We start from the raw sequence: 57671 nt of genomic DNA on the forward strand, positions 1-57671 counted from the left end.
GAGTGGGGGAGGGGAAAAATCTTGCTTCTTGCTTGTTGCTTCTTGCTTAAATATCGAGCTATTAAATCCGTTAAATCCCGCACATTGATCGCTGCCGAACTTGCTTTTTTCTGCTAAAACCGTGAAAGCTTTAACTAGATTTTCAATATCTGATTCTGTATTTCCCAAACTTATAATAAATGTTAAATGCTGCGGCATGGGAAGTTCTGCTGTGACTGCGAGTTCCGAGTGTAGAATTTCATCGGCTGCAAATCCTGTGATGCCTAAATCGGATACTTTTACTGTTAGCCTGGTTCTGTCTAAGGCTGCAAAACCTGGTGTGTTTAACGGTTCTAAAACTGACAATCCGGGAATTTGACTAATGTGCGATCGCGCTTTGTCTGCTAATAGTAAAGTTTCAGCCATTAATTCCTTGCCGTGGAGGGCCATTTGTTGGCGAGCCGCGTCTAATGATGCTAATAATAAGTAGCTGGGACTGGTGGATTGTACTAGCTGTAATGCTCGATCGAGTTTTTGGATATTTATCCGATCGCCCTTGACGTGCAGCATCGATGCTTGTGTCATTGCACCGAGGGTTTTGTGGATTGATTGTACCGTTAAATCTGCCCCGGCTGATAGGGCCGGTTCTGGTAAGTTTGGGTGAAAGTTAAAGTGCGCGCCGTGGGCTTCGTCTGCTAATAAGGGGATGTTGTATTGATGGGTAATTTTGGCGATCGCCCGCAAATCCCCGCAAACGCCGTGATAGGTTGGGTAGACGACCATGACTGCTTTCGCGTCGGGATGTTGTTTTAGGGCTGCTGCTGCGGCTTCTGGGGTGATGCTGTTGGCAATATCCCAGGTGCGATCGTACTCTGGACTGACAAAAATCGGAATTGCACCAGATAAGATTAAGCCTGAAATCGCCGATTGATGGATATTTCGAGGCAAGATAATTTTATCGCCGGGCCCGCAAGTCGCTACAATGGCGGCGATGATTCCGCCAGTCGAACCGTTTGCTAAAAAGCGAGTTGAGTCTGCTGCAAATGCTGCTGCTGCTAACTCTTGAGCTCGCGCAATTGCACCTTCTGGGTTGAAGAGATTGTCTAATTCCGGCAATTCCGGCAAATCTGAGCGAAATACTGCGGCACCGAATAAGTCCACTAGCTGCTGGGAGATGCCTTGTCCGCGTTTGTGTCCGGGGGCGTAAAATGGGCTGTGATGGTGGTTTGTGCGATCGCGCAGGGCATCTAATAGCGGTGTTTGTTGTTGAGAGTTTGGTGCTGACACACTTATACCATTTTAGATTTTATATTTTAGATTGGGGATGACTGACTGGATCTTCCCTACAGTTGCATTTTTTTTGAGAATTGTATTAATTTTGATTACTGTATTTGATATTTGGTTTAATACCGAAGGCATAGTTTCATGCGGGCGTAACAGTAAATTATAGCTATTTAGATAGATGTGTTACCCGCATTTTTTAGTTTAAATTATTAAAATAAAACAATACCACAACTTAGTTATTTTTGGTTTAATAAATAGCTAAAAGTGGCGACTAAATGTTTGTAAAACATCTCTTAAGCTGAGCGAAGCACTAACATGATTTTTCCCAACCCTACTCCATTTCCAGGCCCGCAAATTCCCGGTACCGAACCGGGGCTGCCGGAGATTCCCGCATCGCCACCGGTGCCGGGCCCCGTACCAGAACCGATTCCCGGCCCCGTACCAGAACCGGTACCTGCGCCAATTCCGCAGCCAATTCCCGCACCGGTGCCGGAAACTATACCTTATCCAATTCCTCAAACAGTTCCGGGGCCGATTCCTCAGACAATTCCTGAACCAATCTAAATTATGTAGGACTTACGCACATATTCCCGGTTTTTGGGGAAAATCTGGGTTTCTCACCCCGCGTCCGTAAGTCCTGTCCGATATATTGCTGATACTTATGATATTTTGAGACAGTGAAGTGATATGTTTCTAAATAGCTATGCTTACTGCCGGAATTGTCGGACTGCCTAATGTTGGCAAATCTACTTTGTTTAATGCTCTGGTTGCTAATGCCAAGGCGACTGCTGCTAATTTTCCTTTTTGTACGATCGAACCCAATACGGGTATCGTGGCAGTACCCGACGAACGGTTGAAGGTGCTGAGCAATATTGGTAATTCTGCCCAAACTGTGCCGACGCGGATGGAGTTTGTCGATATTGCGGGTTTGGTGAAGGGTGCGAGTCAGGGGGAAGGGCTGGGAAATCAGTTTTTGTCTCACATTCGGGCTGTGGATGCGATCGTCCATGTTGTCCGTTGTTTTGACGATGATGATATCATTCACGTTGCGGGTTCTGTCGATCCCCAACGAGATATTGACATTATCAATCTGGAACTGATTTTAGCAGATTTGGCTCAAATTGAACGCCGGCTCGATCGCACTCGCAAACAAGCCCGCAACAACAAAGAAGCTCAAGCAGAAGTGGACGTGCTTGAAAAGTTGGTTGTGGTTTTGAATGCAGAAAAACCAGTGCGCCAGTCCAGTTTAACTGACGAAGAAGCTGAATTAGTTAAAGGTTTAGAATTGTTAACAAACAAGCCGATTATCTATGCGGCTAACGTGTCTGAGGACGATTTGGGAACCGGAAATAGCTATGTCGAACAAGTGCGGGAAATAGCAGCTAAAGAAAATGCTAAGGTTGTCATAGTTTCGGCGCAAGTTGAGTCAGAATTGGTGGATCTGCCAGAAGAAGAACGGGCGGATTTCTTAGAATCTCTGGGCGTGAGTGAAGGTGGCTTAAAATCTTTGATTCGAGCTACTTACGACTTATTGGGTTTGCGGACTTATTTCACTAGCGGGCCGCAGGAAACTCGCGCTTGGACGATTATCGCCGGAATGTTAGCACCGCAAGCTGCAGGAGTGATTCACTCGGACTTTGAGCGGGGTTTCATCCGGGCCGAAACTGTGGCTTATGAAGATTTGGTTGCTACGGGCGCGATGAATGCTGCTAAGGAAAAAGGCTTAGTTCGCAGTGAAGGAAAACAGTATGTTGTACAAGAGGGAGATGTGCTGTTGTTCCGATTTAATGTGTAGTTTTTTCAGGAGATAAGCAAATGGATATCGTTTCGCTGGCAATTGCTTGGTTGGTAACATCGGTGAGCTTTTTTATTATTTCCAAGTTGCCCATCGGGGTGGACATTGACACTTTCGGAAAAGCGATGGTTTCGGCGGCAGTTTTTGGATTGCTGAATGCTTTGGTGCGGCCGCTTTTTGTGGTTTTTGGTTTTCCCTTTGTATTGGTAACTTTTGGTTTGTTTATGATTGTTATCAATGCTGCAATCTTTGGATTGGCTGCTTGGCTAGTCGAAGGGTTTCGCTTGCGATGGGGAATTTGGAGTGCTTTGTTGGGCGCTGTAGCCCTCGGTTTTATTAACTCTATTCTTTATCAGTTGTTGAGTACGCTGCCAAGTCGGTAGAGAAAGTAACGCGGAAGGGGCGGGTTTATCTGTCTTGTTAGCTATAGCAAATATCCCCGGCTAAACCCGCCCCTAATGACTAATGACTAATGACCAATGACCAATGACCAATGACCAATGACCAATGACCAATGACTAATGACCAATGACTAAAGACCTATGATGAGTAATTGTCAGGGATAAAAGCATCTCGACTGCGACTATTTTCCACAGGCCAGTCTGGATGTTCCCCGCCGATAATCAATTCTTCAACCGTCACGAATTCTTTGCTTAGTTGCTGGAAAACATTAATTAAAATATCGATGCCGATAGCGTCGCTAGTTCCTAAATCAAACCAACAGCGAGCCCAAGCACCTTGATACTCCATTTCTCCCATATTGTGCATCAAAGCCATCATGCTTTGGTCGGCTAGATTAACATCGTAATCCATGTCACTGATATCTAAGCCTTCATCTTGAACTTGCAAATTTTCTGCATTAAATCCTCCGAGTTTTCCCAAGAAAAACCAAGAGTCAAATACTTCTTCAACATACTGTTTTTCACCGTTTGAAGGCACGTTGCTAAACTTCAGCCAAATCCAGAGGTCAAAGGGGTTAAACTCGCGAAACTGTACTTTCATGGTGTTTTGGTATTTTTATAATGGTGGTAAAGCCGTCGGCCCCCAGATGCCATCTGCATCTCTAATTTTATCGCGCATTGGGTCGCAGTTGCGAGGTTGGCTGTCGAGACGGTTGCGGGTTTTGCACTGTTGAAAGAAGATTTCGGCTACTAAACTGCGCGGTAGTTGGTCTGGTTTTACTAAGGCTGCGTCGAAGTTTTGGCGGGCTTCTTCTAGTAGGGTTTTGTTGGTGTCTTTTCCCCTGGCTTGGGAAAACAAGATTTGTGCTTTGAGATAAAGAATTTCTGGATTGTTTGGTGTTTCTGCTAGGGATTTGTTGGCAAATTCTAGGGCGCGATCGTATTTTTTCAAGTCTCGATAGCCTACTGCCATGCCGCGATAAGCTAAGTAGCGGGGAGAAGCTTTTTCTTCGAGTCGTTTAATGGCTTCGCTGGGGTTGGAAAAGGGCAGGTTTGTGGCTAGCATTAAGTCCATGTAGCCTTTAAGCAGGTTGAGTTCTGGGTCGTTGGGAGCTATTTTTTCGGCTTCATCTAGGTATTGAAATACTACTCGCAGTTTGTTGAGTGCTTGGGGCGCGCCTTTGGCTGTTCCTTCTTGGGCTATGGCATTTGCTCCTTCTAGAAAGTGACCGACTGCTGTGTATAGGTTGCCGCGTAATGGGTTAGTTTTTGTCAAGTTTTCGCCTACTTCGCGGGTTTTTTGCGCGTAGGAATTCATCGACTTGAAGTCCTGCTCGATGTAGGATAGGGAGGCTGCCATTGCATAGGCTAGCGGCTCGTTTGGTTCGGCTAATAGTGCTTGTTGAACTTGGACTTTTGCTTGTTTGTAGTTTCCTTGTTCAAACATTGTTTTGAAGGCTGCTTCGGTGTTTGGCCCGATCGCCTGTGGGTTGCTGCTGCGAAAGGGATCCCCCGCTACTGCGGAGTTAATGCAGAGGCCCAGGACGATCGCACTTGCTCCCAGGGCGATCGCCCGCACTGTCTGTTTAGAATTTAACATTTGTTTCCCAAGCGATGCTAAAGGGTTTTTTGTCATGGTCAATTCCCACTCGTGTAATATAGTGTAAACTAGAAGCCTATGAGTTGCGTTCTCAGACGAAGAGAGCCGCGAGCAAAAAAAGAATTGAATTTACTTGATTTTTTCCGGCTGTTGCGGTATATTTTAATAATGGGATTGTGATTAATTATTTATGAATAGACGCATTTCCCTTATTAAAATATACCATGAAACAAGTTAAAAGTCAAACGCCAAAGCTCGAAAAAAACGGAAAAATTTTGTAAAGATTTATGTAAATTTTATGTAAAATCATTTTGGGCGATCGGCACGATTTAAAAACAGCCTTAACTATTAATAGCACAACCAGAAGCTGAGGGATACAAGATTCCCAATTCCCAATTCCCAATTCCCAATTCCAGATTCCCAATTACCAATTGCGTTAATGCTTTATCTAAAAAACTTAGTTTATCATCCTACAGCCTGTCCGAATGCTATTCTTAAAAATGTTAACTTAGAACTGCCATCGCAGCAAATGGGGCTGATTGTAGGTCGTAGCGGTTCCGGCAAAAGTACGCTATTAGAAATATTAGCAGGTTTAGCAGAAAAAACCAGCGGCGATATCCGCTGGCGCGAACAAGAATTAACACCGGAACACTTGCAACAGTTAGGAGGTTTAGTGTTCCAGTTTCCAGAAAGGCATTTTTGCGGAGGCACAATTTTAGAAGAATTGCGGTTGGGCCATCCTGAATTGGGACAAGAACAAATTAACTCAGCAATGGCAGAAGTGGGACTCGGACATTTGCCACTGAAGGCTTCCCCGCACGCTTTGAGTGGTGGACAACAGCGCCGGGTAGCCCTGGCGGTGCAGCTAATTCGCCAGCCGCATTTGCTGCTTTTGGACGAACCGACGGCGGGTTTGGATTGGTCGATGCGCCGGCAGTTGGTAAGCTTGTTGGGTAAGTTGAAAAGTCACTGGACTTTGTTGATTGTCACTCACGATGCTAGCGATTTGTTGGGCGTTGCTGATAAATTTTGGACTTTAGACCACGGGGATTTGCAAGAGGTCGATCGGGCTAAGTTAGAAGCTAAGGAAACGAGTTTTGTTTAGGTATTTTTTAGGTTTGACTCGATTTTACGGCGAATAGAATTCGCGCCTACACAAACAATGTCCGCCTGCGCGGACTGAATAAAAGAGTAGAAATAAAATTCGCATTTAGCTCTTCTCCTATCCAATTGCTAGGGATAAACAAAAGGTTCGTAGTGAGGACTTTAGTCCTTCTTGATGCGGACTAAAGTCCTCACTACGAACCTGTCTTAGAAAAAAATGGTGAATATAATTTACCTGCGAAACGAATTCAGCCGATTATAACGGCATATAAAAGTTACAAGAGAATCAGATGAATGAGATTGAAATGCCCGTGTTGCCTGAAATGAATGAGTTGTGGCAACAAACGCTGAATTGGCAGCCGAATGAGTCGCAGCAGCAACAATTTCAGCGGCTTTATGAGTTGATTGTTGAGGGAAATCGTTCCTTGAATTTAACTCGAATTACTGAGCCTGTTGAGTTTTGGGAAAAACATTTGTGGGATTCTCTGCGGGGAATTTCGAGACTGTTGCCAGCTAATCAAAATTTGGCGGAAAATAACGATTCTCCCGCTGAATCGGTGTTGAAAGCGATTGATATTGGGACTGGTGGCGGTTTTCCGGGTTTGCCGATCGCGATCGCCCTGCCGGATTTATCTGTCACCTTGCTCGATTCGACTCGCAAGAAAATTACTTTCTTGGATACTGTTTTGCCGTCTTTAGGGATCACAAATGCTGTGACTTTGCTGGGTAGAGCCGATGAAATTGCCCGACAGTTGCCGCAACAAGCTTACGATTTAGCTCTTCTGAGGGCTGTTGGTGCCGCTTCTGTGTGTGCTAAATGCGCCCTGCCACTGCTGAAAAATAATGGTTTGGCTGTACTTTACCGGGGGAATTGGACGGCGGAGGAAGAGACGGATTTGCAAAGTGCGATCGAGCGTTTGGGCGGCACCGTCGAGTCAGTCGAATCATTCACAACGCCGACGAGTCAGGGCGCGCGCCACTGCGTTTACTTGCGGAAAACTGTACAGCAGTTCGATCGCCCCATTCTATAGTAGGGACATGGCACTGCCCATTAGTGTCAACTTAAGCCTGAAAACCTTTGTATCTCTCGTTTTTAGCAGAGGCCAGATCCCCCTAAATCCCCCTTAATAAGGGGGACTTTGAGAATGCTCTTGTCCCCCCCTTCTTAAGGGGGGCTAGGGGGGATCTGGCCTGGTAAACAGCAGTCTGTAACTACGTTTGACGTTAAGTTGACACCTATGGGCACTGCCGTGTCCTGTATTTGATCTAATTGAAAACTAACCGATCGCCTTTTCGTAGCGCTTGTTAACTTCCGTCCAATTAACCACATTCCACCAAGCTTTCAAATAGTCGGCGCGGAGGTTTTGATAGTTGAGATAATAAGCGTGTTCCCAAACATCATTGCCCATGATTGGATAGTTGCCATCCATGAAAGGAGTGTCTTGATTAGCAGTAGTTGCAATCTCTAGTTTGCCTGCTTTATTGCGAACCAGCCAAACCCAACCACTGCCAAAACGCTTAGTACCGGCCTCATTAAATTTGGCTTGAAAATCCTCAACACTACCGAAATTTTGCTTAATTGCTGTGGCAATTGCGCCAGTAGGTTCGCCGCCGCCTTTAGGACTCATGATTTCCCAAAACATACTGTGATTGAGGTGTCCGCCGCCGTTATTTCGCACGGCTGTGCGAATATCTTCCGGTACTTTGCTCAAATCTCTGAGCATATTTTCCGCACTAATATCTTTAAGTTGCGGGTGTTTGCTGACAGCTTCGTTGAGGTTTTTAACGTAGGCGGCGTGATGTTTATCGTGGTGAAATTGCATTGTCCGCGCGTCGATGTGCGGTTCTAAAGCGTTGTATTCGTAAGGCAGAGGTGGCAGTGTAAAAGGCCCTGGAGTTTGAGCTATTTTTGTGTCTTTGGGGGCTGAACTTGCTTGCACTACATTATTTCCTGATGCTTGGCAAGCACCTAGGGTAATAGCTCCGACGCTAGCTGTCAGCAAATACAAGAAATCTCGGCGTTTGAGAGTCATAAAAGATACCTAAGTTGATTATTAACTGTTCGCTCTCAGATTAAAGCAAAATGGGAGGGAGTTTGGAAAAAAAGTTATATCGCCCGAATGGATGAGACGGATGGGTGATGGTTGTGAGAGTTTTTTCAGTATACGCTAATTGTGTGCGCCTGAGTCAAACTCATGTGTTCCGGTTAACTAACCCGATTTCTTTGTTGAAACCGGGTTTTTTTTAGATTATTCTTGGGAAAGACGCTGCACGGATTCGCCTCCAAAAAGCCGATCTGCTGCTTGCAGAATACCGGGTATTTTGGCAGCGTGGGGGCTGTGGGCGAGACAACGGCGCAAGTCTAATTCATGGAGGCGATCGGCTTTTTTGCCAGGAAACCAGTGGCTGGCGTTACCCAAAAGGTTGTAGCGCATCTTGCAATAGTCGATCGCATCGTAAGCATTCGCCAAATTCCACAGCCACAAAATCACTCGAATGTTAACCTCTCCGGGAGTATTTTCGATAGTTGGTAAACCGACATCCCAAGTCTTAAACCAATCTTCTCCTAATTGATCAATCGCTGCCTTTTCCAACCTTGCTAATATCGGCGGCAACAATTCATCGGCTTTATCTAACAATTCTACAGCTTTCAGATGCTCGTTAAAATCTTCAGGTTTGGCAGCACCTAAACTCAAAGTATGTACATGAGGGTGCGACAAACAAAACAAATCATTAAACACCATCGGACTCAGAGGATAGCACAAATCAACCAATTTTTGCGATGGGTTGTAGAGTTGACCGCCTTTGTCAGAAGGGCTGATAATAAAAACGCCCATGTCGTGACGTTTTGCCGCTTCAATTGCGGGCAAATTAATTTGATTGATGTAGTACCAATGCAAGTTAATATAATCAAATTGATTGGTTTCAATGGTTTTGACAATCACATCCGTCGGCCCGTGAGTTGCAAAACCAATAAACCGAACTTTGCCTTCTGCTTGCAATTGTTTAGCAACATCCATGCAGCCGCCGGGACGCATGGATTCCTCTAGCAATTCCCACGTATTAATGCCGTGTAAAGAAAATAAATCGACGTATTCTAGTTGCAAATAAGCTAAGGATTTATTAAATTCTTCGCGAAACTCCTGGGAGTTGGCTTGGGGATTTACTTTAGTTTGAACTATCAATTGTTCGCGTGGAAACTGGGGCAAAATCAAGCCCAACTGCATCTCGGAAGTGCCGTAACCGCGAGCAGTTTCTATGTGATTGATGCCGCATTCGATAGAATAGCGAATTGTGGCTTCTACATTTTGTTGATTGTCTGGTGGAATCTCATTTGCTGGCACGTCTTGCCATTTGTGGTGATATCTCATGCCGCCGCAGGAAAAGACGGGCATGGATAATTCTGTGCGGCCGAATCTGCGATATTGCATGATCAAAAAGAGGGAAGAAGGAAGAAGGAAGAAGGAAGAAGGAAGAAGGAAGAAGGAAGAAGGAAGAAGGAAAGCATCGGCATTCATTATACCTGTTACATTCCCTCGTCATAACAGGAAAATATCTGCGTTTATCTGTGTTTATCTGCCTTGTATCTGCGGTTGACCTCTTAATCTAAGATTTATGGAAAAGGTCTAGTCAACTGGTGCGCATTGCGCACCCTACAATAACTATTTAGAAATTTCCCGCACTACGGGTTTACCGTCTTTGATTTCGCCGACTAAAACCAAATCTGTACAGTTAACAAACAAGCCATTTTCTAACACGCCGGGAATATTATTCAAAGTTTTTTCTAATTCCGCAGGATTGTCAAGGTTGTCAAATTGAACGTCTATTACCATGTTACCTTGGTCGGTAATTACTGGGCCTGCTTTTCTGATTCCCATGCGGAGTTCTGGTTTGCCTCCCAACTTTTCGATAGCGCGAGTAACGGGGGTGATTGCCATCGGTATAACTTCGATGGGTACGCGAAAAGTCGAACCCAATTTATCGACCATTTTGGAACTGTCAACTACTACAATAAATTGAGCGGCGAGACAATCGACAACTTTTTCGCGGGTGTGCGCCGCGCCGCCACCTTTAATTAAGTTGAGGTGGGGATCGACTTCATCAGCGCCGTCTATAGCTACGTCAATTCTGTCAATTTCGTCGAGGGTTGTCAGCGGTACTCCGTATTGTTTGGCTAATACTTCTGATTGAAAGGATGTCGGGACTCCTTTGATATCTTTGAGTTTTCCTGATTTTATGCGATCGCCCAACGCTTGAATAGTATAAGCTGTAGTTGACCCCGTGCCGAGTCCGACAATCATACCTGATTTTACGCGATCGGCTGCTGCAAAGCCGACTTGCTGTTTCATCAATTTTACGGGATCTTGTTCTGTGGTCATGTTCGGTATTCCTCAATAGCTTTAAGATTATATCATTTATTATGGATTTATTTAACCGCAGAGAACGCAGAGAACGCAGAGAGGAAGAAGCAGAAGAGACGGCACTCGCAAATTGTTTCAAGTGGGAAATTCTCTCTTTATTCTCTGCGCCCTCTGCGCCCTCTGTGGTTAAACAAAAAAAATCTAGTTCACAAATCGGCGGATAATTGCCATAATGAAAATCGGTTTTCTGGATACCTACACTTGGGATTATAATATTGAAACTCCTTATCGCGAACCTTTGGGCGGCACTCAGTCGGCTATTTGTTATTTGGCTGAGGCGTTGGCTGCGCTGGGAAACGAGGTATTTTTACTTAACAATACTTCCGAGTCTGGGATGTGGCGCGGTGTTGATTGCAGGCATCGGGTAGGGGATAAAGCTAATTTAGAATTGCTGCGATCGCTCGATTTTTTAGTTATAGTCAATATAGTCGGCAAAGCGCTGGAAATTAAGCCGCTTTTGGGCAAACATACTAAGTTAATTTTGTGGATTCATAACGAACCTGGCTTTGTCTTTCTTGAGAATTTTAATAATTATCAAGAAATTAATGCTTGCAATGCGTTTGTTTTTGTCAGCGACTGGCAGCGCGAGCAATTTCACGCTCGTTTTGGGCTTGACTGGAATCGCAGTTATGTTTTAAGAAATGCGATCGCACCTTGTTTTACTAACATTTTTCCCGATAATATTTCAATTCTATCTCAAAAATCTCTGCCGCCAATTATAGCTTACACTAGCACTCCTTTTCGCGGATTAGATATTTTATTAAAAGTCTTTCCCGAAATTCGTCAAGCTGTCCCCGGCACCAGATTGAAAGTATTTTCGAGTATGAAAGTACACCAAATAGATGACAATGATAACGAGCTTTTTTTCGGTAAACTTTACCAAGAGTGTCAGGCAACAGAAGGCGTCGAGTACGTCGGTTCCGTACCGCAACCCGAACTCGTCCGGCAACTGCGTTCAGTCGCGGTTTTAGCTTACCCGAATACCTATTTGGAAACGTCATCGATTGCCGTGATGGAGGCGATGGCTAGTGGTTGCCGGATTGTGACGAGTGATTTGGCGGCTTTGCCGGAAACAACGGCTGGATTTGCGCGTCTAGTTTCCATATCAGGGGTAGAAAATTTAGCATCTGTGACTAATTGGAAGCGTGCCGGCCAACCGGATTGGGAGGGATATACCAGGCGGTTTGTTGAGGCGATAGTCGAAGTTTTAAAAGAGTGTACTGGTGCAGGCGGCGCAACTGCTGAAACTGAGCTGAGACAGCAGGTAGAATATATAAATAGAGGGTGTATTTGGTCTGGACGAGCCAGAGAGTGGGTAGAATGGTTGAATAGTATTAGTGTAAAACCTGTAAGAGTGGCAGAGCAAATGATAACAGAGTTTTTGGTGGATTTAGAATCAGCTCAAGCATATTTTGTCAAGGGAAATCGCCTGAAAGATACAGGAGATATCGGTGGCGCAATCGAGAATTATCAGAAGGCTTTAGAGTGCAATCCCAAAGATGCGGAAGTTCATAAGAAGTTGGCGGAAGTTTATGTTTTGCAAGGAGAATTTGACCGGGCGATCGCCCAATGTAACCTCGCCATCAAATTTCAACCGAATTTTGCGGCCGCTTATTTGACAATGGGCAATACTCTGCACGCTCAAAACCATCTGGAAATGGCGATTCAAGCTTACTTGCAAGCTTTAGAAATTCAGCCAGAATTTGCCGAAGCTAGTGCGAATCTCGGCAGTATGTATTACAAGTTGGGGCAATTGGCAGAGGCGGCAATTGCTTACCAAAAAGCTGTTGCTATTAATCCCCGTTTGTGCTCTGTTCATTTGATGCTAAGCAGCGTTTTACAGCAGCAAGGAAAGTTAGATGCAGCAATTTCTTGCTGTCAAAAAGTGCTACAAATGCAACCGCGAGATGCCAGCGCTGCGGAGAAATTATCGAGTTTAATCGCCCAAAAACAGCGGGAAACTACCGACAGCAAATTTCTCGAATTAGAAACGGAATCTGACGAGCAAAAACCAGTATCTGTCAACAAAGATGAAGGCTATGGATTGCAGCCTTCGAGTATCAATTTGCCGCCAGCGCCCACTCCTGAAAATTTAAATACTCCGTTTACCAACCCTGCTGAAATTTCCGAACAAGTTACTTCGCTGAATGTTCCAGATAGCACACAAGTTGCTAATTTTCAAGCAGTAGAACAGTACAAAAAACTGGCAGAAAACTTTTTAGTTAAAGGTAAAATTCAAGAGGCAATCGCTGCGTGCCACCAAGCGATCAAAATTCGACCTGATTATATCCATGCTTACGTAACTTTAGGCAATGCTTTGCAAGCGGGAGGCAAAATTGAAGCTGCGATTAGATCCTATTCTCAAGCCCTAGAATTGCAGCCAAATTTTGCGGAAGTGCGCGCCAATATCGGCAGTATGTATTTCAAAATGGGGCGTTTGGAAGAGGCGATCGCACATTACCAACAAGCCATCGCCCTGAGTCCTGATTTAGCGGGTGCTCACTGGAATTTAGGCAAAGTATATCACAAACATGGCAACGTCGAAGCTGCGATCGCCTGTTTTCAAAGAACATCCGAACTTAACCCGCAGCTTGTCGGCGCTGACTTCCACTTTAACTTAGGCAATCGGCTTTTCACTCAAGGAAAGCGCGACGAAGCTGTCGAAAGCTACGAAAAGGCGATCGCCCTTAAACCAGATTGGGCAGAGGCCTATGGTAACATCGGCAGCGCGCGATCGCAACAAGGCAATCTCGATGCCGCCATCACTTCCTACCAGAAAGCCGTAGCCCTCAAGCCGGAATTAGAAGTGCTGCACTTCAATTTAGCCAATTCTTTCATGCAGCAATACAAGTACGAAGAAGCGATTACTAATTACCAAAATACTCTGAAAATTAAGCCCGATTGGCCGGAAGTTCACGCGAACCTCGGCAGTTGTTTTTCCATGCAGGGGCGGCTGGAAGAAGCTTTAGCCAGCTATCAGCAAGCTTTGACACTAAAACCGGATTGGGCAGAGGTTTACTGCCGGATGGGACACATTCAGAAGCAGGATAAGCCGTTGGATGCGATCGCATATTTTGAAAAGGCGATCGAATGCAACCCCAAATACAGCGAAGCCCACCAACAACTGTGCGACTTACTAAGCCACTCCACCAACCTCGCCAGAGCCCGCAGCGTCGCCGACAAATACTGCGAATTTTGCGGCGACAATGCCCCAGTCATGTCAGCCACAGCCTACGTTTTTTCCTACCTCCAATCAGGAGTTAGCAAACAGGCAATTCAAAAACTAGAAGAAATCGAAAAACTCTGCTACGAAAAAGTCGAAACCTTTAGTGTTATCGAACTCAAACTGCTTTACGAAATCTTCCTGTTTGCAGTTTCCCACCTACGAGATCACCGTGAAAAAAATGCCAGTTTCTACCGACTAATTGCCAAAGAATACTACCAAAAAGCCGTCCCGTTGCGGCAGCAACCCAACAGAATCAAATCCGCAAATTACCTCACAAAACAACAGCCATTAAAAATCGGCTTCCTTTCCAAACACTTCCGCCGCCACTCAGTAGGTTGGTGCAGCGAAGCCTTAATTCGCGAATTAAGCCGCATCACCCCCCACGTTCACCTTTATGTAACAGGTAAACTCAACCGAGATGAAGTTACGCAACGGTTTGAAGATATGGCCGGCAAGTTTTACTGGCCGAAAAAATATCCCAACGGCTTTGCTGACGGTGGCGAAATCCTCGCCGAAGTAGTACAAGACGATTTGGATGTTTTGATAGATTTAGACTCGATGACAGTCCCGACAAATGTCGAAGTGCTGTATCAATATCCGGCGGGGATTTGCGTTTCTTGGCTGGGATTCGACGCGCCCTATATTTCGGATAATCACTATTTTCTATGCGACGAACATACTCACCCCCCAGGTGTTGATCAAAATTACTTAGAACAGTTAGTGAGATTGCCTAATTGTTCGGTAGCAATTGGCGAATTGCAAAGCATTCCTGTGAATCGAGAGGCGATTAGAAATGCTCTGGGGATTGGCTTGGATCAAATGGCTTATCTCTGTGTTGCGCCAGGGAGAAAAACTAATCCTGAAATGGTGCAAGCTCAAGTTAGAATACTTAAGGAAGTACCAGATAGTATGTTGATTCGCAAGGGCCAAGGCGATCCAGATATTATTCACAGCACTTATCGGGAAGAATGCGATATTCAGGGAGTAGATTTTGCTCGAATTAAGTTTATCGGCCAAACTAGAAGTGAAGAGGAACATCGCGCTATTTATTATGTAGCTGACGTGCTGTTAGATTCCTATCCTTATAATGGTGGGACTCACAATTTAGAGGCTTTGTGGGCGAATTTGCCAGTGGTAACTAGATCCGGCGACCAATATCTTTCACGGATGGGTTATGCTTTTCTAAAAAGTGCAAATCTTGATGTGGGTGCGGCTTGGAGTTGGGAGGAATACACGCAGTGGGGAGTTAAGTTTGGCCGCGATGCTGGTTTGAGAAATGCGGTGAAACAGCATTTGATTAAGTCTAAACTGCCAGAAAATCTTGCGCCTTTGTGGAATCCTAAACAATTAGCCCAGGATATGTATGAGGTGTTTCAAAAACTGTTAGCTAAATAGGTGGGGAATTGGGAATTGGGAATTGGGCATTGGGCATTGGGCATTGGGCATTGCTGCTATAGCAATCCCTCATCAGTTGCCAACTCCTTTCTTTCTTCTCTTCCTCTGTGCCCTCTGCGCCCTCTGCGGTTCAAAAAAAAGAGATATCAGGTAGAGAAAAGCGATTTCTGGATATTTTTACCCACCAGTAAAGTTTTGTAACAATATTCGTGAAAATGCGTAAAAACTCCGCGCCGAGTCTGATAAATAAATGCTGATTCATAGTACCGCGATCGCACTGACCTTATGCCGGTTAGGGCGATCGCTTTTTTTACTAAGCCGTCAACAGTCAACCGTCAACAGTCAACAGTCAACCGTCAACCGTCAACCGTCAACTGACTACTCGATCGCGCCCGCCAGACTTAGCCCGATACAGCGCCTTATCAGCAGCTTCAATCAGCATCTTCGGCGAATTTTGACCTTCAGAAATCGTCGCCACCCCCATGCTGAGAGTCACACAATCGGTGACAACGGACTTGAGGTGGGGAATTGCTAAAGCTTTGACGCGCTGGCGGATTCCCTCAGCAAAAGCCTGTGCAGCCGCGATATCCGTATTTGGCAAAATTACCCCAAATTCCTCGCCACCGTACCTAGCAGCCAAATAAAGGCGTTCTGCGGGTGCGTTCGTGCAACAATCCCCGATCGCCCTCGCCACTTGTTGCAAACAAGCATCCCCAGCCTGGTGGCCGTAGTTGTCGTTATAAAGTTTAAAACAGTCAATATCGCACATGATCAAAGATAGCGGTTCCGAACTGCTCGATAGTTCCCATTCGCGGTTAATCACCTCGTCAAACCGGCGGCGGTTAGCTAGCTGAGTCAGACTGTCCAAATTCGCCAACCCGTCCAACCGCTGGTTAGCAACAGCTAACTGCTGGTAAAGTAAAGATTGTTCGATCGCGATCGCCACTTGAGTAGCCAACTGACTCAGCAAATCCATGTCAAACTGCTGCCACTCGCGGGGTCCCGAACAGTGGTGGGCAATCATTAAACCCCACAGTTTCGGCACTTGACAAGAAGGATTACCGTCACGGTGTTCCATTCCCTGCTGCACAATAGGCACCACCAAATTCGCCTTCACCTGACACTGGGCCAAAAAATTGACGTGACACTTGGTCAAATTAGAACCCTGAATATCCTCTATGGCGCGAATGCGGCCGTTTAAATACTGTCCGATGTAAGTATTAGCAAAACAGCAATCGTCAATTCCCATCCCCTTCAGTGGCATCCATCCTTCTCCAACCGACTCCACCACCACATCTCCGTTCCAATCTGGGCGGAACCGGAAAAGAATCACCCGATCCGTTGCCAAAAACTCCCGCACTTCCGCTACTGTAGTGTTGAGAATCTCTTGGAGATCGAGAGAAGAACGGATGCGTGATTGAATCTGCGCGATCAAGCGTTCCCGTTCTATTTGTTGCCGCAGCGCGACTTGGGCTTGCTTACTGTGAGTAATGTCCCGACCTTCCGGCAGCAACAATACTATTTTGCCAGTTTCGTCCGCCACCGGTTTGAGAGAAAAATCGATAGTTGCCGTGCGGTTTGCACCTTGAACTTCCACTTCATAGCGGACAAATTCACCTTTTGCCGATCGAGAAATCGCCTCTTGCAACTGTTCCCGAACTTCCTGAGAAACTCCCCACCAAGGCCCCTGCCAAAACGGACGATTTGCCACATCCCGCAGCTTAATTCCCGCAAAATCCAGAGAAGTTTGGTTAGCTTCCAGTAGAGTGCCGTCCGGTTTCAACAAGCTGACAAATTGGAACGAAGAATCAAAAATTGCCCGAAAGCGCCGTTGAGAATCTCCCAACATTGCCGTCACCTTTTCACGAGAAGTAATATCGCGGAAGCGCCACACCCTGCCAATAATATTTTGTCCGACTCGAATCGGCTGCGTGTAGCGCTCAAAAGTCCGTCCGTCTTTAAAATCGAGAATATCGCAGCCATTAGACTCCGCATCGCTATAAATTTCTTTAACTCTCTGCAAAAAATCCCTCGGATCTTTAACTTGCTTAGTAAGAAATGTCAGCCGCACCGTTCTATCCAGCGAGTTTCTAACTTCTTCATGAATCCCCCACATTTGAACTAATTTTTCGTTAAAACTAATTAATTCTCCGCTGGTAGTAACGGCAAGAATGCCGTCTGCTGTTGCTTCCATAGTAGCGTGCAACAAAGAGCGCGAACGCTCTAATTCTGCTGCGATTAATTTGCGTTCCGTGAGGTTTCGCACTGCTTTAACCTGCACCAAACGACCTTCGTAAACTACGAATTTGCTGCGCACATCAGCAGGAAAAGCAGTTCCGTCCCGCCTGAGAAAAATCGCTTCACAGACGGTATTGCTGGCTGCGGAAATCATTTGCGGTGCCACTTTGTAAGATTTCGGCGATAGCAGTTCCAGCAAGCTCATTCCCACCATTTCCGCAGGTTCGTAAGCAAACAGCTTAGCAAAATTGCTGCTGACGCTCAAAATTGTGTCGCGGTCAGCGACGGCAACTGCTTCAAAATAAGCTTCACATTCGAGCAATTGTGCTGCTGTGTTGCCGCCACTCCCCCCGGCATAGCTGTTGTTGATTAGCTGTTGCATTTGCATATTTGCCGAGTACAGAGCGGCCATTGCCTGCCGATACATAGCAGTGCGTTTCTCGACTTTTTCAGTGAGGCGAGCGCGATTTTCTCGCAGTTCTCTTTCGACTGTAATTAAATCCGTAATATCTACTGCAAATACGATCACGCCAGCCACTTGCCCTGAGTCGTCACGGTAAGGTATTGTATCTGTCCGCACCCAGCATTTTTGACCGGAGGAAGTTGGCAGCAGTTCGACTTTTCCCAGTTTAGGAACGCCGGAATTGATTACTTCCAAATCTTCTAAATAATATTGCTCTGCTTCGTCTGGATAGATTTCATAAAAAGATTTTCCTTCTAGTTGATTTGCTGGAAAACCTCTCGATGCAGCGGCGGCTTTGTTAATTCGCAGCAGGCGGCTTTCCGTATCTTTGTACCAAATCATCGCCGGCACGGAATCAAAAATAATTTGCTGTTCTTGCTGCTGCTGACGCATTTCTGCTTCTGCTTGTTTTCTTTTAATTATTTCTTTTTGTAGTTTTTCGTTAGCTTTTTTGAGTTCGGAAGTGCCTGTTTCTACTGTTTTTTCTAATTGATCGTAGTATTTTTTCAGCAAGTTTTGATGCTGTTCGCGTCGGATTTCTTCTAGTTTCAATCTTTCGCTAGCCTCCCAACTTTCCGATACAAAGTCTGCTAAAATTTGGCTGAATTCCTGTTCTTCTTCCGTCCACTCGCTGCCAGAATTTTCCCGTTCTACTCTGACAATTCCCGCCATTTTGCCTGCTAGCATAATAGGTAAGTGCAACAGGGAAGGAGAGCCTTGATCGGCAAAATAAAGACTGGCAAATTCTCGCGTTATCGGGTCATTTTCTGCTGCCACGGTTGCGATCGCACTTGCGGATTTTAAAGCTTCAAAATATGCCTGACAGTCGGCTGCTGTGACGATTATTTGTACGGAATGGAGTTGAGTATTTTGTTCGTAAAGGTCGATGCAGTGAAGCTGCGTTTTGTCTTCGCCGTACAGCCAAATGCTGGCTCGATCGCAGTTTAAAATATTGACAGCCGTTTCTGTGACTTCGCGGATAAATTCTTCTAGATTGTTGCGTTCTTTAAGTTGACTTTTGGCTAATTTTGCGATCGCCAAAGCTGAACGGTGCCAATTGTCCTGAGAGTTTGGTGGCGCTGCGGAGGGCGAAGTGGCTTTAATTTCTTCGCAAACTAACAGTACAACCGGCTTTTGGAAATTGGCAACTGAGCGACCATCGGTATTTTCCTCTATTTTCCATTCTACCCCAGGCATGGCGCGCGCGGTTGTTTTTACCCAGATAATCCTGCCGTCTTTGCAAGTCAAGCCGCCTTCCCAACAGGCCACTTTTGGAGTTGACGTGCCGTTTTTCGGGTGAACCAATCTCGCAAATTCTGACTGCATCTTCTCTTGATCTTGGCAGTAAAAGATGTTAAAAATTGAATGACAAATTAATTCCTGCGACCTGTAGGCGAGGCGATACTGGCCGAATTGATTGAGCGAAAAAACTCTTCCCAAAGCATCTAGAACGAAATAAATGCCCGGAAAATTGTCGTAGAGAGTTTGATACCAATCCTGTTCGACTTGTTTGTTGGACAAAACTTTCGTGACTGCGAGAGCGTCGCCCGTGCCTGTCAAGTGAGAATTGTTGGTTTCTGGGTTGCTTGAATTACTTTTTTTAGCAAACACTTTTAGGTTAACTCGACTGTAATTAATTTTACTTTCTGGAATTTAACTTTCTTTTGAAACTAAATTCAACCTTTTATTTCAAAAAATTACAACTTGTAACAAAATTACAACTTGTCCAGCGCGTTGGTTTTCGCTTCCCAATGCAACCCCCGTATTTGTTTGTAATTGGTAAATTGTCTGTCGGCGATATTTGCGCCTAGTTGTAGTACCAGCAAGTTTAACTGCAATTACCCCCTGTGTAGCTGTAGTATCCTCGACAATGGAAAAAATCGGCAATTAATGGTTTTAAGTATCTATGATAACACTCAAATATCTCGTGTTGGGATTGACTTACTTGGGTTTCGGTTTGGGATATTTGCCCGGACTGCGGATGAACCGGGCAGCGATCGCAATTGTCGGGTCAGCTTTTGCCGTAGCTTTGGGGATACTCGACCTGAAAACTGCTTGGCAGGCGATCGACCCTGGTACGATCGTTTTTTTGCTAGGAATGATGGTCGTCAATTCGGCTTTGGGAGCATCCGGTTCTTTTCAACCAGCTTTAGAGTCTTCAATTCGCTTTACTCATTCTCCTTTGGGCATTTTAGCAGCGGTTACTTTTGGCAAAAAGGCGATCGACATTACCCGATACTTCGAGATAATTCCTTCTTCCCTTCCCCCTCTTCCTTCGCGACAAGAGCGGTTACGCGCGGGCTTCACCTAAAGCGCCTTCGCGGTTGATTAAAACAGCAAAACTCGCTATTTTCCAAGGCTCTATCTTAAAACCTCGCCCTTGAGGCAACTTTTCAGACAAATGTGCAGGTCGTTCTAACAAATCGACTGGCTCTACAATCTCCAACTCCAAATCGCTATCCAATTCTAACACAGCCTGTTTACCCTCGGATTCGCAGCACCGCAAAATCCACAGATTCGCATCATCTTCCGACTGTTTAAACGCCATCAACACTAAATTTTCGGCGGACAAATCCAAAAACTTGCCAACTGTCGGCAGAGTCTTATTTCTGGTTTTCTGTAACTGCGGCAACACCTTTACTAGCAGTGGCAAATTCAACTCGTACCCACGCCGAAATGTGCCTGCATCTTGCCAATTTCCAGCGTGGGGATAGACTGCACAAGTAAATTCTGAAACTCCAACATCTGCTTGTTCATCCGGCCAAGTCGAGCCCCGGAGTAAAGTCAGCCGGATTTGATTTGGTTGAATGTCGCAACCGTATTTACAATCATTGAGCAAACTCACTCCAAAACCATCGTTGCTGATATCTACCCAGCGCAAAATTGGTACTTCCCATTTAGCTTTTTCGGCTGGTGTCTGCGGTTTGGTGGTGCGTGCGATCGCCCCGCCGGGAATTTCGCAAGTTGCAAAATCTGCTTCTACATTTAACCCGAAGGCTGCTTTGACTAAAACGTGAGTTTCTTGCCAATCTACAACTGTCTTAATTTTCAGCAGTGGCGAACCCACTTCTACTATATAATCTTGGCGAAACTCGGATTTGCCAATTTGCATAACTACGCGCAAACTCTGCCGCAATTCTCCGCGTTCTACCCAATAAATCTCTTTGAGTGTCGGCGCGGGTAAAGGATGTTTTTGATAATTCGGATCGATGTTCCAAGCATCCCAATATTGACCGCTATCTTGAAAGGCTTGCAGTTGATTGCCTCCGGCTGCATTCAACACTTCTCTATGATTTATTTTATCCCAAATACTGGATAAATTGCCAGTTTGTTGGTCTATTATTGCCAGAATAAGTTCATTTTCTAAGATGATTTGTGGGGCGGGAAAATGCGTTTCTTGACAAAGTGCGTTTTTTTGTGTTATACCGTATGTAAGTTTTGATAAATCTGTCTTTTTTTCGGTTCCTGGGCTTGTGGACGGATGATTTAGGGTTTGAGAGTCTTGACGGCACAGCCAAAACACGCGGTAGCCGATCGCCGGAACATCCTCTGCACAAAATAACATGGTAAATTGCGGTGGGAGTCGATCGCCCTTAACAATCTGCGAAATCAGCCGTTGTCCCGACAAATCGTAAATTTGCCAAGCTGTATCGGAGGAATCGGGAAGAGTTAAAGCGACAACCTCAGAGCGCGACCAATTGAGAGTATTAAAAATCAGAATCGGTTGAGCGTCCGGCTGCGGCGGAGAAGGCAGAGAAACTTGAGATGCGATCGCATCTAAAGATTGTAACAGGATTTGGCGACAAGTGCGATCGGCCTCGGCAAAGGCTAGATTAGCATCCGTGTAGACTTGGGCGATCGCCGAACCGGGCAAAATATCGTGAAACTGGTTAAACAACACCTGTTTCCAAGCCAATTCTAACTCAGATTTCGGATAAACCGCACCAGTGCAGATTGTTGCGATCGAAGACAACAACTCAGCTTGATAGAGCAAATCTTCACAGCGGCGGTTTTGGCGTTTTTGGTCAGCGCGAGTCGTGTAACAACCCCGGTGAAATTCTAAATAAAGTTCGTCCTTCCAAATCGGGAGAGTGCGGAGATTTTCGAGTTGTGAGATAGAAGGATTTGCATCCGAAATTCTCGACAAATTGGAAAATTCTAGCGCCCGCAAATTCCCGACAGTTTCGCCAACTTGCAAATTCTCCCGATTGTCCGATTCTGAAACATCATTTTCGGGCAAAATTGCCACAACTTCCGGCAAAAACTGACTCTCAATCAAAGCCAAATAATCAACAGCCTTCGCAAACTCCATCCTGGGGAAAAAAGGCGACAATTTCCAGCGTTTCGCCACCTCTAGCATATCACGAGTCGGGCCGCCTCCGTGGTCGCCAACTCCCGGCAACCAAAGAGCATCTGACAAATTAGTTTTAACTTCCCAGTCAAAAGCATAACTTGCCATTTTGACAGATTCTATACTTTCGCCGATCGCACCAGACATCATACTAAATATTTTAGTACCATCCAACCCTTCCCACCAAAACGCACCATAGGGAAATTCCGTCGAATCATTCCAGCGCAACTTCTGAGTCACAAAATAATCAACTCCACCGTCGCGCAAAATCTGAGGTAATTGCCATCCAAAACCAAAAGTATCTGGTAGCCAAGCCACTCGCATCAATTCCCCAAACTTTTCCCTTGCATAACGCTGTCCGTAAACAACTTGTCGCACCATTGATTCAGCAGAAATCAAGTTTAAATCCGGTTCAACCCACATCCCGCCGACAACTTCCCAACGTCCGACAGCAACCTGCTTTTGAATCGCTGCAAACAAGTCCGGGCGGTGTTCTTCCATCCAAGCATAAAGCGCCGGAGTAGAGTGGCAGAAAATCAAATCGGGAAACTCCGATTGTAAATTCAACACCGACTCAAAAGTTCGTTCAGCAGCTTCCCAAGTTTCCGGGACAGGCCACAGCCAAGCTAAGTCTAAATGAGCGTGACCAACCAAATATATTTTACTTTTATATATAGATGTCGCACTGCCATTTTCACCTATATATATAGATGTACTGTTTTGATTATCTCCAACCTCAAAAACTCGATCTATTCTTCCCTCTGTGCTCTCTGCGGCCTCTGCGGTTAAATCATCCAACTCCCCAGAAAAAGATTTAATGTTGAGATTTTCACCTATATATATAGATGTACTGTGATGTTTTTCCACAACCTCAAAAACTCGATCTATTCTTCCCTCTGTGTTCTCTGTGGCCTCTGTGGTTAAATCATCCAACTCCCCAGAAAAAGCTCGGAGATACCCAAGTAAATTGTGCCGCAAAACAGAGAGAGAGCGATCGAACTTAGCGCGATTCGGTAAAGCCGACCAATCAATCAAATTAACCGCCAAATCAATCTCAGATTTTGGCAAATTCCCCTTGACAAACCAGGGATGATTTGCTATATTTTCGGTAGGGAGATATTGGGAATTTTTATTTTCTGAATTACCAGCTAGGGATTTTTGCAAAATCTCTAATTCATCCGCCACAAAACCCGGATCGAAACAAGCAGAATCTGCCGCTTCGTACAAGCAAATCGATCGCACTAAAGCACCATTATCGTGCCCCGGACTTATCAACCGCAACATCACAAAAAATTCATCACCCGGATTGACCGACGCACTCAACAAAACTCGATCGGCACAATCGAATAAATCACCTTGTCCGACTAACTCACCGCCCACAAAAATTTGAGCATCTTCCGCCCACCAAGTCAAGCCCAGCAGCAATCGCAAACCAGCCACAGGATAGCCGTGCAAATTGTCAGGAATGACAAATTTCTGCCCTAAATAAACAACTTGCTTCCCAGAGGGCCAAGCAATATGTCCTTTCCCGTTCAGTTCGGCAACTGGCCCGTTACAAATACCTACCGAACCCGCCACCGCGTCACCATCGCAGTACCTCCAGCCAGACTGAACCTCCAATTGACTGAGGCGGCGCAACTTCTCTACTACTTCAGAAATATTATTGCGATCGGGTGGCACGGAAGTGTTCATTTTTAGCTAAAATAGGAATTGCGTAGGAATCAGGGCTCAGCATCGAACCGCGTTGGCGCAAAGGACGCGAAGAAATAAGGGTTTCAGAGGTTTTGAAACTGCGATTAATATCTCGGTTTGATTTTACAGCAAAGTTTAGCAATTCCGGCGCGAATCTAAAACCTGAATTCAATAATTAAACTTATGTCTAACGGTTACTACGGCCCATACCAAAGCCGAATATTAAATTTTATATCCAAACAGTCCCGCCAAGTCGCCGATAATTGCGATCGCACTTGGCGACAAATTAAACAAACAACGCTCAACGGCACCCAAATTCTACTTTATCCAGCTTACTTGCTGGTGCAAAGTTCCCGAATGTTGACCAGACAGTTGCGGGAATCAAGTCCCAAAGTAGATTTACCCGAATTGCAAAAAGATGTCGGGGACGAAAATCCCGATTTGCTACAAAATTGGGATGAGGGGGAAATGTCGGAAGGTGCGATCGGCAAAATCCTGCACTTAGCCGAAAATCTGCTAAACTCGTCGCAAACTGCCAAAACTTTAGCCAGCGTCCCGCTGTTAATAAATCAGACAAATCCAGCAACGGAGAAACCCGCTAGGGGTTTGCTTCCAGCTATCAATTTTTTCAGTGGAAAAACCACCAAGCATCAAACAACTTCCGCCTTAGAACATCCGCTAACCAAAACTCAATTAGACAGCAAACCACAAGTTAGCGCCATCGCGACTTTCATTCCGGCGCGCACTTTAGTTTTGGTGGGAAGAGAAAATCAGGTATTAGATATTTTGACACCCCAACAGCAGGAATTGTTGGAAAATCGGATAACTTGGGAAGTCGCCAACAACGGGCCGGAACGGCGGGAAGTTGCTCAAAAAGAATTAAAATTTAATCTCGGTTTGGAGTCGGCTGCTAAAAAATCGCAGTTAGCGCCGGTGCGTCGTTTTTGGGAATTGATGGCTTGGCTCCAGTCGAGTCCGGTTGCTGTGAAAAGAAATCAGTTTGGAGAATCAATTTTTGCAGTCAAAAAATCGATCGACCGCAACGCGATCTTACTCCAAAAAGCCGCAGCGCAGATGACTGCTGCGACAACCGCACCGCAGTCGATCGCTCAATCAAATTCCACCGATGACAATATTCCAAAATTAGAAACTCATTTTAACAGCAAGTTCGATCGCACCGGCAATCCGCTCTCCTTTGTCACATTACTTGATCGCGCCGCCGTCAACCTCGAAGAATTTACCGTCCCCCCAGCCGCCAAAACCACCGCCGCCAATCCAGAGGTAAAACTTGATACATCACCCACGCAAACCAATTTAGGTCTTACCGGCCGCGAAATCCTGGAAAAATACGCTCAAAACATCGAAAAAATGATTTGGTCGTCCGTAGACAACCTGCTGGGCAAAGAAACAGCAGCCAGTGATAATACTGAAAAATCAGTAGCAATTCGGTATTATTTGCAACAACAAGGACAACTAGAAAAAACGCAAAATAGCCAGGAGGTCGATCGACCTTGGTTGAATTGGCAAGACTTATTCGGGGAAATGGCGCCGCAGCAGTCCATCGAGGGAAGTTCCGAACCAGACGGCGCAACAGATGAAAGCCCTATATCACAAAATTGCTCAAAAGTCAAGCAAGAAATGGCAGAAGGTCGATCGACCGCCGTCTCAATGTCGCCCTACCCCAAATCAATTCACCGCCTGCTAGCCGGACTCAGGCAGAGCTTGCTCGCACCAGAGTCAAAAAGTCAACCCCAAGAAGCCTCAAATTTAGCAGTCACTCAAAACAATAGCTCTGTACCCGCAACAGCATCAACCCCAGGGGGGACACAGGAAACCCAAGTGCCAAAATACACAAACCCCAACACCGCGCAAAACAGCCAATCCCCAGCAGCAATCACCCAGCAAACCAGCAAATATACCCCAGCAGCGACAGCCGCCCAACCAACAAATCGCAGCGCAACCGTCCCGCCGGCAGACGAATACTTAGAAACAAAATCCGAATCAATGGGTTACATTAAACACCCGCTAGAACAAGTGCTCGAATGGCTCGACATACTCATGGTGCGACTAGAAAACATTTTAGAGCAACTCTGGAACTGGGCAAAAACCAATTGGCCAACAATCCCCCAAACCAAAGATAAAATTGAGTAATCTTTAGCCTATGATAAAAAAAGTTGCACTCGCAGCAATCAGCTCAGTATTAAACCATCTTTGGAGGCTCCCATAGTGCTAACCCTCAAAATCGTAGTTAATGTAGTTGTCCTATTTTTTGTTTCCCTGTTCATATTTGGATTTTTGTCCAATGACCCAGCCCGGAACCCCAACCGCAGAGACATGGAATAAGCCAGTTATCTCCGTCGCTAGTTCGGGGGCCCGACACCGCAGCCCCCGTACCAGGGCACGAAGCCACAAAAGTGACTCAATCAAAACTTGACCTCGCACCACCAGCGAGGTTATGTTGTGGCAAAAGAAACCCGTTTGCTAGGAAATATTCGCTGATTGCCGCGAAACATCTGTTTATTCAGTTGACAGTTGACAGTTGACAGTTGACAGTTGACAGTTGACAGATGAGAGCGACCTCTACAATGTAGAAGGAGGAGGATTGGAGCAATGAATAATCTTCTTTTAATTTCTTCCTACAAGGGTTCCGGCTTTAAACCAATTCTTTCTGGTAAGCAACCAAGTTTCTGAGGATGAGTCGGTTAGCTGCGAGGCATACCTGAAGATTTCCGGTTAACCTGGAAACGCTGCCTGTTAAATGCAAAAATTTTGATGATAAATTGTCCGCTATAAAAAACCCTCTAAAATCTAAAATCTAAAATCGGATGACTCACCTGTTGTAACTATGCCATATCCGGTCCCGCCGCCCGAACCATCTGCCATCATCTACATCGCGAAACCAAAGAAAGCAGCCCTAACTGTCGCAGCCAGTGATGGAGACACCGCCAGCAACTCCGCAGAAACACCGGAACCAAGCCCAGAAATCGTTCAGCCACCCCAGCAACCGGCCCAAGTAGAAGCAGCAGCAGCACTCCTCGATAACGCCCCAGCCACCAACCAACAGCCTCCAGAAATCGCACACCCCGCAGCCACAGTCGAAAGCGACGAAGCAGTAGAAGGATTTCAGCGCCCGGTTGCTGCGGAAAAACCCGAAACTGTAGAAGCCAAGCAAGATTCCTCATTTACTGCTTACCAGTTAGGTTCGGTAGAAAATGCTGTGGCAGCTCGGAATCGCCAAAAAATAGCAGGGGAGCAGAGAAAAGACGACAAGAATGCGCTAAAACCGCAAGAAAGTTGGTATCAGGCCCAAGGCCGACAGTTAGAAGAGAACGCTCCCGTACCAGCAGAGATTCCCGTTCCAGAACCCGCACCAGAACAGCCTCCCACCGAGCAGCAACAGTTCGAGATTCCCACACCAGGAACCGCCCCCACACCAAGAACCGCCCCCGCACCCACAACGCCAAGAGCGCCCAAACCAAAGCCCAAACCTGCCGTGCCCGGAGTCCGCACTGCGCCTTCTCAGCGGACGGTGCCATTTCCGGTGAGTCCGGCTGATACGATCGAAATTAAGGCCGATAGTCAAGAGTTTGACGACAAGCAGCAAATTGTCACGGCGGTTGGTAATGTTGTGGTGCGGTTCCGGCAAACTGTGATAGATGCCGATCGCGCGATCGTCAACCTAGTCACCCGCCAAGTGATAGCATCCGGTAACGTCGCCTATACCCGCGGGCAACAAGTAGTCCGTGGCCGGCAGATGGAATTCAATCTCGGCCTCAACTCCGGCGCAGTCGAACAAGCCAGCGGCGAAATATTCCTCCCCGCAGCAGGTAGCGAATTAACGCCCACACTACCCACAGATATTAGTGCTGGAACCATTCTAGAACAGCCCCTGAGCGATCGAATTACCAGCCAGCAGCCCCTGCGCGGAGTCAAATCCCCCGGCGCGGCCAGCATTACCGTCGGCGGCGGCGGACAGCTAGCAGCCCCCCAAGTTGTCGGCGCAGTCAACCGCATCCGCTTTGAAGCAGAACGCCTCGAACTTCTGCCAAACGGCGCCAGAGTAGCAACCAACATTCGGATTACTAACGACCCATTTTCCCCGCCAGAATTTGAATACAGGGCGCGGAGGGCGACGATTACCAGGATTTCGCCCACGGCTGAAGAATTAGTCACAAATTCGCCCCGCTTAGTATTCGACAACCGTATCAAAATACCCGTGTATCCCCGCAGACAAGTGTTTGACAGCCGACAGCAGAACGGCCCTTGTTTGACCTTTGGCTACGACGCCCGGGACAGGGGCGGTTTGTATGCCGAGTGCGGTTTTCAGGTGTTGCAAAACGGGCCGGTGCGGCTCACCCTGACACCCCAAGTTTACCTTCAGCGGGTCGTGGCAGATCACGGCGGCAATCCGTTTTTTCCCGACAGCTACGGGCTCAAAGCGAAGTTGACCTCTAGGCTCGGCCCCCGTACTAATATCGAAGCCTCGGCGATATTTCTGAGTTTTGAGAATTTCCCGAATTTGCCAGAAGACAGCTTTCGGGCCAATTTGCGCCTGCGGCAGGCGATCGGCACTCACTCTCTAGCGGCAGAATACAGTTATCGCGATCGACTGTTTAACGGCTCTCTGGGCTATCAAACCGTTCAGAGCAGCCTCGGAGCAGTGCTCACTTCCCCTGTCATCCCGCTAGGCAGAACAGGCATCAATCTCAGCTACCAAGCCGGGTATCAATTTATCAATGCTGACACCGATCGAGCAGATTTGCTCGAACCAGTGCGCGAAAACAACCGCATCGATTTAGGCCGCGCCCAAGCCAGCTTCGCCTTGAGCCGCGGCTTCAACCTGTGGGAGGGTAAACCGCTACCCCGCACTCCCACCCAGGGTTTGAAGTACACGCGCAACCCAGTGGTTCCTTTCTTGCAACTAGCCTTGGGAGTCCGGGGAGTTGGCACTTATTACAGCAGCGGCGACACACAAAACTCGATCGCCACCAGCGTCGGCATTCAAGGGCAGTTCGGCCATTTCTCCCGCCCTTTCCTCGACTACACTGGATTTAACGTCACTTACACTCAGGTGGGGCGGGACGGCATATCGCCTTATTTGTTCGATCGGCTAGTAGATTTGAAAGTCCTATCTTTTGGACTTGTCCAGCAAGTTTATGGAGGATTTCGAGTAGGCTTTCAAACAGCTATTAATACAGAGAGCAAGGAAGTAATCAGTACGAACTACACTTTAGAATACAGCCGTCGCAGCTACGCAATTATTTTGCGTTTTAATCCTGAGCGTCAAGTCGGCAGCCTGACTTTTAGAATTAGTGACTTCAACTGGAACGGCACACCCCAACCTTTTTACGGGGACGTGCGAACTGTAGAAGGAGGCGTGCGTTTATCCGATTAATTCAATTGGGGGTAATGGGTAATCAGTAATTGGTAATCGGTAATTGGTAATAACCAAGCAAAAAAAATCACCAATTCCCAATTCTTCAATTCCAAATGCTCCAAATGCTCCAATTCCCAATTTCCAATTCCCAATTTCCAATTCCTAAGGACAACTGACTACTGACTACTGACTACTGACTACTGACTACTGACTACTGACAACTGACTACTGACTACTGACTACTGACTACTGACTACTGACTAATGACTAATTACCAATTCCCATGACAGATGGACGTACAATATCTGCACAAGCAGCAGCTCTGCTGGTTCACTACGGTTTTGATCTAGGTGGCAAAAAAGCAGAGAAATTGGCTGGTGAATGGCTGACCAAGTATCCCGGCTATTGGCTGCGTTTAGCAGTAGTTGAAGCGCTTTATCAAGGGCGCTACAAAGCTATTTCTGTCGGACAGCTATTGAGTATGTGGCACCGGATAGGCCAACCACTTTATCATTTTAATCGCGAGTTTGAACGCTTAGTCTGCAACAACTTTCCTCAAGATTTAACCTTTGAAAGTTATGCTCAACCGCCGCAGGAAGAGATACTTTTATCGAACCCGGAATCGGAAGTCGGTGTCGCAGAATTAGATCCAATTGAGCACTCAGAAGCAGAACTCGATCGCACTCCAGATGCAGAAGTCCCGAATACAGAGGTTCTGGAAGCAGAACAACTGCGCGTCGCGGACGATCGCACAAAAGAAAATACAGAAGTTGTAGTATATGAAGATGTGGATGTTACCGCCCTGGCCGATCGAGCCGAACCAGAGCGCCAATTAATAGACCAAGCTGTAACAAAATCATTCCCAGTTGCCAAACACACTGATTTTCACACCAAACTAAAAGCCGTTGCCCGAGAAGGCCGTAGAAAGAAAGGAGAAAGCATCAACAAGAAATAAGCTGTGAACTTTGGGAATGAGATAGTTGTTTGTCACTATTAACTTTTTGGACTTGCACCCATCCGAATTTCCGAACAAAAAGATGCTTGTTCCGTACCGTTAGCTTGCTTAACAACGCTAGTCCGCAGCCGCAGATTGGGGATGAGATACCACAGCCTTTCTTCAGCATGGACGGTATCTGATTCTGTAATCAATGTCAGCACATCGTCGCCACCCATCACGTAGCGGGTGTTTCCCTTTGCTTGCAAAACTTTGCCTTCGCTGGGATTGTCGGGATTCGGGACGATCGCTAATATTGTAGAACCAACTTGTTTAGCTTGGTTGCGATCGGGAACACCATCCCAAGAAATCCGAACGCCCTTTAGCCCAGTTGAGTCCGGGTTAATCGAGTGCTGTTGGCAAAGTTTGACGACTGCTGCATCGCTAGCTGTCAGCATTTCTATTTTGAGGTCAGATTTACCTGCTTGCAATTCCCCAGAATTGAGATTGTGTACGGTGCGCTGAGAAAACCATTTGCCTGCACTTAACTCAAAAAACTCGATAACATCCATGAAATTTGTCTCTAAACTTAAATACTTCTTTATTTTCGATCGCCACGGGCGTACTATAAACTCAGAAACCCGGTTTTTGCCTGCGTACCTAGCGGTTAAACCAATGATTTTAGCCGATCGACCAGGTTTAAGAGTGCAAGTGCCACTCTATATTTTAAAGGAATAGGGCGCGCCTGCAAAACTTTCCGGGATTTGGGCCAAGCAGATTGCAGGTTTGGTTGAGGTAGGAAACCCCACCGGGCGACAGCAGGCTGATGCAGCCGAGTTGACAGAAAACTAGATTCGGCATCGTATTTCGCTAAAAAAGTCTTGTTCGCACATCAAATAGGATTGCGATAGCTCAAAAAATTGAGCTTTGAGAGTGTTAGCCGATCGACAATCATCGTTCCCCGACCAGCTATATTAAGAAAAACAACGATATATGTCAGGTTTTGTCGATCGGCAGATTTGGGGCTGTTGAGTTGAATTATCTTGGTGACGGTTGATGGTAATCGCAGGCCTTGAAAATTCTCAAACCAGACTCAGACTAAAAAACCAGCGATTCATCGAAGCATCACCAAACCGATGGCAGCAGCCCCGTAGCAAATAGCCTTCAAATATGCCATGCTAAGTAAACGAGCAAAGTAAGCAATAAAACTTTCTCGATCGGGTTTTGGACAAGGTGCAGCTAGCGATCGCATACATTAAAAAAAGACATCCACAAATTTATGAGCGAGTTTACACAAGGGCTAGATAAAATGCAGCCCGCAGAACAGACGCACTGTTTGGGAATCCTACCAAGTCAGCTAGCAGCGACTTCAGACTCAGAGAAATTATACAGCTTACTAACAGATTACAATTTTATTCAAGCCAAGCTGTCAGCATCGGGAGTACAAGCGCTAATAGAAGACTACGATTTAGCAACAAGTCCCGATATTATCACCGACAAAAAAGCCGACAAACTCAAATTAATCCAAGAAGCAATCCGGCTTTCTGCCCACATTTTAGCCAAAGATAAAACCCAACTAGCGACCCAACTAATTGCCCGCTTAATGCGCTTTGAAATTCCCGAAATTCAAGCACTACTAGCCCAAGCAAAACAGCAGAAAAACCCCTGGTTGCGGCCACTAACGCCCAGCTTTACCCCTCCAGGTGGCAGATTGCTACGCACCCTCACCGGACATACAGACTGGGTACAAGCTGTAGCAATCACCCCCGACGGCAAGCAGGCAATTTCTGCATCCTCCGACCACACTCTCAAAGTTTGGCACTTAGAAACAGGAGAAGAACTTTTCACCCTCAAAGGTCATCTTACCTACGTCAATGCTGTAGCTGTCACCCCAGACGGCACTAAAATAATTTCCGGTTCTTGGGACAACACGATTAAAATTTGGAATTTAGCAACTGGAACAGAAATATTAACATTAGCAGGTGATACTTTTGCAGTAGAAGCAGTAGCAGTAACTCCCGACGGCAAGCGAATAATTTCTGGTTCCTGGGACGGCAGCATAAAAGTTTGGGACTTGTCAACAGGGGCTGTGATTTTTAACCTGAAAAGTCACAGCAGTTTTGTGCAGTCCGTAGCAGCAACTCCCGATAGCAAACAGTTAATTTCCGGTTCGGGAGACAACAGCATAAAAGTCTGGAATCTAGAAACAGGACAAGAACTTTTTACCCTCACCGGACATACAGATTGGGTAAAAGTAGTAGCAGTAACTCCCGACGGTAAACAAATAATTTCCGGCAGTTATGACAGCACAATCAAAGTGTGGAGTTTGTCAGAAAAAAAGCAACTTTTTACTTTAGGAGAACATAGCAGTTTTGTCCAAGATATAGCAGTAACTCCAGATGGAAAACAAGTAATTTCAGCAGCCGGCGACAAAACGCTGAAAGTTTGGAATCTAGAAACAAAAGCAGAACTTTTTACTTTTACTAATCACATCGCGCCCGTGAATGCTGTCGCTGTTACCCCCGACGGGAAGCGGATAGTTTCTGGTTCATCTGACAAAACTCTCAAAGTTTGGCGCTTAGAAACAGGCAAAGAAAATTTATCACCTGCCAGTCACGATGACTGGGTAAATGCTGTAGCACTGACGGCGGACGGTACTAAAGCAATTTCCGGTTCAGGAGACAACAGGATTAAAGTCTGGAATCTCAAAAACGGGCAAGAAATTTTTACTATTGGGGGACATCAAGACTGGGTAAAAGCGATCGCAATAACAGCAGATAGCCAGCGAATAATTTCGGGTTCCGGCGACAAAACCGTGAAACTTTGGGATCTAGAAACCGGAACCGAAATCTTGACTTTCACGGGTCATACAGACTGGGTAAATTCTGTAGCTGTTACCCCTGACGGAACGATGGCAATTTCTGGTTCTGGAGACAAAACTATTAAAGTTTGGAGTTTAGAAACAGGAGACGAACTTTTTACATTTTCAGGTCATACTGACGGGATAAAAGCTGTGGCAGTTACTCCAGACGGAAAATGGGTAATTTCGGCGGCCGGCGACAAAACTTTGAAAGTTTGGAGTTTGGGGAAAGAAAAGAATATTTTGAAAAATATGTGGAATTTAGTCGTAAAAAATCAACTTTTTACTCTCAAAGGTCATGAGAGTTTTGTGAATGCTGTGGCAGTTACAACGGATGGCAAATGGGTGATTTCTGGCGGGCGGGAACACGATCTGAAAGTTTGGAATTTGTCAAGTAAAAAAGAAGCTTTTACTTTGGTAGGTCATGCTGATGCAATCACAGCTTTGGCGACTGTGGGAAATAAGGTGATTTCGGTTTCGGATGACAATACTCTGAAAGTTTGGGATTTGTTGAGTCGCAAAGTAGTTGCTAGTTTCAGGGGAGATAGTGCTTTGAAAGCTTGCGCTATTGCACCGGATGGGGTGACAATTGTGGCGGCGGAAGCTTCGGGACAAGTTCATTTTTTGAAGTTGGAATTAGTCAGTCGTCAGTAGTCAGTAGTCAGTCGTCAGTCGTCAGTCGTCAGTCGTTAGTCGTCATTAGTCATTGTGACGATCGCATTTTTGCTAAACTTGAAAAGTGCGATCGACCTTTTCCCCAATCTAGTTTACAATTATTCCGGGTCAATGCCCATCGATCGCAGTCTGTCTAACTTAATTCATCTGGGTTAATTCCCATTTCTCGCAGCCGTTCCGCCAAAAGTTGCGATCGCCGCCGTTCCTCTTCTAAAGCTGTTTCTGCAAGTTCTGCCCGCTGACGTTCTTGTTCTGTCCGCTGTTCGGCTTGTTCTAACAGTTGACAAATCTCAACGTAGGAGAAAAATCTAGTGCCATCAGGTCGATAAATTTGCAATTCATCGCCTGATAAATCGAACCGGATGGCTAACCTTGGACTCGCGTAGTTTTCCATAGATGCGATCGCATCCAAGCCGTCTTCTCCGCGCAACCAACCTCTGAGTTGATTGTTAGTAGGATTGTAAATATAATATTCTTCAACTTGGTGGCGATCGTAAAAAAGTAATTTCGTCTCCATTTCATCCTGGCTATTGCTAGGAGAGAGAATCTCAAACACAACTTGCGGTGCAATTCCTGACTCGTTCCACTGCTGATAAGAACTCCGTCTCCTTTTCGGTGTGCCGAAGACAACCATCACATCCGGGGCATTAACAATATTCGGTCTTCCCTGAACCGGATACCAAAACAAATCGCCCGCTACAAATACATTCTCGTCATTAGCATACATCCATTCTAGATTTTGCTCAATGACTAGAATCCAGCGAAACTGATCGGTATTGTTTGCCATTGGTTTACCGTCGGTGTCGGGGTAGATAATCTGTTGCTGAGTTGGGGATGGGATTTGAGTTACCATAACTGTTGTCCGGGATTAGGGACTATTTGATTTAATTTTAGCTGTTTCGGAAGGGTGAGAAGTGCGACTCACGCGCGGGATAGCTACGCTTCACGACTTTTCAACGAATTTCTGCGGTTCATTAAAAAAAATCTCATTCAGCAGCGAAAATAGGGCAGACACCGCCCGCCCCAGCAAACTACTTCCTCTGCAACCTCACCCCACGTATAGAATAGTCCAAAAGCTCGATCGGGTGCATCAAAGTAACAGATTTCCCTTGCAACTCCAAATGCTTCTTAATTTGCAAAGAACAACCAGGATTAGAAGAAGCAATCAACTCCGCCCCAGTATTCACTAAATTCTCCACCTTCTGCACACCCAACTCATCAGCAATCTCCGGCTGCAACATATTATAAACCCCCGCACTCCCGCAACACAAAGCAGCATCCAAAGGCTCTTTTAACCTCACACCAGGGATTTGTTGCAACAACTTACGCGGCTGCAAACTAATCTTTTGCCCGTGCAACAAATGACAAGCATCCTGATAAACAATAGTCAAATCTCCATCAACCAAAGGATTGAGTTGCGCCGTCATTCCCGCACTTGCCAAAAACTCCTGCACATCCTTCACATTAGCAGCAAACTTTTCAGCTTTCTCCCGATATTCCGGGTCATCAGCTAAAATGTGACCGTATTCTTTCAAAGTATGGCCGCACCCAGCAGCGTTAATAATTACAAAATCAACATTAGTATTTTCAAAGCTGTCAATCATTTGTCGCGCCAAAGATTGCGCCTGTTGGGCTTGCCCTTGATGTTCTGGTAAAGCAGCGCAGCATCCTTGACTTTTGGGAATCACAACCTCGCAGCCGTTAGCCGTTAAAACACGCACCGTAGCCTCATTAACCGGCGAGAATAACAACCTCTGCACGCAACCTAAAATCACGCCGACTCGATAGCGTTTCTCCCCTTCTGCGGGAATAACTTCAGGTAAATTATCCCGAAAAGAATCAACTGTTACCTTCGGCAAAATTGATTCCATCGCCGCCAAACGGGGAAATACTTTTTTCAGCAAACCTGTTTTACGAATGAGTTTTGGCAGTCCTAATTTTTGATAAACAAACAGCGGTACAAGCAAAGGCCGCAATCTGTGAGGATAGGGAAAGAGATTAAAAATCAGAGTACGAATTACATTGTCAGAAAAAGTGCGTTTTTGATTCCTAGTAACTTGGTGGCGAGTTGCAGAAATCAGCTTATCGTATTGAACTCCAGAAGGGCAAGTTGTCACGCAGGCCAAACAGCCCAAACAAGTATCAAAATGCTGCGAAGTTGCTTCATTTAAAGGTGCGTCGCCTTCGTTGATTGCATCCATTAAATAAATGCGGCCTCTGGGCGAATCCATTTCTTTGCCAAGTACCCGATAACTCGGACAAGTTGATAAGCAAAAGCCGCAGTGCACGCAAGTATCAATTAATTTGGGATCAGGCGGGTTGATGGCGTCGAAACCGGGAATTTCGAGGGTTTGCAAGTGAGGATTTTGTGCTAAAAAATTGCTTTCTTTAGCTGGCTTTAAATCTTCGCTGGGAATTTGTGATTTTTCTGATGTTTGCATATATGGCAGTTGACAGTTGACAGTTGACAGTTGACAATTGCTTAGTACGGGAATCAAATCATTTATGCTTGACGGATATCGGATATATTCATGAGGTTATTTATGTTATTTATGTCCGCGCCCGATGTGGCGGTTGCTATATTACTTAATTCTTTTGGTTTGCATTCAGGATTTTAGTTCTTTTCCTGGGATTTAAGAAGGACTGAATTCCTCACTACAAACCTTAAATTCCTGGTTCGTAGTGAGGATTTTAGTCCTCTTCCTGGGATTTAAGAAGGACTGAATTCCTCACTACGAACCTTTCAAGATAAAACGATCGCAATTCAAGATATTTTCCGGGTCAAACTCTTGTTTAATCCGGCGCATTAAATCGATCGCACTTCCAGTATAGCCCCAAACATCTAACCCTTGCTTAATGTCGGTCGGCGCTGCCAAAACAGTCATAAAACCGCCTTTAGCTTCGCACGCCCTGCGTACCTGCAACAGTGTATCCGCAGTCGCAGTCTCAAACCGCAAAACCCCCAAACCGCTGCCCGCGTGAATCAAAGCGTCCTGTACCGGCAATTCGTTAATTGCCGTTACAGCTTCCGAGGGTCTGATTCCTATTTTGCAAATAATTGCTGACTTTGTGCCAGAATTCCACATTGTTTCTGGTAATCTTTGCCATAACTGAAGCTCATCATTCTCCCCGCAGTTAGTGCCTTGCAAACCCAACTTTTCGGCAACTTCCAGCAAGCGGGCTGATTGTTGTTTAACGCTTTCGGCGATACTTTGAAACCTCACTACCAATCCAGAACCTTTACCCAAACTAAGTTTTTCTACTAACTGCGGTGATAGCAAATCAACAGCAGTCGGTGTCAGAGCAGAAGATAATAAAATTTGAGTGGCTTCAGCTAAAGCATTAGTTTCTCCTGTTAGTATGACAGTTCCCGATGATTCCGGCAGCGGATAAACTCGGAAAGTTACTTGAGAAATGATGCCTAATGTGCCGTAAGCACCGGTAAACAGTTTCATCAAGTCGTAACCGGCGACATTTTTAACAACTCGACCTCCGGCTACAGCAATTTTACCGTCCGATCGCACAAACGTAATTCCCAACAACAAATCGCGCACGCCCCGATAGCGATGCCGCAAGGAACCCGTGTCAGCAGTAGCAATAATCCCTCCCAATGTTGCCTGTTGCGGATATGCTGGATCGATCGGCAAAAATTGACCTGCTTTACCTAAAATTTCCTGCAAATCCGCAAACTTCATGCCCGCTTCCGCAGTCACCGTCAAATCGCCCACAGCGTGTTCTACCAGCCTGTTCAGACGCCCCGTACTGACGGCAATTTTGACTCCCTTGACTAAACCGCCCCAATCGAGTTTGCTGCCACTACCACAAGGCAAGACTGCACAGCGATTTGGCTCAGCCCAAGCAATCACCGCCGCGAGTTCTTCCTGAGTATTGGGGTAAACGGTGCAGTCTATTTTCGTGCCCGGCGCAACAGCTTTTTCTACCCGTTCTTGCCAAAATGGCTCTGTATCTTGCCAGCGACAGATGCCAGCAGTCCCGACAATACTTTCTAATTCTTGTGTGCTTACGTAATTTTCGGTAGAAAAAGATTTCATGAAGGTTATCAGACGCCCGGTAAAAAAAATATCAAAACACTGCCTAAAACCATTAAATATTAATACGGGCCCGATATTCAAAACATGAACAAACAAATGTCTCAAAACCGAATTTCTCTGGGAATTACCGGTCTCAACGAAGTGATTGGCGGCGGCCTAATTTCTCAACGCTCTTATCTGGTGCGCGGCGGCCCGGGTACTGGCAAGACTACACTGGGCTTTCACTTTTTGGCAGCAGGTTTGGCTGTGGGAGAAACGCCCCTGTTTATTACTTTAGGAGAACCCGAAGCGCAATTGCGGGCCAATGCCCAAAGTCTCGGTTTTGATATTGAAGCGATGGCGTTCCTGGATTTGAGCCCATCCTCAGAATTTTTTACAGAAGTTCAGACTTATGACATTTTCTCCCCCTCGGAGGTGGAGCGAGAACCGACTACACAAAAGATTATCGATCGAGTCAAAGCTGTCAAGCCACAACGGGTGTTTTTGGATGCAATCACCCAATTTCGCTACTTAGCTGCGGATGAGTTTCAGTTTCGCAAGCAGGTTTTGTCTTTTCTGCGGTTTTTGGTGGAAGGGGGGGCGACGGTGGTGTTCACCTCAGAAGGCACTTCAAGTGCTCCCGACGACGATTTGCAATTCATCAGCGACGGAGTAATTTACTTGGAACTGCGCCCTGAAGGACGCGCCCTGTCTGTCACCAAGCTGCGAGGCTCCAACTTTCGCAGCGGCCGCCATTCGCTGCGCCTGACTCAGGCTGGTATGGAGGTGTTTCCGCGACTGCTTCCTGGCAACTATCAACAGGATTTTGTTGCTGAAGCAATTTCTTCTGGGGTTCCAGAAATGGACGAGCTGCTGCACGGGGGACTGGAACGGGGGACTGTGACGGTGATTACTGGGCCTAGCGGCGTGGGTAAAACGACGGTGGGGATGCAGTTTATGAAGGAGGCGGCGGGAAGGGGGGAGCGATCGGTAGTTTACATTTTTGAGGAGTCAATTTCTACTCTGCTGGGCCGCTGCGAATCAGTTAACATCCCGGTTGGGGCGATGATTGGGCAAGGAAGTCTTTCCGTGATACCCGTAGAACCTTTGCTGTACTCGCCGGATCAGTTTGCCTGTATGGTACGCCAGGAGGTGGAGCAGCAAAAGACGCAAATTGTGATGATTGACAGCATTTCTGGCTATCAGCTTTCGATGCAGGGGCAAGATTTGGTGAACAATTTGCACGCTTTGTGCAAATATCTGAAGAATATGGGAGTCACCGTTATCTTGATTAATGAGGTAGAAGCCATTAGCGGAGATTTTCGCCTGACTGAGATCGGGATTAGCTATTTGGCTGATAATCTGATGTTTATACGCTATCTGGAACGCCAACTGCATAATAGGACAGAAATCCGCAAGGCGATCGGCGTAATTAAAAAACGAGTCAGCAATTTCGAGAGAACTCTGCGAGAACTTGAGATTACTCGCTACGGCATCAAAGTCAGCAAACCGATACGGGGGCTGCGCGGCATTTTGAGCTCGGCGCCGACGTGGATTGAGGGGGAAGCGGAGGAAGATTGAATCGGGGTTCTCCGTGCTGTTTTTGGCCATTTGCTGCTAATTTTGCAGTTGTGAATCTACTAATCAGTAGGGTGCGCACCCCGCACCTCACCACTAACAGTAGTGCGCGCACCCCGCACCTCACCACTAGCCTAAGTTCTGGAAAACTTAAATAGACCTCTTGCAAAAATCCGAAAATACCCTGAAACCATCTGCGTCAATCTGTGTTTATCTGCCCGATATCTGCGGTTGCTCTATGACTTGAATATTTTTGCAAGAGGTCTAATATATTGGTAAAATTGTATATTTTCCGACTTTTATAGCAGTTTTCAATTCTATAAAATACAGTAAGGACTTAGCAACGGGGCCGTGTCCTGCGATCGAGCATCTGTACTTCACTCAACTGAAAACCGCTGTAAGAGCTCGCCGAAAAGTAAGCTAATACCAGATCAAAAAAATAATCCAACTTTAGGTAAGCTCCAAACCCATATATAATCAGTCATTCCCAATTCTTCACTTCTTTAATCTAAAACCTCAAATTGTATAATCCGTATTCAGAGGAAGCTGATAGATGACTGACAACTCAATAATTTTAGCCGTAGACCGCAATCACCGAAACTTGGAACTCCTAGCACAATTTCTCAACAAAGAAGGATACCAAATGATCGCGGCTTATAGTTTTGAAGAGGTTGCAAAAGCTATCAGTGAGCCTGCTAGGATCGGGATGGCTTTAGTAGATATTTCTGGTTTTGACCGCCAGATTTGGCACTGTTGCGAACAACTGCGAAATCACCAAATCCCTTTTCTGATACTCTCGCCCAGACAAAGCGCTGCCATTCAGCACGAAAGCCTCTGCCACGGTGCTCGGAATATGTTGGTAAAACCTTTGATCGTTAGAGATTTGCTATCCATTGTTCACAGCTTGCTAGGAGAACCTGTGTGAGTCAAATTTTATTGCTTGTCGAACAGAAAGAAAATCGCCGCCTGTTATTAGAATGGCTAGCAGTTTACTATGAGGTGTTGCTGCCAAACTCAGGAGAAAATAGTGAGAAATTTTTACCATTTAATCAATCTTTTGACCTGGCTATAATTGATGGTCTTGCCCTGAAACGCCACTGGCAATGGGTTGCAGCCCAAAAACAGGCAGAACACCCGGTATGCTTGCCTTTTCTTTTGATTACATCCCGCTCGGATGTAGGGATGGCAACGCAATTTATTTGGCAAAGTATTGACGATTTGATTATCGCTCCGATCGAGAAGATAGAATTGCAAGCGCGGGTGGAGATTTTGCTGCGATCGCGCCAGTTGTCTTTAACTCTCAAATTGTCTCACGACCAACTCGATCGCACTTTGCAAACAGCCCAAGAACTCAACGAGATGAAAACCTCTTTGCTGTACATGATTGCCCACGACGTTCGCAATCCTTTGAATTTCATCATCGGCACTACACAACTTCTTACCCAGTACAAATCGAAATTAACAGATGAGAAAACACAAGAACTGCTAGACAAAACTCAAGCAGCCGCCAAAGGCATCGATCAGTTATTGGACGACGTTCTGCTGCTAGGCCGTGTTGAGTCAGGAAAAACCGGGTTTTGCTTGCTACCGCTTGACTTAGCAACGTTTTGTAATGAATTGGTAGAGGAATTTCAGAGCAGCCTAAAGTTGAAACCTCAAACTGAGCCGGTAACGCTGATTTTTGTGAATCACAGTCCATCGGCGATGGCGTGTTTGGAGGTAAGCTTGCTCCGGCGCATTCTGGGAAATTTGCTGTCAAATGCGATTAAGTATTCTCCCCCAAATACCGAAGTAATCTTTGAATTAAAACTTACCGAAACTGAGGCTATTTTTTCGGTACAGGATGCAGGAATTGGCATACCTGTAGCAGACCAAGGAAGGCTGTTTGAGTCATTTTACCGGGCTACAAATGTCGGTCGAATTCCCGGTACTGGACTGGGGCTGAGCATTGTTAAAAAATGTGTGGACTTGCACGGTGGCGAAATTACATTGATCAGTGAAGAAGGCGTCGGCAGTATATTTACGGTAACGCTGCCGATCGATCGCAAAACCTAGAAAAAAGCAAATCTCGCCTGCAACGCCTTAAACTAGATGCAGGAATTATATTGGGATTTAAAGACGGGATTTTTGGCAGGGATGATAAATCGCTGGTTTCTCATTTTTATTACGGCATCGATGCAAGGCTTTTGATGGTTTTTTCCTAGGCAATTCCAGCGGAAATTTATCATGCTCGATCGCACCGCTGGCGGAAAATTCACACTATTTTAAAGTGCATCGCGCTGCTGCTATTTCTCTGCCCAAGAGTAACGGGTTCTCGCGATTTGTTGGAAATTCGTTTAAGCTAGCAAAAATAACTCATTTATCACCGCAATTTCAAAAACTAAACTTGTCCGAAACCAGCGCCAAAATACAGTAAAATACTTTATTTTATGTTCGTTATTACTTTTTTAGACTGACTAATTCAAAGTTCTAAAGGAGCAACGGCGCTGAATAACTCTTCTAGGATAAACCGCAGCAAAGATTGAGTTGCTAATATTAAACCCAATCTGGCTTGGGCGAGTTTTGGTGTTTCTATTTTAACTTCTCCCCAAATTCGGCACTGGCTGTAAAAAATCTGAAATGCTTCGCTCAAACTATTGGCTAATTTGAAATAATTGACTGGTTTCTCGCGGTTTTTGACCTCGAAAATAGGATATAAACTATCTAGCACTGCTATTAGTTGCGATATTAAACTGCATTCTGCTGGATGCACTAACCGCAGTCGATCGCCCTCGTCAACCCAGGGGATAGGGTTTGGCGCCGCCAGCGACCAAATTTGCGGTGCTGTAGCGACATCCGGCTGCGCGATCGCAATTATCCGATCGCGATCGGCCATTCGCAACAGGGAACAACAGCGCGCGTGGCTGTACTGAATCGGAAACAGTCGATCGGCACACACAACAGGAGATAAGATCCGATATTCTGGAACTGGGAGGGGAATTTGAGCTAAACGCTGCAACCAGACGGCTAAACCGGCATCCGTCAACTCTAGTTCAATCATTCCATCCCGTGCGACTTTAACGGCGAAATCCGGGTAACACAACGGTTGGAGAGTTTCGGCCAACTGTGTGGCGATCGCCTGCGGTGTCTGCTGCCAAGTTTTAGTCAATTTCAGGGCGATCGCAGACACATACAGCACTCGCGCGCTATTTTTAGCCCGATTTAACGGAATTTCGGTCATTGTCCCCTGCTGGGCGATCGCCCTGTGGAACCTTAAGAGCAAGAAACACTTCACTGTAACTTCTGGGTACTGCGAGATATTTGCTGTATCCATTATCGGCCCATCCTGCGGTAAAAGTGCCTAGAGACTGTTACCACTTGTGCTGTCCTTGTACGTTAAACTGCTCATGTCAGAGATAGTCGATCGGCTTATTCCGGTGGCGCTACATCGAATTAATCCACTTTCTAGCGATTTTTGGGCGAAATATACAATAATTTACGATCGACTCATTGCTGAATTCTACCATTTTCATGTATTTTTTGCTACATTAAAATTTTGGGTAAAACTGAGAAGAGTCAGCACAGTTAAGAAGCGTGTCAGCTCGATCGGGGGTTGGTTGTCTCACTTAGTATCGCAATGCAGGCCAAAGCTGTTTTTCTCACTAACTAAATATATCCCAGAGCCTCACTTATGCAATCAACTTCCACACATCCAGAAACGATCGATCGACCTTTTATCACCTGGCAGCGAATTATCGACTGGGCCCAGGAACACTACCGCTGCCGGACTTTTAGCAAAGACGAGAAGATTCCAGCCAGACCCGGACTGCTCTATTTAGTCCAGAAAGGTTCTGTGCGGCTCGTAGGCAGCGCTCAGGTTAGCACCGCTTCAAAATCGTCGAAATCCTCTGACAAAACTACAGAAGAAGCTTTTTTGGGCTTCGTCGGTGCCGGTCAGCCCTTTGAACTGGTTGCTCAGTCTCCCTTTACGCTCCAAGCTTATGCCCACGCCGATAACACTCACGTAGTGTGGATGTACTGGCACGATTTGGATAATTGGCCTCACTTTCGCCGGGAAATTCTGGATGCGTTTCGCTACCAGCACCAGCGAAAACTGCTCTGGCTAAGCACTTTGGGACAGCGCCGGACGATCGACAGATTGCTGGGTTTTCTCACTTTGTTGATCGAAGAGTTCGGCGAACCCTACGTAGGTGAGGGATCACCGGATGTGGTTCGGGGCTACCGATTACCTTGGACATTGACTCACGCTCAAATTGGTAGCGCCATCGGCTCGACGCGGGTGACGGTGACGCGGCTGATGGGTAAGTTGCGATCGAAAGGTTTAATTAATACTGAAGATGACAATTTAATCTGTTTGCCGGCTAAGGCTACTCCCCAAAAGACCAAAAATCAAAAACAGGATGTAGCAGGATTCCTCGAAGATTCCCTCGAAGATTCCCTCGAAGATTCCCTCGAAGATTCCCTCGAAGATTCCCTCGAAGATTCCCTCGAAGATTCCCTCGAAGATGATCTCGAAGAATCTGCATAAAATCCTGCGGGTGATTCCCCACAAACAGCGCATCGCTATTAAATCAATCGCCAAAATGGTTGGGAAGTTCTTAATTGCTGAAGCATAAGCGGTCGATTGTTACTCTCGGAGATAACTAACTAAAGCCTTCTTACTTCTTCCATCTTCCTGATGACTAATGACTACTGACTACTGACTACTGACTACTGACTTTTTCCATCTTCCATCTTCCATCTTCCATCTTCCATCTTCCTGATGACTAATGACTTCTTCCTTCTTCCTTCTTCCTTCTTCCTTCTTCCTTCTTCCTTCTTCAAGGTACTAATGACAATGACCGATGACAAGCAAAAATCTCCAATCCCGAACAATCAGCAACGGGTGGTATTCTGCGACTTTGACGGCACGATAACTGTTGAAGAAACTTTTGTAGCAATGCTCAAGCATTTTGCACCGGAATTGTCATCTCAACTAATGCCGGAAATACACGCAAGAAGGCTGAGTTTGCGATCGGGAGTGCGCCAGTTACTAGAGTCTATTCCCTCGGAATGTTATGGAGAAATTGTAGAATTTTCTAGGGGAAAGCTGATGCGGCCGGGATTGGTGGAATTGCTGGATTTTTTGGACGAGCAAAAGGTGGATTTTGCGATAGTTTCCGGTGGCCTGCGGATTATGGTAGAGACGGTGATGGGTGATTTGGTACACCGGGCGATCGCCATTTATGCTGTGGATGTAGACGCTAGTGGGCCTCACTTACGAGTCAATTCTGAGTTTGAAGGAGATGCGGAATTGGTGTCTAAGGTGCGGGTGATGAGCCTGCACCCATCCCAGGAACAGGTGGCGATCGGAGATTCTCTGACGGATTTTAACATGGCTTTGCAGGCGAATTCGGTGTTTGCGCGCGATCGGCTAGCCGAGTATCTAGACGAACAGCAAAAGCCGTATACTAAATGGGATAATTTTTTTGACGTGTTGGAAACTTTATCCCAGAAATGGAATTGAAACTTAACTAGGAATTGCGCAAAAATCGCACTAAGCAGCCTATAGCGGTTCTCAAAAAAGTGAGGAGAGCCTCATGCCCTATGCCCCATGCCCTATGCCCTATGCTGGAAGCGTACCTGATCTTTCTGAGAAAGGCTATATATGTACTTGTAAGGTGCATAAGCACGCTACGTTTAAAACGGCTAGCGCAATTCCTATCAACGTCAAAAATAGATCAAAATCTGAGGATTTGCAGAGAATGAGTGGCGATTTGAGATCGGATTTAATTGCAGCAGCCAAACATTTTTACGATCGCGGTTGGATGGCTGGGACTGCTGGTAATCTTTCAGCCCGCTTACCAGACGGCAGTTTTTGGATTACTGCTAGTGGGCGTCAGAAAGGGCAGTTAACTGCTTCAGATTTTATCAGAATGAGCTTAGACGGCGTTATTGTTGAGCAACCTGTTCCCGACAGCCGCCCTTCCGCCGAAACCAGCATTCATGTAGCCGTTTACAATTGTTTTCCAGACGCGAAAGCTTGCTATCACGTACACTCAATCGAGGCAAATTTAGTTTCTCGGCTAGTAGCAGGCGATGCAGTGCCTTTACCTGCGATCGAAATGCTCAAAGGTTTGGGGGTGTGGGAGGAAAACCCGCAGGTGGCGATACCCCTATTTACAAATTATTTAGAAGTCCCTAAAATTGCCAAGGAAATTTGTGAATATTTTGCGGTTTCATCGCCCTCTGTACCCGCTTTGTTAATTCGCGATCACGGCATCACAGTTTGGGCAGACTCCCCAGCCGCCGCCTACAATTACGTAGAAATTGTAGAATACATTTTTCGCTACACCCTCGCAGCCCGCCAATTAAATTTAGATTTGAAATGTTAGATTTGAAATCTGGACATTCCAGGATGCAAAACCTAATTATGTTGAGTTCCATTCACACCGCACCTTACCGCTATTACTATGCAATACTTGGGACAATTTTTGATGGCTAACCGTATAATAATGGTTGCAAAATGATTCGGCAATCGAGTTACTTTCCGGTAAATCTAGGGTTTCAGACTACGAACTAAAAACTGTCCTGACTATTGACTATGTAGACTGTATAAAACGAGCAAACATCAAGAATAGATAATAAAAATTATGGCTAAATATACCAGAATTCTATCCATAGATGGAGGCGGAATTAGAGGGATTATCCCCGCGCAAGTTGGAGTTAGCCTTGAGACCAAGCTACAACAGAAAAGCGGCAACCCAAATGCGAGAATAGCTGACTATTTTGATTTAATTGCCGGCACGAGTGCCGGAGGAATTTTAACCTGCATCTATTTGTGTCCCGATACCGAAAATCCCAGCAGACCTCGGTGGACGGCTCAAGACGCTGTTAATTTTTCCATCAAGAGCGGTCGCGAGGTTTTTAAGAGTTCATTTTGGCAAAAACTCAAATCTATCGACGGTTTGATAGATGAGAAATATCCGAGCGATGCCTTAGAAAAATTCTTTTTGGAACATTTCAAAGATTGCCAACTCAGCCAACTGCTGAAACCTTGTTTAATTACCAGTTACGATATCGAAAGAAGAAAAGCTAACTTCTTCAATCAAATAGATGCTAAAAAATATCCAGAAGCAGACTATTTTATCAGAGATATCACCAGAGCCACATCTGCCGCTCCCTCTTACTTTGAATCTCCCAAAATCTACTCTCTGACAAACGAATCCTACGCTTTAATTGATGGGGGAGTATTCGCAAACAATCCAGCACTTTGTGCCTATGCTGAAGTCAGAAATAAATTAAAAATTCCCGACGAACGCCCAGAGAGAGGCCCCACAGCAAAAGATATGGTAATCTTATCGCTGGGGACGGGACAAGCTCAGAAAAAATTCCCCTACGAAGAAGTAAAAAACTGGGGTCAAGTTGAGTGGGTTGAGCCTTTGATTAATATCATGATGACCGGAGTTTCAGAAACTATAAATTATCAAATGCTCCAAATTTATGATGCGGTTGAAAGACCAAATCAATATTTGAGAATTAGTCCAGATTTGAGCCACGAACAACCGCTGCCGATTGATGATGCTTCGGAAAAGAAGATATCGGAACTGGTGAGAATTGGCAAGGAGCAAGCCGAAAAGTATAACGAACGGTTGGATGAGTTGATCGACTTGTTGCTTGCCGAGTAGTTAGTCATATTGTAGGGTGGGTTGGGCGCGGCGATTAAGTTAAGTAACCAATAAATAAATCTCAAACCGCGCCTAACCCACCAATCGCTCCCTCTGGCAGACTGAAAATATATGTTGACAAATCGTGCAATAATTGCTGTACAATTGCCGAAAATCTCTATGTGGCAATGCTTCGTCCTGTTTGCAATTAATCGCGAGCCGTCAGTAATTGGTTAAAAAACACCAAAAGCGCGATCGACATTTAGATGAAACCTTGAATAACAGGTGGTTTCAGCGGTTTTTAGTGACGCTGTTCCTGGGCGGCCAAGTGCTGCTGCGCGTCCTGCAAGGCAAAATTGACCGCCGCAAAATCATGGAACATTTAGTCACCGTAGGCCTGGATTCTTTGCGCTCCGTGCTGCTAATAGCCTTTTTTGCGGGCATGATTTTCACCGTTCAATCGGCCAGAGAATTGATTCGGTTTGGGGCGGTTGGGGCGGTGGGAGGTGCTTTTGCTCTGGCATTTTGCCGCGAATTAGCACCAGTTTTAACGGCGGGCGTGGTGGCGGGACAAGTAGGTTCGGCTTTTGCTGCGGAGATTGGAGAAATGCAGGTGACGGAACAAATAGATGCCCTGTATATGTTGAGAACAAATCCAGTTGATTATTTAGTAGTGCCGAGGGTGATAGCTTGCTGCATCATGCTGCCGATTTTAACAATTTTTGCGGTGGCGGTGGGGATTTTGGGCGGGCTGTTTGTGGCGGTTAATTTTTATGAGTTGGAACCGTCGGTATTTTTGGAATCGGTGCGGACTTTTTTGGGGCCTTGGGATTTAGTAACTGTGGCGATTAAGAGTTTTATTTTTGGGTTGATTATTGCCCTCGTCGGTTGCGGTTGGGGGTTGACTACCACGGGCGGAGGAAAAGGTGTAGGCCAAGCTGCAACGGCGGCGGTTGTGACTTCTTGGGTGTTTATTTTTGTGGCAGATTTCTTTTTATCGCTGTTGATGTTTCATGAGTTGGGAATTACTAGAAGTTGAGGTTAATTGATTTTAGATTTTAGATTAGACAAGATTACCAAAATAATTAGGACGACGCTTTGAGCATCGTCCGAAAATTTGATTCAAAGGGCTTTTGCAATTCAAGTCTATTTTATTGCAATCTTGTCTATTTGAGATTAAACAGAGGGTTTCGGCTCAGGAATATAAGGAGGGCGATAAACTCTAATTTCCTGAATTGGAACTTTGCTGTCTGTTTCGGGAATGATTTCGAGAATGTGTTTGGAATTGCTTAAATTCTGAGCCAATGTTGTAGGATATTCTAGGCTTGAATCTACAATCTTTGGCGGAATGTATGAATCAACAAACATCGGTTTAACCTGCCAAGTAATCTCAAAACCTTTCGGAGTCAGCTTTTTAGAGTATTCATAGGCATTTTGCAGCCACCAGTTTTTCGGTTCAATCACGACGCGGCCAGATTTTGAAACAAACATTTCGTCGTTTGTACCGCTGCCGTCGTAACCTGTTTTAGAACCGATCACGTCAAATTTAAACTTGGTAGCATCGCTGTTAATCTCAGTGATTATCGCTTTCCAATCTTCGATGATTAGGGGTTTTTGGCTGGATATTTGGAGAATTGCGGGCCAAGCGACGCCCAGACTAGCGCTGGGTCTGGTGATACTGTAAAGTTCGGGAAATTCTGAGGGTTTTTTGCCGTCGATCGCAATTTTAGCAGAAATTGCCTTGCCGTTGAAGGTTTTATCAGCGATCGCATCTATCCGATTTCCTTCAAACTCCAAAACCAACTTACCATCTTGCCACTTAACATCAGTGCCAACTCTATAGGTTTTGACTAAATCCTGCGACGCTGCTTGAGGAGAGTTTGGGTTGTATCGCAGGTGCGGTTTAATCAAAGCAGCCAAGAGGAAATTTCCCCAATCATTGAGGTGAATGCTGTCACTCAATAGCTGTTTGGGCTGTAATCGATTGTCTTTTAAATATCTGCGCCAAGGTGCGCGAATTTCTGCGATTTCGCAGCCGTATTTATCTGCCAACTCAGGCAGCCATTTAGTTGAATGAGTGTTGTGCCATTCATATCCTTTGACTTCATCTGGATTATCGCTCTTGTTACCTGCGGGCAACCAGTTTATGTGGTCTGAATGCAAGAGTATTTCGCTAGCAGTGCGGCTGCGGACATTGGCAATTATCGCTTCGTAATCTTCATCGCCTCCGTAGACGTGAAAAATTAGCAAGTCTGGATAAAAAGGATACAAATCGTGTTCGCTGGGACGGATTAAAATCGGCGCTGCAAATCCTCCGATTGCCCGATTTTCCACTATCAAATCTGCATAGGGAAATCGCTGTTTCAAATCCTTTGCTACATCTTGCCACCAATCTTGCTGAGTGATGGATTGACCGTAAAATAAGATGCGTACTTTTCGGCGTTGTGTGGGAGTGCTGGTTGCAAGTAACCCCATCGTCCGTTGAATTCTGGCTCCCAAATTAGCATTATTTGCAATAGGAGCGGGTGGGGGAAATGGGGTGGCGACTGCTGTTTTTTTAAGAATCGGAACTAACAGGAAGCTCAAACATAATAAAAGTAGCCACCAGTATCTATAAATCTGGGATTTTAGGCTGTTACCGTGCCGTTTTGCCATTGTTTTATGTTTCGGTTCTCTAAAAATTATCCCTAACTAAGCTGTGGAGCATTTAAATTGCATATTCGGGACGCTGCTCAAAGCCCATCCCACAAGAATTTTATTGATTTTTGACACACAATTTAAATGTAGAACAGCTTACCAAAAGTATCTCTAGCGTTCACATTGTAAACCTTTCGATAGCTTGTACGCTACATGGTGCGGTTCAGGAATAGCTTGCGGTTGTACAGTGCGCGCCTTACGAGTTGCTTTTTTATTCTTGATTCTGTTATATTAACAATATAGTGCGACAAAAGATGATATAATTCTGGCTGATTAATTGCAAAAGATCGATCGCACGTCAAATGGATTACAAAACAGCCCGCAGTTTTCTGATCGACCAAGGAACAGCCCTGGACACCAAGAAAAATCCCGACGCCTTCCTGATGCGCCTCAAACAAGGCCAGCCGCCCGTACCGGGACAGGTGACATCGATTTTATTAGCTTTAAAAATATTGTTTGAAGGGCTGCAAGAATCTCCAATGCTCGATCGCCAATTAATCTCGGCACTGCATTTACTCTCAGTCGAGAGTTTGCTACAATTTGAAGCAGGACTTCGCAGAGGAGTTTCTTGGCCGCCACTGCTCAAAGAAGACTTAACTAGAATTGCGATCGCAGTCAAGAATATCTTTTCCGGCGTCTGGCAATAGTTTAGCTGAGTCAACTCCCGACGTTTAACAAGAAAAATTGTCAAACTCTACTCGCGAAAGCTTTCTAGGGATGCCAAAAGAGCCGGAAGTCCCGCCAGCGAGGCGGACACTAAAGCCTCATCTTTGTAAACTCGCGATCGGGTAATGCCAATAGTTTTAGCAGCCGAGGTTGTAGAGCCTCGCATCTCCCTATTACTGGTTTCGACTATCCCTAAATTTCTGGTTTCTCGCTTCAAACCCAACATAGCAGTATCCTCAATTTATCCGTAGGGTTGCGCCGCCAAATTTTTCGGGGCTTGCTCAATACTTCTATTATTACTCAGATTGGCAAAAGATATGAAACGATGAAATAATTATTCACGATTGGTAGGGATCAAGTTAAACTGCATCATAACTCTTGTCAAGCTCCATAACAACTCTTATTAATTTTTTACAGAAAGTGTTTGTTTGAGCCGATCGCCCGCAGCGACACAGACACCAGCAACTAAAAAGGCGATCGTGCCTACAACCGCCGTGTTAACAACAGGAATAGCCCAAGGTTCTGCAAACATAACTGAGTACAAACTCATCTCCAGCGAAAAACCGCCAAAATAAATCCCCACGCCCAACCCTCCCTGCTGCGGTGGCACCAGAGACAAAGCAAAAGGAACCATACCGTTAGCCACCAAACTATAACTAAAAATTACAGCCAAAACAGTTACTGCTACCATCACAATCCCCTGACTGAAAGCCACCGCTAACAGCAAAACAGCAGTTGCCGCCAATCCGCCCAAAAGCGCCCGCTGATTCCCCGCACGGGTGGCAATTTTCCCAGCAAGGAAAGCAGCAAAAGCCAAAATAATAGCAAATAAATCCCGTCATTAACAATTTAAGATCGGCGCCCGCGATTCAGAATGGGGGCGAGATTTATTTGCAGCAGTTCGTTCAGTTGTCAATACTGGGAAGCTTCCCAAGCTGAGTTTTCCAACTCTTCGTCAGAAATATCAGGGATAAGTACGAGCACTTCTCCGATACCGACAGGAAAACCATTGAGTTTGCTCAAGCCATCGATTACGGTAGCTAGGAGGGATAACTCTATCTGGTGCAGATTTTTTGCTTTTTCGATCAGTTGGTAGTCCGCGTTAATCTGCGTGCATCTGCGGTTTCAATACTCCATCATCGCCTACTGCCCGATCGCTACAGCATCGATATTTCCAGCAGAAAAAGCCGGACGAATAAACTCATCCTTCTCCTCGGCTGTGATGAAACCCTTATCTACCGCTAGCTGCATCACTTCAGTCAGAAACCCTCTGAGGGTATCTAATACTTGAGCGCGATCGCACTCAAACTGCTTTTCCCAGCATGAATATCCAAACTTTCTCAATGTGCAGCTAATCTGATTGTCGATGGGTACTAACGTAATAGCGAAGGAACTTTCAGGAAAAGTTATTACTATTTTTTGACCTTGTGATAGCTTAAAAATTTCCTTAGGAAAGTAATTGTCAATCATCATACAAATATCTGGGTCTAAAAATACCTGTCTTTTCTCATCACCTATTTCAATTAAAACTTTATGGTTGTATTCAAAACAGAAACGCCACCATCCCATTTCAAAATGAGAAAGTTCTCCTAATGGATCTTCTGGAGCAATTCCCCAATCTTCTTCTAAGAAAAGTTCTGTTAATCTAATATCGAATTTTTGACTACTATTCATGGCGACTACTCCTATTTAATTAGGACAAAATTGAACAATCTACAGGATAACCATAAACCACAAACACGATCTTAAAAAAGTAGTAAGTTGGGCGAAGTAAAACCTAGGGTTAGTTTCCTCAACCCAACCTACAAATTAGGATTAAGGTGTGGGATTCGGATACTTAGCGTGCACAGAATTAATTTCTGCTACAATCTCTTTATCCAGCGTCACATCCAAACTGCTGAGATTTTCCTCAAGTTGCGCGATCGATGTGGCACCGATAATTGTGCTAGTCACAAACCAGCGCGATCGCACATAGGCCAAAGCCATCTGCGCCGGACTCAAACCGTGTTTTTGAGCAATCTCAATATATCCTTTCACCGCATCATTCAGATTAGTTTTATCGTAACGCTGACCGAATCCAGCAAACAAAGCCAGTCGCGAATTTTCCGGTATTCCATTCAAGTATTTACCAGTTAATAGCCCGAAAGCCAAAGGACTGTAAGCCATCAATCCCACATTTTTAAAACGGCAAGTTTCTGCCAAATTCATGTGAAAAGTCCGATTGCTCAAACTAAAAGCATTCTGAATCGAAACAACTTTCGGCAAACCGTGTTTTTCCGCCAATTCGCAAAACTCGCAAACTCCCCAAGGCGTTTCGTTACTCAAACCCAAATAGCGGATTTTGCCAGCTTTAATCAAGTCAGCAAATACCTCTAATTGTTCTAAAATTGGTACAGTTTCGTGTTCTTGAGTAATATCGTAGTCCGGCGCGCCAAATAGCGGCACGTAGCGATCGGGCCAGTGGATCTGATACAGGTCGATGTAGTCAGTTTGCAGGCGCTTCAGGCTGTCATTCAGGGCTTTTTCGACATTTGGGCGATCGATCTGATTTTTACCTTCCCGAATCCACTTTAATCGAGTGCTTCTCCCCGCCACTTTCGTCGCTATAATAACCTTATCCCGCTGCTGTTTCACCAGCCATTCCCCGATATATTCCTCGGTTTTTCCCTGACTTTCCGGTTTTCCCGGCACCGGATACATTTCTGCCGTATCGATAAAGTTGATTCCTCGGGAAATTGCCAAATCGAGCTGTTGCGCTGCTTCTGTAACGGTGTTCTGCTGGCCGTAAGTCATCGTACCCAAACAGATTTCAGATACTGATAAATCGCTTTCGCCTAGTTTTTTGTATTCCATAATTTTGCCCATCAAAAAAATCTCTGATTCTATATTATCAAAAAAATGATTTGATTTACAAGACAGCAAAAAAGTGCGATCAACCTCCTCTCCTAATTCCTCTGCGCTCTCTGTGTTCTCTGCGGTTAAAAAAAACATTTTCATAATTATAAGCGAATTTGACGATCAGAAAAATGTGTTAATTGCAAATCATACATCGGGCAAATTTAATGTTAATATAAATAATTGCTAGTCAGATTATTTATGAGTTTATACCCACAAAAAGTTCCTTTTGTCAACCTCTCCCTGCAACACCAACCAATTCAATCCCAAATAACAGAAACACTTGGGAAAATTATTGAGCGAGGAGACTTTATTTTAGGTCAAGCACTGGCAGAATTTGAAACAGCATTTGCCGCAGCTTCTGGAGTACAATACGGTGTAGGAGTGGCTTGCGGAACTGATGCGATCGCCCTGGGACTCCAAGCTTGCGGCATTAATCCGGGCGACGAGATTATTATCCCCGCCAACACGTTTATCGCCACCATCATCGCGGTCATTCAAGCCAAAGCAATACCTATCCTGGTAGATTGTGACCCGGAAACCGCCCTGATTGACCTCACAGCAGCCGAAACAGCGATTACCTCAAAAACTAAAGCAATTATCCCCGTACATCTCTACGGTCAAATGGTATCGCCCAGTCAGCTTTTAGATTTTGCCAACCGCCACAACTTAATAATTTTTGAAGATGCCGCCCAAGCGCACTTAGCCGAAAGAGAAGGATACCGCGCCGGTGCCATTGGGAAAGCTGCCGCCTTCAGCTTTTATCCCAGCAAAAACCTCGGCTGCTTTGGCGATGGTGGGATGTTAATTACTAATGATGCAAAAATCGCAGAAGAAATGCGAACTCTCCGTAATTATGGAGCACGAATAAAATATTTGCACACTAAAATTGGCACTAATAGTCGCCTTGATAATTTGCAAGCCGCCGTGCTCAACGTGAAGTTGCCTTACTTGGAAAAATGGAATCGCGATCGCAACTTAGCCGCCCAACATTACAATACTTTATTAGAGCCGCTGAAACACAAAGGCATTGTACCGATCGCCAATCACAGCGGTTCAGGTCACATTTATCACATCTATGCGATCCAAATTACTGAGAAAAGCCCCATCGACCGCAATACCCTCCAGCAAAAACTCGCCCAAGAAGGCATTGAAACAGGCATCCACTATCCCGTACCCTGCCACCTGCAACCAGCCTACCAAAACTTAGGCAATCCGGGCGACTTCCCCCACGCAGAAACTCTCTGCCAACAGATTTTATCATTGCCAATTTATCCCGGATTGAGTAATACTCAGATTGAGCAGGTTGTAGGGGCGATCGTTTGACAGTTGACAGTTGACAGTTGACAGTTGACAGAAGGAAGAGTTGACAGAAGGAAGAGTTGACAGAAGGAAGACGCAAGACTCAAGACGGAAGAAGACATACACAGTAAACTGTTTAGCGATCGGTATTTTACCTTTAATTAGGTGGATTTACTTAATTGTTTATAAAAGTTATGCTGAGGGTGTTGCAAGCCATAGGGTGGAGATCTCAAAGCGTTGGAGTTGGGAATTAACAAACTTTAACTCACAGTTCACAATCCCTTTCGCGTTGTGAACCCTCGCGCGACAATCTCAAAACTTCTCAAACCATGCACATCCAGCGCAGAATTCGCATTGTTCTCAAGCGATACCTCCTGGGGGAAGGTATCACGGTACTCCTAGTGCTACTGTACGCCCCCCTGCTAGTACACTGGTACGACGGCTGGCTTAACAAAAACATCAGCATCGAACACGAATACTTCAGCCACGGACTAATTGGTTTGCCCTACGCGGCTTATATTGCTTGGATGAACCGAAATTGCTGGCTGCGCTTGCCCAACTCGCCGCATCCTTTGGGAAGCTTTTTCCTGGTACTAGCGACGCTTTTTTATCTGAGTCGCTTAAGCGATTTGGTGAATTTTTCCCTGCCACTAATGCTAGCCAGCATTTGCTTATCTTTAAAAGGAATTCCCGGATTAAAATTGCAAGCAATGCCACTTTTATTCGTATGTTTTGCCTCCCCAAATCACATTCCTTACCTCATAGAACCCTACGCATTGCCGTTGCAGCACTTCATTGCTGAAGCATCAGGCTGGATATTAATTAACGTTGGTCTCAACGTCAGAGTCGAAGAAATTTATCTGTATGTAAACGATCGCATTGTCGAAGTTGCGCCCCACTGTGCAGGCTTGAAAATGCTGTTTACCAGTCTTTACGTCAGCTTAATTCTACTGGATTGGACGGGTGTTTGGAGCTCCCACAAAAAAAGCATTTTGTTTTTAGTGGCTACATCTATCATTAGCATAACTTCCAACATTCTGCGCAACACTTTGCTGACTTATTTTCACGGAACCGAAAGAGAGAGACTTTTTACTTGGCTGCACGCCGGATGGGGCGGAGACTTGTATTCTGCTTGTATACTAGGCTTATTGGTACTTCTCATCAACGGGATGGAAAAGTATTTCCCCAGCCAGTCTGCCAATTCATGAAACAAATAATTTCAGCACGGAAACTACTGCGGCGGTACCAATTATCTAAAATTGTGGTACTGGTGTTTTTGCTGGTACTGGTTGGAGTAGTAGCAATTCCCGGCTACGCGACGGGAAGGTGGCCTTGGACAAACCCGCCGACAGTTGCAAACCTCAAGCAATTGAAAAGTTTGCGCCAAAACGGGATGAGACTTCCCGGCTGGCAGGTGATTAGCGTCCAGAATAACGTCCAAATTGGCGGTCACAGATGGTTAGTTGAAGAAATCAAAAATCATCAAACAATTGCCATTTTATTGCTGATGCCTCAAAACGACCCCAAAAACCAGCCACAAGTAGAATGGCTAGATATCGATGGATTTCACCGGTGGCAAACAGATTCTCATCGCACTTTGAGGTTTACAGTTAAATTAGCGCCAACATCCGACAAGCCATCGCCTACCGTCGAGGCCCGGTTTTTCCGAAGCTGGACTTCCCAACAAACTTTTGCTGTCGTGCAGTGGTACGCTTGGCCTAATGGGGGTTCTCCAGCAACCAGCCGCTGGTTTTGGGAAGACAGCATTGCTAGACTGTCGAACCGCCGCGCCTCTTGGGTTGCTGTCAGTATCATCGTTCCGATTCAACCGCAGGACGATATTAAGATAGTTGAACCGCTGCTGGAATCTCTGAGTCAAAGTGTTCAAGCTCAATTAATGGCAGAAACTTTCTGAGTTTAATCAAGAGGGCGATTGAAATCGCTTCTATACAAACAAAGACCGCCTCCGCGGGCTAGAAGAATCAAGAGGTAATACCAATTATAAAAAATATTGCTACAGATAAATTAGAGAATCTCATCTTTAGGGAAACGGCATTGCCGTGTCCGGCTGGAGAGTAGAAAAAATATAAAATTTAAGTGCAGGCTTGCGGACATGAAATTTAAAAATCAGCGAATTATTCAAAATATAACCCTTTTTTATACCCTCAAAATGCGGGAAAAATTCACAATCAAAAATCGCGTTGCTTTTTCCTTGGCTGGTCTGCACTCAACTGCTTGGACTTTATCTTTTGCTGCTGTATTCTGGGGCTTTAACGGCAAAGTTTTTTCCGAAAAGGCTTTAGCCCAATCTGTTGTTCCTAGTTCTGAACAGTTCTTACCACCACCACCACTGCGCGTACCGCCACCGCCAGCCAACTTCAACAGACAAATTAACCCAGCTTTTCGGAATCGGCCTTACCGCTTGGGCCCTGGAGACCAGATTTCTGTTCAAGTTCAGCGCTTCCCAGAGCTAAATTTTACAGGTGCTATCAGCCCTGAAGGGGTAATTGTACTGCCATTAATCGGCACAGTAAATGTGCGCGGCCTTACCGTCGAAGAAGCACAGCAGCGACTCCGAGAGCGATTCACCCAATTTATCAAAAATCCTCAAGTCTCGACTGCTTTGCTGGTTCAGCGCCCGGTAGTGGTGACGGTGACGGGGGAAGTGGCGAGACCTGGTTTTTATCCGCTGCAAACTCCGCAGCTTCCGGCGGCTTTGGCTGCGGCGGCTGGGACGACTCCGACGGCCGAACTGCGGGCGGTGCGGGTGCGGCGGACTTTGCCTGGTGGCGCTGTGGCGGAGCAAGTTGTTGATATTTTGACGCCGCTGCAAACTGGTATTGCTCCGCCGGATTTGCGTTTGGAAGATGGAGATGCGATCGTCGTACCGTATAAACAGATTACAGCCGATCGCAAATCCGATCAAGATTTAGCATCCAGGTACAGCCTAGCCGCTGCGGCTGTCCCCGTCCAAGTTACGATCACTGGAGAAGTCGGCAAACCTGGTTTTTACACGCTTCCGGTGGGTTCTGGTCGAATTTCCGCTGCTGTGACGATTGCA

44 protein-coding genes and 1 pseudogene (1 of these 45 running past the window's edge) are annotated in these 57671 nt (G+C 45.7%); 26 read left to right on the top strand and 19 right to left on the bottom strand.

Annotation, left to right across the window (positions count from 1 at the left end):
- Positions 1-1266 (bottom strand): aminotransferase class I/II-fold pyridoxal phosphate-dependent enzyme (locus tag K4039_RS11250; protein WP_265235267.1); only part of this gene is annotated, 1266 nt, incomplete at its 3' end.
- Positions 1267-1578: 312 nt separating this feature from the next.
- On the opposite strand from K4039_RS11250, the gene K4039_RS11255 reads away from it, so the two are divergent.
- The 3 genes from K4039_RS11255 (at position 1579) to K4039_RS11265 (ending at position 3441) form a co-directional block, all read left to right on the top strand.
- The gene (locus K4039_RS11255) at positions 1579-1827 is read left to right on the top strand and encodes a gamma-aminobutyric acid A receptor, epsilon-like protein (RefSeq protein ID WP_265235268.1); all 249 of its coding nucleotides are present in this window, start codon (positions 1579-1581) and stop codon (positions 1825-1827) included.
- Positions 1828-1966: 139 nt separating this feature from the next.
- Complete coding sequence (ychF, locus tag K4039_RS11260; protein ID WP_265235269.1) at positions 1967-3058, top strand: redox-regulated ATPase YchF; 1092 nt, start codon at positions 1967-1969, stop codon at positions 3056-3058.
- A gap of 20 nt (positions 3059-3078) precedes the next feature.
- Positions 3079-3441, top strand: a complete 363-nt coding sequence (locus K4039_RS11265) for a phage holin family protein (protein WP_265235270.1) — start codon at positions 3079-3081, stop codon at positions 3439-3441.
- A 157-nt stretch (positions 3442-3598) separates the two neighbouring features.
- Here K4039_RS11265 and K4039_RS11270 read toward each other — a convergent pair whose 3' ends face one another.
- Complete coding sequence (locus K4039_RS11270; RefSeq protein ID WP_265235271.1) at positions 3599-4060, bottom strand: DUF3531 family protein; 462 nt, start codon at positions 4058-4060, stop codon at positions 3599-3601.
- A gap of 15 nt (positions 4061-4075) precedes the next feature.
- Positions 4076-5095, bottom strand: a complete 1020-nt coding sequence (locus K4039_RS11275; RefSeq protein ID WP_375339797.1) for a Sll0314/Alr1548 family TPR repeat-containing protein — start codon at positions 5093-5095, stop codon at positions 4076-4078.
- 403 nt (positions 5096-5498) lie between these two features.
- Here K4039_RS11275 and K4039_RS11280 point away from each other — a divergent pair, with 403 nt between their 5' ends.
- Positions 5499-6164 (top strand): ABC transporter ATP-binding protein, encoded by a 666-nt coding sequence (locus tag K4039_RS11280; protein ID WP_265235273.1) that lies wholly within the window; start codon positions 5499-5501, stop codon positions 6162-6164.
- A gap of 289 nt (positions 6165-6453) precedes the next feature.
- The gene (gene rsmG, locus K4039_RS11285) at positions 6454-7194 is read left to right on the top strand and encodes a 16S rRNA (guanine(527)-N(7))-methyltransferase RsmG (protein ID WP_265235274.1); all 741 of its coding nucleotides are present in this window, start codon (positions 6454-6456) and stop codon (positions 7192-7194) included.
- Positions 7195-7440: 246 nt separating this feature from the next.
- Here the strand turns inward: rsmG and K4039_RS11290 are convergent, their stop codons facing one another.
- The 3 genes from K4039_RS11290 to rpiA form a co-directional block, all read right to left on the bottom strand.
- Positions 7441-8196: a superoxide dismutase gene (locus K4039_RS11290; RefSeq protein WP_265235276.1), complete on the bottom strand. Its 756-nt coding sequence runs from the start codon at positions 8194-8196 to the stop codon at positions 7441-7443.
- A gap of 216 nt (positions 8197-8412) precedes the next feature.
- Positions 8413-9594 carry an aldo/keto reductase gene (locus K4039_RS11295; RefSeq protein ID WP_265235277.1) on the bottom strand — a complete coding sequence of 394 codons (1182 nt, stop codon included), beginning with the start codon at positions 9592-9594 and terminating at the stop codon, positions 8413-8415.
- Positions 9595-9825: 231 nt separating this feature from the next.
- Positions 9826-10542 carry a ribose-5-phosphate isomerase RpiA gene (rpiA, locus tag K4039_RS11300; RefSeq protein WP_265235278.1) on the bottom strand — a complete coding sequence of 239 codons (717 nt, stop codon included), beginning with the start codon at positions 10540-10542 and terminating at the stop codon, positions 9826-9828.
- A 214-nt stretch (positions 10543-10756) separates the two neighbouring features.
- On the opposite strand from rpiA, the gene K4039_RS11305 reads away from it, so the two are divergent.
- Positions 10757-15205 carry a tetratricopeptide repeat protein gene (locus K4039_RS11305; protein ID WP_265235279.1) on the top strand — a complete coding sequence of 1483 codons (4449 nt, stop codon included), beginning with the start codon at positions 10757-10759 and terminating at the stop codon, positions 15203-15205.
- Positions 15206-15575: 370 nt separating this feature from the next.
- Here the strand turns inward: K4039_RS11305 and K4039_RS11310 are convergent, their stop codons facing one another.
- A complete protein-coding gene (locus K4039_RS11310; RefSeq protein WP_265235280.1) occupies positions 15576-19517 on the bottom strand; it encodes a PAS domain S-box protein in 3942 nt (1313 codons plus the stop codon).
- Between the two features lie 295 nt (positions 19518-19812).
- On the opposite strand from K4039_RS11310, the gene K4039_RS11315 reads away from it, so the two are divergent.
- Positions 19813-20217 (top strand): SLC13 family permease, encoded by a 405-nt coding sequence (locus K4039_RS11315; RefSeq protein WP_265235281.1) that lies wholly within the window; start codon positions 19813-19815, stop codon positions 20215-20217.
- Here the strand turns inward: K4039_RS11315 and K4039_RS11320 are convergent.
- Complete coding sequence (locus K4039_RS11320) at positions 20197-23949, bottom strand: alpha-mannosidase (RefSeq protein WP_265235282.1); 3753 nt, start codon at positions 23947-23949, stop codon at positions 20197-20199. The two genes, K4039_RS11315 and K4039_RS11320, sit on opposite strands and share 21 nt — an antisense overlap.
- 183 nt (positions 23950-24132) lie before the next feature.
- Here K4039_RS11320 and K4039_RS11325 point away from each other — a divergent pair, with 183 nt between their 5' ends.
- The 4 genes from K4039_RS11325 (at position 24133) to K4039_RS11340 (ending at position 30281) form a co-directional block, all read left to right on the top strand.
- The gene (locus tag K4039_RS11325) at positions 24133-26100 is read left to right on the top strand and encodes a hypothetical protein (RefSeq protein WP_265235283.1); all 1968 of its coding nucleotides are present in this window, start codon (positions 24133-24135) and stop codon (positions 26098-26100) included.
- 75 nt (positions 26101-26175) lie between these two features.
- A complete protein-coding gene (locus K4039_RS11330) occupies positions 26176-26292 on the top strand; it encodes a photosystem II reaction center protein I (protein ID WP_039887172.1) in 117 nt (38 codons plus the stop codon).
- Positions 26293-26794: 502 nt separating this feature from the next.
- Complete coding sequence (locus K4039_RS11335) at positions 26795-29344, top strand: DUF3769 domain-containing protein (RefSeq protein WP_265235284.1); 2550 nt, start codon at positions 26795-26797, stop codon at positions 29342-29344.
- A 265-nt stretch (positions 29345-29609) separates the two neighbouring features.
- Positions 29610-30281: a hypothetical protein gene (locus K4039_RS11340; RefSeq protein WP_265235285.1), complete on the top strand. Its 672-nt coding sequence runs from the start codon at positions 29610-29612 to the stop codon at positions 30279-30281.
- 38 nt (positions 30282-30319) lie between these two features.
- Here K4039_RS11340 and K4039_RS11345 read toward each other — a convergent pair whose 3' ends face one another.
- Positions 30320-30832 carry a phycobiliprotein lyase gene (locus K4039_RS11345; RefSeq protein WP_265235286.1) on the bottom strand — a complete coding sequence of 171 codons (513 nt, stop codon included), beginning with the start codon at positions 30830-30832 and terminating at the stop codon, positions 30320-30322.
- A gap of 707 nt (positions 30833-31539) precedes the next feature.
- On the opposite strand from K4039_RS11345, the gene K4039_RS11350 reads away from it, so the two are divergent.
- Positions 31540-33774: a hypothetical protein gene (locus K4039_RS11350; protein WP_265235288.1), complete on the top strand. Its 2235-nt coding sequence runs from the start codon at positions 31540-31542 to the stop codon at positions 33772-33774.
- A 154-nt stretch (positions 33775-33928) separates the two neighbouring features.
- Here K4039_RS11350 and K4039_RS11355 read toward each other — a convergent pair whose 3' ends face one another.
- The 3 genes from K4039_RS11355 to K4039_RS11365 all read right to left on the bottom strand — a co-directional run bounded on the left by K4039_RS11355 (position 33929) and on the right by K4039_RS11365 (position 37847).
- Complete coding sequence (locus K4039_RS11355) at positions 33929-34648, bottom strand: Uma2 family endonuclease (RefSeq protein ID WP_265235289.1); 720 nt, start codon at positions 34646-34648, stop codon at positions 33929-33931.
- A 178-nt stretch (positions 34649-34826) separates the two neighbouring features.
- Positions 34827-36236: a (Fe-S)-binding protein gene (locus K4039_RS11360; protein ID WP_265235290.1), complete on the bottom strand. Its 1410-nt coding sequence runs from the start codon at positions 36234-36236 to the stop codon at positions 34827-34829.
- Positions 36237-36527: 291 nt separating this feature from the next.
- Positions 36528-37847, bottom strand: a complete 1320-nt coding sequence (locus tag K4039_RS11365; RefSeq protein ID WP_265235291.1) for an FAD-binding oxidoreductase — start codon at positions 37845-37847, stop codon at positions 36528-36530.
- A gap of 96 nt (positions 37848-37943) precedes the next feature.
- Between K4039_RS11365 and K4039_RS11370 the strand changes: the two genes are divergently transcribed.
- From K4039_RS11370 to K4039_RS29930, 4 genes are all read left to right on the top strand, one after another.
- A complete protein-coding gene (locus K4039_RS11370; RefSeq protein WP_265235292.1) occupies positions 37944-39407 on the top strand; it encodes an ATPase domain-containing protein in 1464 nt (487 codons plus the stop codon).
- A 550-nt stretch (positions 39408-39957) separates the two neighbouring features.
- On the top strand, positions 39958-40329 hold the full coding sequence (locus tag K4039_RS11375; protein WP_265235293.1) for a response regulator: 372 nt from the start codon (positions 39958-39960) through the stop codon (positions 40327-40329).
- Positions 40326-41459, top strand: coding sequence for a hybrid sensor histidine kinase/response regulator (locus tag K4039_RS11380; protein ID WP_265235294.1), 1134 nt, complete (start codon positions 40326-40328; stop codon positions 41457-41459). The genes K4039_RS11375 and K4039_RS11380 overlap by 4 nt, the downstream gene beginning before the upstream one ends.
- A gap of 164 nt (positions 41460-41623) precedes the next feature.
- The gene (locus tag K4039_RS29930) at positions 41624-41749 is read left to right on the top strand and encodes a hypothetical protein (protein WP_375339798.1); all 126 of its coding nucleotides are present in this window, start codon (positions 41624-41626) and stop codon (positions 41747-41749) included.
- 116 nt (positions 41750-41865) lie between these two features.
- Here the strand turns inward: K4039_RS29930 and K4039_RS11385 are convergent, their stop codons facing one another.
- A complete protein-coding gene (locus tag K4039_RS11385) occupies positions 41866-42717 on the bottom strand; it encodes a DALR anticodon-binding domain-containing protein (RefSeq protein ID WP_265235295.1) in 852 nt (283 codons plus the stop codon).
- A 357-nt stretch (positions 42718-43074) separates the two neighbouring features.
- Between K4039_RS11385 and K4039_RS11390 the strand changes: the two are divergent.
- Positions 43075-43773: pseudogene (locus K4039_RS11390) on the top strand (Crp/Fnr family transcriptional regulator); the annotation flags it as partial.
- Positions 43774-44114: 341 nt separating this feature from the next.
- Here K4039_RS11390 and K4039_RS11395 read toward each other — a convergent pair.
- Positions 44115-44255 (bottom strand): hypothetical protein, encoded by a 141-nt coding sequence (locus K4039_RS11395; RefSeq protein ID WP_265235296.1) that lies wholly within the window; start codon positions 44253-44255, stop codon positions 44115-44117.
- On the opposite strand from K4039_RS11395, the gene K4039_RS11400 reads away from it, so the two are divergent.
- The 4 genes from K4039_RS11400 to K4039_RS11415 all read left to right on the top strand — a co-directional run bounded on the left by K4039_RS11400 (position 44242) and on the right by K4039_RS11415 (position 48089).
- Complete coding sequence (locus K4039_RS11400) at positions 44242-44910, top strand: HAD-IB family phosphatase (protein WP_265235297.1); 669 nt, start codon at positions 44242-44244, stop codon at positions 44908-44910. The genes K4039_RS11395 and K4039_RS11400 overlap by 14 nt on opposite strands.
- A 238-nt stretch (positions 44911-45148) precedes the next feature.
- Complete coding sequence (mtnB, locus tag K4039_RS11405) at positions 45149-45778, top strand: methylthioribulose 1-phosphate dehydratase (protein WP_265235319.1); 630 nt, start codon at positions 45149-45151, stop codon at positions 45776-45778.
- 258 nt (positions 45779-46036) lie between these two features.
- Positions 46037-47071, top strand: a complete 1035-nt coding sequence (locus tag K4039_RS11410) for a patatin-like phospholipase family protein (protein ID WP_265235298.1) — start codon at positions 46037-46039, stop codon at positions 47069-47071.
- 208 nt (positions 47072-47279) lie between these two features.
- On the top strand, positions 47280-48089 hold the full coding sequence (locus K4039_RS11415) for an MlaE family lipid ABC transporter permease subunit (RefSeq protein WP_265235299.1): 810 nt from the start codon (positions 47280-47282) through the stop codon (positions 48087-48089).
- 137 nt (positions 48090-48226) lie between these two features.
- On the opposite strand, the gene K4039_RS11420 is transcribed toward K4039_RS11415, so the two are convergent.
- Entirely contained in the window at positions 48227-49705 is a 1479-nt protein-coding gene (locus K4039_RS11420; protein ID WP_265235300.1) for an SGNH/GDSL hydrolase family protein, read from the bottom strand.
- A gap of 344 nt (positions 49706-50049) precedes the next feature.
- On the opposite strand from K4039_RS11420, the gene K4039_RS11425 reads away from it, so the two are divergent.
- On the top strand, positions 50050-50394 hold the full coding sequence (locus tag K4039_RS11425) for a Dethiobiotin synthetase (protein ID WP_265235301.1): 345 nt from the start codon (positions 50050-50052) through the stop codon (positions 50392-50394).
- A 47-nt stretch (positions 50395-50441) separates the two neighbouring features.
- On the opposite strand, the gene K4039_RS11430 is transcribed toward K4039_RS11425, so the two are convergent.
- The 4 genes from K4039_RS11430 to K4039_RS11445 all read right to left on the bottom strand — a co-directional run bounded on the left by K4039_RS11430 (position 50442) and on the right by K4039_RS11445 (position 53266).
- Complete coding sequence (locus tag K4039_RS11430) at positions 50442-50639, bottom strand: hypothetical protein (RefSeq protein ID WP_265235302.1); 198 nt, start codon at positions 50637-50639, stop codon at positions 50442-50444.
- Between the two features lie 177 nt (positions 50640-50816).
- Positions 50817-51230, bottom strand: a complete 414-nt coding sequence (locus K4039_RS11435; RefSeq protein ID WP_265235303.1) for a hypothetical protein — start codon at positions 51228-51230, stop codon at positions 50817-50819.
- Positions 51231-51556: 326 nt separating this feature from the next.
- Positions 51557-52087, bottom strand: coding sequence for a hypothetical protein (locus tag K4039_RS11440; RefSeq protein ID WP_265235304.1), 531 nt, complete (start codon positions 52085-52087; stop codon positions 51557-51559).
- Positions 52088-52228: 141 nt separating this feature from the next.
- Positions 52229-53266, bottom strand: a complete 1038-nt coding sequence (locus tag K4039_RS11445; RefSeq protein ID WP_265235305.1) for an NADP(H)-dependent aldo-keto reductase — start codon at positions 53264-53266, stop codon at positions 52229-52231.
- A gap of 243 nt (positions 53267-53509) precedes the next feature.
- Between K4039_RS11445 and K4039_RS11450 the strand changes: the two genes are divergently transcribed.
- The 4 genes from K4039_RS11450 to K4039_RS11465 form a co-directional block, all read left to right on the top strand.
- Complete coding sequence (locus K4039_RS11450; RefSeq protein WP_265235306.1) at positions 53510-54634, top strand: DegT/DnrJ/EryC1/StrS aminotransferase family protein; 1125 nt, start codon at positions 53510-53512, stop codon at positions 54632-54634.
- A 305-nt stretch (positions 54635-54939) separates the two neighbouring features.
- The gene (crtB, locus tag K4039_RS11455; protein WP_265235307.1) at positions 54940-55818 is read left to right on the top strand and encodes a cyanoexosortase B; all 879 of its coding nucleotides are present in this window, start codon (positions 54940-54942) and stop codon (positions 55816-55818) included.
- Positions 55815-56525 carry a cyanoexosortase B system-associated protein gene (locus K4039_RS11460; protein ID WP_265235308.1) on the top strand — a complete coding sequence of 237 codons (711 nt, stop codon included), beginning with the start codon at positions 55815-55817 and terminating at the stop codon, positions 56523-56525. The genes crtB and K4039_RS11460 overlap by 4 nt, the downstream gene beginning before the upstream one ends.
- Positions 56526-56723: 198 nt before the next feature.
- Positions 56724-57671, top strand: partial view of a polysaccharide biosynthesis/export family protein gene (locus tag K4039_RS11465; protein ID WP_265235309.1) — the 5' portion only. 627 nt of this gene lie beyond the right edge of the window; 948 of the gene's 1575 nt are visible here — the first part of the coding sequence; it begins with the start codon at positions 56724-56726; the stop codon falls past the right edge of the window.

Origin of the sequence: Lyngbya sp. CCAP 1446/10 (assembly GCF_026130175.1) — a bacterium.
In the GTDB taxonomy this organism is placed as follows: domain Bacteria; phylum Cyanobacteriota; class Cyanobacteriia; order Cyanobacteriales; family Microcoleaceae; genus Microcoleus.

What these genes read in the sequence shown, in the direction of transcription:
- K4039_RS11255 (WP_265235268.1), top strand. Translation starts at nt 1,579, where the DNA reads ATGATTTTTCCCAACCCTACTCCATTTCCAGGCCCGCAAATTCCCGGT.
- ychF (WP_265235269.1), top strand. Translation starts at nt 1,967, where the DNA reads ATGCTTACTGCCGGAATTGTCGGACTGCCTAATGTTGGCAAATCTACT.
- K4039_RS11265 (WP_265235270.1), top strand. Translation starts at nt 3,079, where the DNA reads ATGGATATCGTTTCGCTGGCAATTGCTTGGTTGGTAACATCGGTGAGC.
- K4039_RS11270 (WP_265235271.1), bottom strand. Translation starts at nt 4,060, where the DNA reads ATGAAAGTACAGTTTCGCGAGTTTAACCCCTTTGACCTCTGGATTTGG.
- K4039_RS11275 (WP_375339797.1), bottom strand. Translation starts at nt 5,095, where the DNA reads ATGACAAAAAACCCTTTAGCATCGCTTGGGAAACAAATGTTAAATTCT.
- K4039_RS11280 (WP_265235273.1), top strand. Translation starts at nt 5,499, where the DNA reads ATGCTTTATCTAAAAAACTTAGTTTATCATCCTACAGCCTGTCCGAAT.
- rsmG (WP_265235274.1), top strand. Translation starts at nt 6,454, where the DNA reads ATGAATGAGATTGAAATGCCCGTGTTGCCTGAAATGAATGAGTTGTGG.
- K4039_RS11290 (WP_265235276.1), bottom strand. Translation starts at nt 8,196, where the DNA reads ATGACTCTCAAACGCCGAGATTTCTTGTATTTGCTGACAGCTAGCGTC.
- K4039_RS11295 (WP_265235277.1), bottom strand. Translation starts at nt 9,594, where the DNA reads ATGCAATATCGCAGATTCGGCCGCACAGAATTATCCATGCCCGTCTTT.
- rpiA (WP_265235278.1), bottom strand. Translation starts at nt 10,542, where the DNA reads ATGACCACAGAACAAGATCCCGTAAAATTGATGAAACAGCAAGTCGGC.
- K4039_RS11305 (WP_265235279.1), top strand. Translation starts at nt 10,757, where the DNA reads ATGAAAATCGGTTTTCTGGATACCTACACTTGGGATTATAATATTGAA.
- K4039_RS11315 (WP_265235281.1), top strand. Translation starts at nt 19,813, where the DNA reads ATGATAACACTCAAATATCTCGTGTTGGGATTGACTTACTTGGGTTTC.
- K4039_RS11320 (WP_265235282.1), bottom strand. Translation starts at nt 23,949, where the DNA reads ATGAACACTTCCGTGCCACCCGATCGCAATAATATTTCTGAAGTAGTA.
- K4039_RS11325 (WP_265235283.1), top strand. Translation starts at nt 24,133, where the DNA reads ATGTCTAACGGTTACTACGGCCCATACCAAAGCCGAATATTAAATTTT.
- K4039_RS11335 (WP_265235284.1), top strand. Translation starts at nt 26,795, where the DNA reads ATGCCATATCCGGTCCCGCCGCCCGAACCATCTGCCATCATCTACATC.
- K4039_RS11340 (WP_265235285.1), top strand. Translation starts at nt 29,610, where the DNA reads ATGACAGATGGACGTACAATATCTGCACAAGCAGCAGCTCTGCTGGTT.
- K4039_RS11345 (WP_265235286.1), bottom strand. Translation starts at nt 30,832, where the DNA reads ATGGATGTTATCGAGTTTTTTGAGTTAAGTGCAGGCAAATGGTTTTCT.
- K4039_RS11350 (WP_265235288.1), top strand. Translation starts at nt 31,540, where the DNA reads ATGAGCGAGTTTACACAAGGGCTAGATAAAATGCAGCCCGCAGAACAG.
- K4039_RS11355 (WP_265235289.1), bottom strand. Translation starts at nt 34,648, where the DNA reads ATGGTAACTCAAATCCCATCCCCAACTCAGCAACAGATTATCTACCCC.
- K4039_RS11360 (WP_265235290.1), bottom strand. Translation starts at nt 36,236, where the DNA reads ATGCAAACATCAGAAAAATCACAAATTCCCAGCGAAGATTTAAAGCCA.
- K4039_RS11365 (WP_265235291.1), bottom strand. Translation starts at nt 37,847, where the DNA reads ATGAAATCTTTTTCTACCGAAAATTACGTAAGCACACAAGAATTAGAA.
- K4039_RS11370 (WP_265235292.1), top strand. Translation starts at nt 37,944, where the DNA reads ATGTCTCAAAACCGAATTTCTCTGGGAATTACCGGTCTCAACGAAGTG.
- K4039_RS11375 (WP_265235293.1), top strand. Translation starts at nt 39,958, where the DNA reads ATGACTGACAACTCAATAATTTTAGCCGTAGACCGCAATCACCGAAAC.
- K4039_RS11385 (WP_265235295.1), bottom strand. Translation starts at nt 42,717, where the DNA reads ATGGATACAGCAAATATCTCGCAGTACCCAGAAGTTACAGTGAAGTGT.
- K4039_RS11400 (WP_265235297.1), top strand. Translation starts at nt 44,242, where the DNA reads ATGACCGATGACAAGCAAAAATCTCCAATCCCGAACAATCAGCAACGG.
- mtnB (WP_265235319.1), top strand. Translation starts at nt 45,149, where the DNA reads ATGAGTGGCGATTTGAGATCGGATTTAATTGCAGCAGCCAAACATTTT.
- K4039_RS11410 (WP_265235298.1), top strand. Translation starts at nt 46,037, where the DNA reads ATGGCTAAATATACCAGAATTCTATCCATAGATGGAGGCGGAATTAGA.
- K4039_RS11420 (WP_265235300.1), bottom strand. Translation starts at nt 49,705, where the DNA reads ATGGCAAAACGGCACGGTAACAGCCTAAAATCCCAGATTTATAGATAC.
- K4039_RS11425 (WP_265235301.1), top strand. Translation starts at nt 50,050, where the DNA reads ATGGATTACAAAACAGCCCGCAGTTTTCTGATCGACCAAGGAACAGCC.
- K4039_RS11430 (WP_265235302.1), bottom strand. Translation starts at nt 50,639, where the DNA reads ATGTTGGGTTTGAAGCGAGAAACCAGAAATTTAGGGATAGTCGAAACC.
- K4039_RS11440 (WP_265235304.1), bottom strand. Translation starts at nt 52,087, where the DNA reads ATGAATAGTAGTCAAAAATTCGATATTAGATTAACAGAACTTTTCTTA.
- K4039_RS11445 (WP_265235305.1), bottom strand. Translation starts at nt 53,266, where the DNA reads ATGGAATACAAAAAACTAGGCGAAAGCGATTTATCAGTATCTGAAATC.
- K4039_RS11450 (WP_265235306.1), top strand. Translation starts at nt 53,510, where the DNA reads ATGAGTTTATACCCACAAAAAGTTCCTTTTGTCAACCTCTCCCTGCAA.
- crtB (WP_265235307.1), top strand. Translation starts at nt 54,940, where the DNA reads ATGCACATCCAGCGCAGAATTCGCATTGTTCTCAAGCGATACCTCCTG.
- K4039_RS11460 (WP_265235308.1), top strand. Translation starts at nt 55,815, where the DNA reads ATGAAACAAATAATTTCAGCACGGAAACTACTGCGGCGGTACCAATTA.